Origin of the sequence: uncultured Cohaesibacter sp., assembly GCF_963556055.3 — a bacterium.
Taxonomy (GTDB): domain Bacteria; phylum Pseudomonadota; class Alphaproteobacteria; order Rhizobiales; family Cohaesibacteraceae; genus Cohaesibacter.
The window spans coordinates 229,393-285,886 of sequence record NZ_CAUVYE020000012.1; the positions used below are offsets into that span (position 1 = coordinate 229,393).

57 protein-coding genes and 1 pseudogene (2 of these 58 running past the window's edge) are annotated in these 56,494 nt (G+C 52.9%); 27 read left to right on the forward strand and 31 right to left on the reverse strand.

The genetic code is table 11. From position 1 onward, the window contains the following. Nucleotides 1–38, reverse strand: the 5' portion of a protein-coding gene (locus ACHZB8_RS07440) for a GNAT family N-acetyltransferase (RefSeq protein ID WP_316859624.1). The gene continues 505 nt to the left of window position 1, outside the view; the window shows 38 of its 543 coding nt (coding positions 1–38); it begins with the start codon at nucleotides 36–38; its stop codon lies beyond the left edge, outside the window. Between the two features lie 228 nt (nucleotides 39–266). On the opposite strand from ACHZB8_RS07440, the gene ACHZB8_RS07445 reads away from it, so the two are divergent. The 5 genes from ACHZB8_RS07445 (at nucleotide 267) to ACHZB8_RS07465 (ending at nucleotide 6,340) form a co-directional block, all read left to right on the forward strand. Beyond that, nucleotides 267–1,505 carry a threonine ammonia-lyase gene (locus ACHZB8_RS07445; protein ID WP_316859625.1) on the forward strand — a complete coding sequence of 413 codons (1,239 nt, stop codon included), beginning with the start codon at nucleotides 267–269 and terminating at the stop codon, nucleotides 1,503–1,505. A gap of 224 nt (nucleotides 1,506–1,729) precedes the next feature. Continuing rightward, complete coding sequence (locus tag ACHZB8_RS07450; RefSeq protein ID WP_316859626.1) at nucleotides 1,730–2,248, forward strand: RDD family protein; 519 nt, start codon at nucleotides 1,730–1,732, stop codon at nucleotides 2,246–2,248. A gap of 303 nt (nucleotides 2,249–2,551) precedes the next feature. Beyond that, nucleotides 2,552–4,378: an SLC13 family permease gene (locus ACHZB8_RS07455; RefSeq protein ID WP_316859627.1), complete on the forward strand. Its 1,827-nt coding sequence runs from the start codon at nucleotides 2,552–2,554 to the stop codon at nucleotides 4,376–4,378. An 85-nt stretch (nucleotides 4,379–4,463) separates the two neighbouring features. Next, nucleotides 4,464–5,210, forward strand: a complete 747-nt coding sequence (locus tag ACHZB8_RS07460) for an arginyltransferase (RefSeq protein WP_316859628.1) — start codon at nucleotides 4,464–4,466, stop codon at nucleotides 5,208–5,210. 104 nt (nucleotides 5,211–5,314) lie between these two features. Next, on the forward strand, nucleotides 5,315–6,340 hold the full coding sequence (locus ACHZB8_RS07465; RefSeq protein ID WP_316859629.1) for an endonuclease/exonuclease/phosphatase family protein: 1,026 nt from the start codon (nucleotides 5,315–5,317) through the stop codon (nucleotides 6,338–6,340). 111 nt (nucleotides 6,341–6,451) lie between these two features. Here ACHZB8_RS07465 and parC read toward each other — a convergent pair whose 3' ends face one another. From parC to rpoZ, 9 genes are all read right to left on the reverse strand, one after another. Then, nucleotides 6,452–8,692, reverse strand: coding sequence for a DNA topoisomerase IV subunit A (gene parC, locus ACHZB8_RS07470; protein WP_316859630.1), 2,241 nt, complete (start codon nucleotides 8,690–8,692; stop codon nucleotides 6,452–6,454). 57 nt (nucleotides 8,693–8,749) lie between these two features. Continuing rightward, entirely contained in the window at nucleotides 8,750–9,490 is a 741-nt protein-coding gene (gene recO / locus ACHZB8_RS07475) for a DNA repair protein RecO (protein WP_316859631.1), read from the reverse strand. Nucleotides 9,491–9,939: 449 nt separating this feature from the next. Beyond that, nucleotides 9,940–10,407, reverse strand: a complete 468-nt coding sequence (locus tag ACHZB8_RS07480) for a peptidoglycan-binding domain-containing protein (RefSeq protein WP_316859632.1) — start codon at nucleotides 10,405–10,407, stop codon at nucleotides 9,940–9,942. Nucleotides 10,408–10,607: 200 nt separating this feature from the next. Next, on the reverse strand, nucleotides 10,608–11,543 hold the full coding sequence (era, locus tag ACHZB8_RS07485; protein WP_316859633.1) for a GTPase Era: 936 nt from the start codon (nucleotides 11,541–11,543) through the stop codon (nucleotides 10,608–10,610). 54 nt (nucleotides 11,544–11,597) lie between these two features. Continuing rightward, nucleotides 11,598–12,305 carry a ribonuclease III gene (gene rnc, locus ACHZB8_RS07490; protein WP_316859634.1) on the reverse strand — a complete coding sequence of 236 codons (708 nt, stop codon included), beginning with the start codon at nucleotides 12,303–12,305 and terminating at the stop codon, nucleotides 11,598–11,600. 146 nt (nucleotides 12,306–12,451) lie between these two features. Next, a complete protein-coding gene (gene lepB / locus ACHZB8_RS07495) occupies nucleotides 12,452–13,234 on the reverse strand; it encodes a signal peptidase I (RefSeq protein WP_316859635.1) in 783 nt (260 codons plus the stop codon). 249 nt (nucleotides 13,235–13,483) lie between these two features. After that, a complete protein-coding gene (gene acpS, locus ACHZB8_RS07500; protein WP_316859636.1) occupies nucleotides 13,484–13,897 on the reverse strand; it encodes a holo-ACP synthase in 414 nt (137 codons plus the stop codon). 63 nt (nucleotides 13,898–13,960) lie between these two features. After that, nucleotides 13,961–16,192, reverse strand: a complete 2,232-nt coding sequence (locus ACHZB8_RS07505) for a bifunctional (p)ppGpp synthetase/guanosine-3',5'-bis(diphosphate) 3'-pyrophosphohydrolase (RefSeq protein WP_316859637.1) — start codon at nucleotides 16,190–16,192, stop codon at nucleotides 13,961–13,963. Between the two features lie 270 nt (nucleotides 16,193–16,462). Beyond that, the gene (gene rpoZ, locus ACHZB8_RS07510; RefSeq protein ID WP_316859638.1) at nucleotides 16,463–16,867 is read right to left on the reverse strand and encodes a DNA-directed RNA polymerase subunit omega; all 405 of its coding nucleotides are present in this window, start codon (nucleotides 16,865–16,867) and stop codon (nucleotides 16,463–16,465) included. 377 nt (nucleotides 16,868–17,244) lie between these two features. Between rpoZ and ACHZB8_RS07515 the strand changes: the two genes are divergently transcribed. After that, complete coding sequence (locus tag ACHZB8_RS07515) at nucleotides 17,245–17,832, forward strand: NYN domain-containing protein (protein WP_316859850.1); 588 nt, start codon at nucleotides 17,245–17,247, stop codon at nucleotides 17,830–17,832. A 78-nt stretch (nucleotides 17,833–17,910) separates the two neighbouring features. Here ACHZB8_RS07515 and ACHZB8_RS07520 read toward each other — a convergent pair whose 3' ends face one another. From ACHZB8_RS07520 to ACHZB8_RS07545, 6 genes are all read right to left on the reverse strand, one after another. Further along, entirely contained in the window at nucleotides 17,911–18,957 is a 1,047-nt protein-coding gene (locus ACHZB8_RS07520) for a dipeptidase (RefSeq protein ID WP_316859639.1), read from the reverse strand. An 83-nt stretch (nucleotides 18,958–19,040) separates the two neighbouring features. Continuing rightward, nucleotides 19,041–19,775, reverse strand: coding sequence for a gamma-glutamyl-gamma-aminobutyrate hydrolase family protein (locus tag ACHZB8_RS07525; protein ID WP_316859640.1), 735 nt, complete (start codon nucleotides 19,773–19,775; stop codon nucleotides 19,041–19,043). A 41-nt stretch (nucleotides 19,776–19,816) separates the two neighbouring features. After that, a complete protein-coding gene (locus ACHZB8_RS07530; protein ID WP_316859641.1) occupies nucleotides 19,817–20,113 on the reverse strand; it encodes an AzlD family protein in 297 nt (98 codons plus the stop codon). Nucleotides 20,114–20,116: 3 nt separating this feature from the next. Further along, nucleotides 20,117–20,896, reverse strand: coding sequence for an AzlC family ABC transporter permease (locus tag ACHZB8_RS07535; RefSeq protein ID WP_316859642.1), 780 nt, complete (start codon nucleotides 20,894–20,896; stop codon nucleotides 20,117–20,119). Between the two features lie 100 nt (nucleotides 20,897–20,996). Next, complete coding sequence (locus ACHZB8_RS07540; protein WP_316859643.1) at nucleotides 20,997–21,449, reverse strand: YtoQ family protein; 453 nt, start codon at nucleotides 21,447–21,449, stop codon at nucleotides 20,997–20,999. Nucleotides 21,450–21,532: 83 nt separating this feature from the next. Continuing rightward, a complete protein-coding gene (locus tag ACHZB8_RS07545) occupies nucleotides 21,533–21,943 on the reverse strand; it encodes a helix-turn-helix domain-containing protein (protein WP_316859644.1) in 411 nt (136 codons plus the stop codon). 81 nt (nucleotides 21,944–22,024) lie between these two features. On the opposite strand from ACHZB8_RS07545, the gene ACHZB8_RS07550 reads away from it, so the two are divergent. Together ACHZB8_RS07550 and ACHZB8_RS07555 are read left to right on the forward strand one after the other, a co-directional pair. Beyond that, a complete protein-coding gene (locus ACHZB8_RS07550; protein WP_394706139.1) occupies nucleotides 22,025–22,783 on the forward strand; it encodes a cation transporter in 759 nt (252 codons plus the stop codon). A gap of 146 nt (nucleotides 22,784–22,929) precedes the next feature. After that, entirely contained in the window at nucleotides 22,930–23,499 is a 570-nt protein-coding gene (locus ACHZB8_RS07555; protein ID WP_316859645.1) for a hypothetical protein, read from the forward strand. Nucleotides 23,500–23,655: 156 nt separating this feature from the next. On the opposite strand, the gene ACHZB8_RS07560 is transcribed toward ACHZB8_RS07555, so the two are convergent. Then, nucleotides 23,656–24,036 carry a hypothetical protein gene (locus ACHZB8_RS07560; RefSeq protein ID WP_316859646.1) on the reverse strand — a complete coding sequence of 127 codons (381 nt, stop codon included), beginning with the start codon at nucleotides 24,034–24,036 and terminating at the stop codon, nucleotides 23,656–23,658. Between the two features lie 375 nt (nucleotides 24,037–24,411). Between ACHZB8_RS07560 and ACHZB8_RS07565 the strand changes: the two genes are divergently transcribed. Further along, entirely contained in the window at nucleotides 24,412–24,969 is a 558-nt protein-coding gene (locus ACHZB8_RS07565; RefSeq protein ID WP_316859647.1) for an N-acetyltransferase family protein, read from the forward strand. Nucleotides 24,970–24,981: 12 nt separating this feature from the next. Here the strand turns inward: ACHZB8_RS07565 and ACHZB8_RS07570 are convergent, their stop codons facing one another. Beyond that, a complete protein-coding gene (locus ACHZB8_RS07570) occupies nucleotides 24,982–25,275 on the reverse strand; it encodes a hypothetical protein (RefSeq protein ID WP_316859648.1) in 294 nt (97 codons plus the stop codon). A 353-nt stretch (nucleotides 25,276–25,628) separates the two neighbouring features. On the opposite strand from ACHZB8_RS07570, the gene ACHZB8_RS07575 reads away from it, so the two are divergent. From ACHZB8_RS07575 to ACHZB8_RS07590, 4 genes are all read left to right on the forward strand, one after another. Then, nucleotides 25,629–26,231, forward strand: a complete 603-nt coding sequence (locus ACHZB8_RS07575) for a PadR family transcriptional regulator (RefSeq protein WP_316859649.1) — start codon at nucleotides 25,629–25,631, stop codon at nucleotides 26,229–26,231. Between the two features lie 113 nt (nucleotides 26,232–26,344). Beyond that, entirely contained in the window at nucleotides 26,345–27,472 is a 1,128-nt protein-coding gene (locus tag ACHZB8_RS07580) for an efflux RND transporter periplasmic adaptor subunit (protein WP_316859650.1), read from the forward strand. Next, a complete protein-coding gene (locus ACHZB8_RS07585) occupies nucleotides 27,472–30,690 on the forward strand; it encodes an efflux RND transporter permease subunit (RefSeq protein WP_316859651.1) in 3,219 nt (1,072 codons plus the stop codon). Before ACHZB8_RS07580 ends, ACHZB8_RS07585 begins: the two co-directional genes overlap by 1 nt. A 138-nt stretch (nucleotides 30,691–30,828) precedes the next feature. Beyond that, nucleotides 30,829–31,518 (forward strand): PadR family transcriptional regulator, encoded by a 690-nt coding sequence (locus ACHZB8_RS07590; RefSeq protein WP_316859652.1) that lies wholly within the window; start codon nucleotides 30,829–30,831, stop codon nucleotides 31,516–31,518. A gap of 178 nt (nucleotides 31,519–31,696) precedes the next feature. On the opposite strand, the gene ACHZB8_RS07595 is transcribed toward ACHZB8_RS07590, so the two are convergent. From ACHZB8_RS07595 to rpiA, 6 genes are all read right to left on the reverse strand, one after another. After that, the gene (locus ACHZB8_RS07595; RefSeq protein WP_316859653.1) at nucleotides 31,697–32,611 is read right to left on the reverse strand and encodes a phosphatidylcholine/phosphatidylserine synthase; all 915 of its coding nucleotides are present in this window, start codon (nucleotides 32,609–32,611) and stop codon (nucleotides 31,697–31,699) included. A gap of 52 nt (nucleotides 32,612–32,663) precedes the next feature. Continuing rightward, nucleotides 32,664–33,365 (reverse strand): phosphatidylserine decarboxylase, encoded by a 702-nt coding sequence (locus ACHZB8_RS07600; RefSeq protein ID WP_316859654.1) that lies wholly within the window; start codon nucleotides 33,363–33,365, stop codon nucleotides 32,664–32,666. Nucleotides 33,366–33,589: 224 nt separating this feature from the next. Then, the gene (locus tag ACHZB8_RS07605) at nucleotides 33,590–34,240 is read right to left on the reverse strand and encodes a gamma-glutamylcyclotransferase family protein (RefSeq protein WP_316859655.1); all 651 of its coding nucleotides are present in this window, start codon (nucleotides 34,238–34,240) and stop codon (nucleotides 33,590–33,592) included. A gap of 92 nt (nucleotides 34,241–34,332) precedes the next feature. Then, nucleotides 34,333–35,712, reverse strand: coding sequence for a glutathione-disulfide reductase (gor, locus tag ACHZB8_RS07610; protein ID WP_316859656.1), 1,380 nt, complete (start codon nucleotides 35,710–35,712; stop codon nucleotides 34,333–34,335). Nucleotides 35,713–36,028: 316 nt separating this feature from the next. Beyond that, on the reverse strand, nucleotides 36,029–36,553 hold the full coding sequence (locus ACHZB8_RS07615; protein ID WP_316859657.1) for a DUF2059 domain-containing protein: 525 nt from the start codon (nucleotides 36,551–36,553) through the stop codon (nucleotides 36,029–36,031). A gap of 51 nt (nucleotides 36,554–36,604) precedes the next feature. Further along, the gene (gene rpiA / locus ACHZB8_RS07620) at nucleotides 36,605–37,303 is read right to left on the reverse strand and encodes a ribose-5-phosphate isomerase RpiA (RefSeq protein ID WP_316859658.1); all 699 of its coding nucleotides are present in this window, start codon (nucleotides 37,301–37,303) and stop codon (nucleotides 36,605–36,607) included. 308 nt (nucleotides 37,304–37,611) lie between these two features. Here rpiA and gph point away from each other — a divergent pair, with 308 nt between their 5' ends. Next, nucleotides 37,612–38,283 (forward strand): phosphoglycolate phosphatase, encoded by a 672-nt coding sequence (gene gph, locus ACHZB8_RS07625; RefSeq protein ID WP_316859659.1) that lies wholly within the window; start codon nucleotides 37,612–37,614, stop codon nucleotides 38,281–38,283. Between the two features lie 33 nt (nucleotides 38,284–38,316). Here gph and ACHZB8_RS07630 read toward each other — a convergent pair whose 3' ends face one another. The 4 genes from ACHZB8_RS07630 to ACHZB8_RS07645 all read right to left on the reverse strand — a co-directional run bounded on the left by ACHZB8_RS07630 (nucleotide 38,317) and on the right by ACHZB8_RS07645 (nucleotide 41,371). Next, nucleotides 38,317–38,970 carry a GntR family transcriptional regulator gene (locus ACHZB8_RS07630; protein WP_316859660.1) on the reverse strand — a complete coding sequence of 218 codons (654 nt, stop codon included), beginning with the start codon at nucleotides 38,968–38,970 and terminating at the stop codon, nucleotides 38,317–38,319. Nucleotides 38,971–39,198: 228 nt separating this feature from the next. Continuing rightward, the gene (fumC, locus tag ACHZB8_RS07635) at nucleotides 39,199–40,590 is read right to left on the reverse strand and encodes a class II fumarate hydratase (RefSeq protein ID WP_316859661.1); all 1,392 of its coding nucleotides are present in this window, start codon (nucleotides 40,588–40,590) and stop codon (nucleotides 39,199–39,201) included. A gap of 184 nt (nucleotides 40,591–40,774) precedes the next feature. After that, nucleotides 40,775–40,963, reverse strand: coding sequence for a hypothetical protein (locus ACHZB8_RS07640; protein ID WP_316859662.1), 189 nt, complete (start codon nucleotides 40,961–40,963; stop codon nucleotides 40,775–40,777). Between the two features lie 33 nt (nucleotides 40,964–40,996). Continuing rightward, nucleotides 40,997–41,371, reverse strand: a complete 375-nt coding sequence (locus ACHZB8_RS07645; RefSeq protein ID WP_316859663.1) for a DsrE family protein — start codon at nucleotides 41,369–41,371, stop codon at nucleotides 40,997–40,999. Between the two features lie 384 nt (nucleotides 41,372–41,755). Here ACHZB8_RS07645 and ACHZB8_RS07650 point away from each other — a divergent pair, with 384 nt between their 5' ends. Together ACHZB8_RS07650 and nudI are read left to right on the forward strand one after the other, a co-directional pair. After that, the gene (locus tag ACHZB8_RS07650) at nucleotides 41,756–43,372 is read left to right on the forward strand and encodes a fumarate hydratase (protein WP_316859664.1); all 1,617 of its coding nucleotides are present in this window, start codon (nucleotides 41,756–41,758) and stop codon (nucleotides 43,370–43,372) included. A gap of 141 nt (nucleotides 43,373–43,513) precedes the next feature. Beyond that, a complete protein-coding gene (nudI, locus tag ACHZB8_RS07655) occupies nucleotides 43,514–43,942 on the forward strand; it encodes a nucleoside triphosphatase NudI (protein WP_316859665.1) in 429 nt (142 codons plus the stop codon). A gap of 176 nt (nucleotides 43,943–44,118) precedes the next feature. Here the strand turns inward: nudI and ACHZB8_RS07660 are convergent, their stop codons facing one another. Then, nucleotides 44,119–45,417 carry an autotransporter outer membrane beta-barrel domain-containing protein gene (locus ACHZB8_RS07660; protein ID WP_316859666.1) on the reverse strand — a complete coding sequence of 433 codons (1,299 nt, stop codon included), beginning with the start codon at nucleotides 45,415–45,417 and terminating at the stop codon, nucleotides 44,119–44,121. A gap of 555 nt (nucleotides 45,418–45,972) precedes the next feature. Between ACHZB8_RS07660 and ACHZB8_RS07665 the strand changes: the two genes are divergently transcribed. Then, nucleotides 45,973–46,575: a L,D-transpeptidase gene (locus ACHZB8_RS07665; RefSeq protein WP_316859667.1), complete on the forward strand. Its 603-nt coding sequence runs from the start codon at nucleotides 45,973–45,975 to the stop codon at nucleotides 46,573–46,575. A gap of 121 nt (nucleotides 46,576–46,696) precedes the next feature. On the opposite strand, the gene ACHZB8_RS07670 is transcribed toward ACHZB8_RS07665, so the two are convergent. Beyond that, complete coding sequence (locus ACHZB8_RS07670) at nucleotides 46,697–47,053, reverse strand: DUF971 domain-containing protein (RefSeq protein ID WP_316859668.1); 357 nt, start codon at nucleotides 47,051–47,053, stop codon at nucleotides 46,697–46,699. 148 nt (nucleotides 47,054–47,201) lie between these two features. Between ACHZB8_RS07670 and moaA the strand changes: the two genes are divergently transcribed. From moaA to ACHZB8_RS07685, 3 genes are all read left to right on the forward strand, one after another. Continuing rightward, entirely contained in the window at nucleotides 47,202–48,230 is a 1,029-nt protein-coding gene (gene moaA, locus ACHZB8_RS07675; RefSeq protein ID WP_316859669.1) for a GTP 3',8-cyclase MoaA, read from the forward strand. Nucleotides 48,231–48,289: 59 nt separating this feature from the next. Then, on the forward strand, nucleotides 48,290–49,297 hold the full coding sequence (locus ACHZB8_RS07680) for a DMT family transporter (RefSeq protein WP_316859670.1): 1,008 nt from the start codon (nucleotides 48,290–48,292) through the stop codon (nucleotides 49,295–49,297). A gap of 120 nt (nucleotides 49,298–49,417) precedes the next feature. After that, on the forward strand, nucleotides 49,418–50,359 hold the full coding sequence (locus ACHZB8_RS07685; protein ID WP_316859671.1) for a DMT family transporter: 942 nt from the start codon (nucleotides 49,418–49,420) through the stop codon (nucleotides 50,357–50,359). A 113-nt stretch (nucleotides 50,360–50,472) separates the two neighbouring features. Here the strand turns inward: ACHZB8_RS07685 and apbC are convergent, their stop codons facing one another. Further along, nucleotides 50,473–51,621: an iron-sulfur cluster carrier protein ApbC gene (gene apbC / locus ACHZB8_RS07690; protein ID WP_316859672.1), complete on the reverse strand. Its 1,149-nt coding sequence runs from the start codon at nucleotides 51,619–51,621 to the stop codon at nucleotides 50,473–50,475. Between the two features lie 292 nt (nucleotides 51,622–51,913). Between apbC and ACHZB8_RS07695 the strand changes: the two genes are divergently transcribed. From ACHZB8_RS07695 to ACHZB8_RS07725, 7 genes and pseudogenes are all read left to right on the forward strand, one after another. Continuing rightward, a complete protein-coding gene (locus ACHZB8_RS07695) occupies nucleotides 51,914–52,381 on the forward strand; it encodes an NTP transferase domain-containing protein (RefSeq protein WP_316859673.1) in 468 nt (155 codons plus the stop codon). A gap of 34 nt (nucleotides 52,382–52,415) precedes the next feature. After that, nucleotides 52,416–52,574: a hypothetical protein gene (locus ACHZB8_RS07700; protein ID WP_316859674.1), complete on the forward strand. Its 159-nt coding sequence runs from the start codon at nucleotides 52,416–52,418 to the stop codon at nucleotides 52,572–52,574. Next, entirely contained in the window at nucleotides 52,571–53,116 is a 546-nt protein-coding gene (mobB, locus tag ACHZB8_RS07705; protein WP_316859675.1) for a molybdopterin-guanine dinucleotide biosynthesis protein B, read from the forward strand. The genes ACHZB8_RS07700 and mobB overlap by 4 nt, the downstream gene beginning before the upstream one ends. A 266-nt stretch (nucleotides 53,117–53,382) precedes the next feature. Continuing rightward, nucleotides 53,383–54,159, forward strand: coding sequence for a transporter substrate-binding domain-containing protein (locus ACHZB8_RS07710; protein ID WP_316859676.1), 777 nt, complete (start codon nucleotides 53,383–53,385; stop codon nucleotides 54,157–54,159). Nucleotides 54,160–54,624: 465 nt separating this feature from the next. After that, nucleotides 54,625–55,396, forward strand: a pseudogene (locus tag ACHZB8_RS07715) (transporter substrate-binding domain-containing protein). 67 nt (nucleotides 55,397–55,463) lie between these two features. After that, nucleotides 55,464–56,174: an ABC transporter permease gene (locus ACHZB8_RS07720; RefSeq protein ID WP_316859677.1), complete on the forward strand. Its 711-nt coding sequence runs from the start codon at nucleotides 55,464–55,466 to the stop codon at nucleotides 56,172–56,174. Further along, nucleotides 56,171–56,494: the start of an ABC transporter permease gene (locus tag ACHZB8_RS07725; protein ID WP_394706140.1), read on the forward strand. It continues 540 nt past the right edge of the window; the window shows 324 of its 864 coding nt (coding positions 1–324); the start codon lies at nucleotides 56,171–56,173; the stop codon falls past the right edge of the window. Before ACHZB8_RS07720 ends, ACHZB8_RS07725 begins: the two co-directional genes overlap by 4 nt.

Sequence of the window (56,494 nt, forward strand, 5' to 3'; positions counted from 1 at the left end):
GCCCTTCCTGTCAAATGTCCATAAATGATCTCAGTCATGACGGTTCTCAAACGCTCCACAGCTTGATCCTTGGCAATAGCCATCAGCCTAGACTAGCCTACCAACCGTGAGAAGTGCTTTGATTTGCCATCAACCACATTTATCGGCCTCGCAGTCTGCCATCGACATAGGGAATGGCATTTTCTGATATGCCATTAATTGGGTTTGAACTTTTAACCGAGTTGGGGCATTGTCCCTCGATACGCATTTTTGAAGAAGGCAAAGCGATGTCCGCTCCCTCTGTTGCTCCCTTTCGCCCCTTACTGTCCGATATAAAGGACGCAGCCGGAAAGATTTCCGGGTCTGTTTTGCGCACTCCTACGCTTCCTGCGACGCAGCTTTCTGACATTCTTGGTGCCAGTATCTACGTCAAATATGACAATATGCAGGTGACCAATGCCTTCAAGGAACGGGGTGCCCTCAACAAGCTGCTATCCTTGAGCGATGAGGAACGGGCGCGCGGCGTGATCGCGATGTCGGCGGGCAACCATGCGCAGGCGGTGGCACTGCATGCCACGCGGCTCGGCATCCCTTCGATCATCGTGATGCCGCAGTTCACACCCTTCGTCAAAGTGGCCGCAACCAAGGGCTTTGGTGCCAAGGTCATTCTCGAAGGAGAGACGGTTGCAGAAGCGGGAGACGCGGCCGAAAAACTCGCAGAGGAACAGGGGCTGACCTTTGTGCACCCTTATGATGATCCCTACATCCTTTCCGGACAGGGAACCATTGCGCTTGAAATGCTCGAAGACGTGCCAGACCTAGATTGCCTGGTCGTACCGATTGGCGGCGGAGGGCTGATTTCCGGCATCTCGATTGCGGCCAAAGCCATCAAGCCAGACATTGAAATCATTGGCGTAGAGACCGAGCTTTACCCCACCATGTATAACGTCTTTTACGGCAAGGAGCTCGCCTGTGGCGGGGCGTCTCTGGCCGAGGGAATTGCGGTAAAGCGCGCGGGCAAACTGACCAGTGCAATCGTCAAGGACCTGGTTTCCGATATTGTTCTTGTCACCGAACATCAGATCGAGCAGGCGATCAATGCCTATGCCACCCACCTCAAGACCATGGCTGAAGGTGCAGGCGCAGCTGGCCTTGCCGCGATGATCGCCGAGCGCGACCGCTTTGCAGGCAAAAAGGTCGGGCTTGTCCTTTGCGGTGGCAATATTGACCCGCGACTTCTGTCCTCCATCATCGTCCGACAGCTCGGTCGCAAGCAACAGATTGTCGGCCTGCGGATCATCATTCCGGACCGTCCCGGCATTCTGGGCGAACTCTCAACGATAATTGGCGATCTGGGCGGAAATATTCTGGAAGTCGACCATCATCGGACCTTCCTCAATGTTCCGGTCAAGGGTGCCTCTATCGATATCACCATAGAGACCAGAGACGCTGGCCACGCGCAGGAAATCATTACCGCCATCGAAGCAAATGGTCATAAGGTTGAGCATCTTAACAGTGCTTCCTAATTTTGGCCCACGCGAATCCGATCGGTTTTGAAGGCGTTTTCCCGATGTCGAATCAGGGGAACGGCACAGACAGTCCTGTCATCCTTTAAACAGCGCGTTCATTGATTTGTAGCGGACGCCTTGACATTCTCCTTCTCTGCTATCACCTCAGAGTCAAGGGCGCAGATGCTTGCGACAAACCGATGCGCCTCTTAACGCTCAGACCGAAAGGAAAACCGTCAGCAATGATCGATAGCAAAGCGACATATCACGGCTCAAGTGAACGCGAGAATGTCTTTGACCCGAGGCTTCACCCGGCCCTGTTTGACGGTGTCCTGTCCCGACGGATTCTGGCGTTTCTGTTCGATGCCGTGCTGATTTTCTGTCTCATGATTCTCGTGTCGATTGTCATTGCGATTCTCGGTGCGATCACGTTCGGTCTGGGTTGGTTGCTTTATGCCGCTCTGTTCCCGCTCGTAACCCTGTCCTACACGGCGGTTACCTTGGGGGGATACAATGCGGCAACACCGGGAATGAGGTTCATGGGCCTGGAAATGCGTCTCTGGTACGGTGCCAGACCTTACGGCATTCTGGCGGTGATGCATTCGCTGTTATTCTGGTTTGGCAATGTCATTCTGACGCCCTTCATTCTTCTGGTCGGGCTATTCACCAGCCGCAAACAGCTACTGCACGACATGCTTCTGGGAACCGTGGTCATGGATCGCGACGCGCTCATGTCGCTTGAAGGTCAGTCCCGTTACTAGCTGACAGGGCGGTCGCTGCATAGTGCCCGGCCCTGCGAATTCGGCCCTGCCAATGGATGCCCGCCTTTGCGGGCATTTTTTTATGAGTCGTCCCTTAGTCGAGGTGCATGCAGATATCCCGCGAGAAAATGCCTTCCTATGTGACATTACGTATATCTTCTTTGCAAAATTGGTATTTTTCTGCTTTGCTGAAGTAATGTAGTCTAGCTTCTGACTATGAATGCCCTTAACCTGCATGCAAAATGCGCATTATGTGCCACCCCCGTTTTTTTTCGATCAGGAGCGGCAAGGAATAACAATTGTATGTATCTGACCGTTGAGCTGCAAATGTGGCTGACATTTGCCGTAATTTTCTTCTCGATTGTTTTTTATAGTCTTGAATATTTTTCCATAGAGATAACGGCACTGGGATCATTGCTCAGCCTCATGCTGATCTTTGTCGGCCTGCCTTCTTCGAGCGAAGCTGCTGGTCTGGTAACGCTGGACGATCTGCTTGCAGGCTTCGCCAACCCTGCCTTGTTGTCGGTTCTCGCTCTTCTGATCATTGGACAAGGCTTGTTTCAGACCGACGCTCTGGATTCTCCTGCCCAATTCATCACGCGCATGGCAAAGAAATACAAATATGTTGCCTTTATCGGCGTCTATCTTTCGGCGGCCATTATCAGCGCTTTCATCAATAACACGCCGGTGGTCGTCATGTTCCTGCCGATCATGACTGTTGTGGCGAGCAATCTGCGGCTGTCTTCATCCAAGGTTCTGATGCCGCTGTCCTTCATTTCGATTCTGGGTGGCATGACCACGATCATCGGTTCATCAACCAACCTTCTGGTTGCCGAGACGGCGCGCAAGGCCGGGGTTCTGGATCTTCATTTCTTCGATTTCACAGCCATCGGGGCGATGGTCGCGGGCATCGGTTCGATCTATGCGCTGTTGATCATGCCGCGCATCCTGAAAAACCGCAAAAGCATGGCCGACCAGATGAGCCAGACCACGGGCAAGCAGTTCATTGCCCAGATTCCGCTTGGCGAAGACTCTTCTCTTGTGGGTAAAAAGGCCGTTGCCGGGATGTTTCCCGACCTCAAGGACATGACGGTTCGGCTTGTGCAACGGGGAGACACGCCTCATTTGCCGCCCTTTGACAATATCACGTTGCAGTCCGGCGACACTGTAGTTGTCGCGGCGACAAGACAGGCCCTCACGACAGCGCTCAAGGGTGGTCACAATGTGACACGATCAGCCGAAGAGACGGACGCATCGGAAAGCACACCGATGACAGACTTCACGCTTGCCGAGGTCATCGTCCCGCCAGCGTCTCGCATGATCGGTCAGACCATTGAGCAATCGTCCTTGCGCTCCAAGACAAATTGTATCGTTCTCGGCATCCAGCGCAGGTCACGGATGCCACGCATGGCGCTGAATGACATTCGGCTTGAGGCAGGCGACGTTCTGCTCGTTGGGGGGGCTCGGGATGACGTGGAAGCACTCAGAATCAACAGGGATCTGTTATTGATCGAGCTTTCAAGTACCGACGTTCCGCAAAGACGGTATGCGCCCCGTGCCATTTGGATCTTTCTGGCCACAGCCTTTGCCGCGGCGTCCGGTCTGTTGCCGATTGCCACGGCGGCTCTTGGTGGTGCTTTTTTCATGATTGTGGGAAAGTGTCTGAACATTCGCCAAGCGGTACGAGCGCTTGACAGCCGGATCTATATGCTGGTCGGCGCATCGCTTGCGAGCGCCGTTGCCTTGCAGAAAACGGGCGGCGCTTCTTTCGTGGCTCGTTCCGTCGTCAATGCAATGGATGGGCAACCGGGCTGGGTCATTCTTTCGGGGTTATTCCTGCTCATCGCAATCCTGACAAATATCCTTTCCAACAATGCCACTGCGGTGCTGTTTTCTCCCATTGCGATTTCCATTGCCAACCAGACAGGTTTGCCGGTGGAACCCTTTATCGTTTGCGTCATTCTGGCTGCAAACTGTTCATTCGCCACGCCCATCGGCTACCAGACCAATTTGCTGGTGATGGGTCCGGGGCACTATCGGTTCGCAGATTTTCTGGTCGCGGGCATACCGCTGATGATTATCATATGGCTCAGTTTCACCTTCATCGCACCGTGGTATTACGGGATCTGACTAGATCCCTTGTATAGACCTCTGTCTTACTTTTCTTGCCCTGCCAATCATGATTTTATGGCTGGGCAAGGAAATACATGACCTCATGACACAACACTCAATCGACAATCCGCAATTCTATCTTACCTCGCCGCAAAGCTGCCCCTATCTGGACGACAAGCAGGAAAGAAAGATCTTCACCTATCTTGTTGGCAAGGATGCGGATCACTTGAACAATCTGCTGTCTGCGGGTGGCTTTCGTCGCAGCCAGACAATTGCCTATCGCCCGGCCTGTGAGGATTGCAAAGCCTGTCGATCTGTCCGAATTCTGTTGCCCTTTTTCAATTTTTCTCGCAACCAGAAGAAGATTCTCAACAAGAACCGCGACATTATCCGCGTCATCAAGCCAGCTGTTGCTACATCTGAACAATATGATCTTTTCAACCGCTATCTGTGTTACAGGCACAGAGATGGCGGCATGGTTTCGATGACCATGGGGGATTACAAGGCGATGATCGAGGAAACCCATATCGATACGATCATCATCGAATATCGCCTGCGCGATGCGGATTCCGGCATCACCGGCACATCACGTGGAAAGCTGGTTGGTGTGGCGCTCACGGACAGGCTCGATGATGCCAACTCAATGGTCTACAGCTTTTTTGATCCCGTCCTGGACAGACGCAGCCTGGGCACCTTTATCATTCTCGATCATGTGCGCGATGGCATTGCCTCGGGATTATCCCATCTTTATCTGGGCTACTGGATCGAGGGATCGGCGAAAATGTCTTACAAGACCCGCTTCAAACCGCTAGAAATTCTTTCAGGCGGCGGCTGGACTCGCCTTGATTAATTCCAATTTCTGGTGTTCTATCGCACGCTGAATTGCCAAGCGGCGGCATTGCGAAAGCCGCGTGGCATGCATTTGCCAAATTGAAGAACAGTGTTGGATTATTGATGATAAAGCGGCTTATGGGCTTGGTGGAACTGGCATTCTTTCTGGCCGCACTGGGTTGGTTTGGAGCCACCGGAATTGGCCTTTTGGGACGGTTTGTCCGGCTGTTTGACCTGATCAATCACTTCCAGCTTGTGCTTGTCATCTCTGCGATGGCCTTTCTTGCCGCTTCCTTCGTCTGGCGATTTTCCGGCCAATTCTACAAGAGGGCCGGGCGGGCTCTTTTCGTCTTGTCCATCATCGGGTCGATGTGTCTCATTGGCCCTGAAATTCTTCATCGCGGCACCCAGACCCTTTTTGCATCTGAAGCAAATGCCAGACCCTCGGGCAACACAACCATCAAACTGATGAGCTTCAATCTCTATATGGCGACAAGGGACGCCAAAGGGCTGACGTCGAGCATCATCAAGGTTGGGCCCGATCTTGTCACCTTGCAGGAGTATGCACCCAACCGGTTCAAGCGGCAGCCCGATCTGAAACGAGAATATCCCTATCAGGCACGATGCAAAAGCTGGCGCACCTGTTCACTGGCCATTCTGTCCAAATATCCGCTCTCTGAAATCACGTCCTACCGTCTTGACAGTGAAGGCCAGAAAAATCCGCTACATGGCAAAATGCTGGCGGCAACCATGAAGGCAAAAGGGGCAAAGCCTGTGCGTGTCTACAGCCTGCATCTCAGTTGGCCCCTGCCCTTGTCCGAGAAAAAACTGCAATTTGAGAAACTTGCAGAGATCATCCTCAAGGAGCGGGAGCGCTATCCGCTTCAGGTCATTGCAGGCGACTTCAATTCGACCGGCTGGGCTTATGCGGTGGATCGCTTTGCGGCCAATGTCGGGATGGAACGCCGGGATCAGTTCGTTCCGACCTTTCCCTCCCCCAACTCGCGCATCAAGGGGATAAAGCTGCCGGCCTTTCTCAGCCTTGATCATATCCTGACCAGTCAGGACATCAAGGCGAGCAAGGTGGTACGGGTTTCGGCATCCGTTGGCGACCATTGGCCGATCATGACCCGGCTCACCTTGCCATAGACAAGACGAGCAGGGCTGAGCCGGGCAAGGGCATCCCTTGCCGCAAGAGACGAGAACGAGGGCCAATCAGCCAAAGCTACATCAACAGGCCCAAAGGCCTCAGGCACAGGCCTAGTTATTGAATTTGTTGCTTCTGGGGAACCCATTGGGTGGCAGTCGACCCGCCTGCCCGCGTTCACCCGTCCATTCGGCCAGATCGTCCATGGAGCGTTGATAAGAACGACCGGAACTGTCTGTCCAGGTCAGGCCTTCGTCGGACTTGAAGATCTTGGCGTCTGAAATGCCGCCATCCTTGTAGCGCTGAAGCATCACGCCGCGCCCACGCGCCATTTCCGGCAATTGCTCGGTCTTGTAGACGATCAGTTTCCTGTTTTCACCGATAACCGCGATCTGGTCGCCATCTGCTTCCTTGCAGATCTTGGCCTCGTTGGGCACGGTGACATTGAGCACCTGCTTGCCCTTGCGGGTGTTGGCAACAAGTCCATCCTCAGGGGTGATGAATCCGCGCCCGTCAGTTGAAGCAAGCACCAGCTTGCGCTTGGGCTTATGCACGAACATATCGACGACATCTATGCCGGGCTCCATGTCGATGATCACCCGGATCGGCTCCCCATGGCCACGGCCACCGGGAAGTTTGTCGGCCTGCAAGGTGTAGAAACGGCCATCGGTTGCCATCATCAGCAACTTGTCGGTTGTTTCGGCCTGCACAGCGAGCTTGAGCTTGTCTCCGTCCTTGAAATTGAGACTGGAAAGATCCGTGATATGTCCCTTCATGGCGCGGATCCAGCCCTTTTCCGAAAGGACCAGCGTCACCGGTTCGCGCTCGACCATGGCCATATTGATGTCTTCGATATCGCGTTCGGTTGCCTCGCCGAAATCGGTGCGACGACGCCCCAGTTCGGTGTCTGGTCCGAAGAGCTTATAGATTGCGCGAATTTCCTTGGAAATGCGTTTCCATTGCAAGTCTTCCGCTCCGAGCATTTCGAGAAGCTGATCCCTCTCCTTGCTCAGATTGTCGTGCTCGGTACGGATTTCGATTTCTTCGAGCTTGCGTAAGGAGCGCAGGCGCATGTTAAGAATTGCCTCTGCCTGAATTTCGGACAGAGAGAAGGTCTTCATCAATTCCGCTTTGGGTTCATCCTCATAACGGATGATGCGGATCACTTCGTCCAGATTGAGGTAGGCAATCAAATAGCCATCGAGCACTTCGAGGCGATGTTCGATCTTGGCAAGACGGTAGCGTGAGCGCCTCTGCAAGACGTCACGTCGATGCGCCAGCCATTGTTGCAGCACCTGACGCAGGCTGAGGACCTGAGGCACACCGCTCGCCGTCAGCACGTTCATGTTGAGCGAAATGCGGCTCTCCAGATCGGTCAGCTTGAACAGCGCTTCCATTAACAGATCGGGATCAACGGACCGGCTCTTGGGCTCAAGAACAATGCGAATATCTTCAGCGGACTCATCGCGGACATCAACCAGCAACGGCAATTTGCGGTTCTGGATGAGATCGGCAATCCGTTCGATAAGTCTGGATTTCTGCACCTGATAGGGAATTTCAGTGACGACCAGTTGCCAGGCGCCGCGAGCGAGACTTTCCTGTTGCCATTTTGCCCGCACGCGAAAACTGCCACGTCCGGTTCTGTAGGCTTCAAGAATATGCTCCTGATCCTCGACCAGAATGCCACCGGTAGGCAAGTCCGGTCCGGGCAACAGCTCGATCAGCTTTTCATCGGAACAGTTGGGATGCTTGATCAGATACAATGAGGCTTCGCACAGCTCGGCCACATTGTGTGGCGGTATGGAAGTCGCCATGCCAACGGCAATGCCGCTTGATCCGTTGGCCAGTAGATTGGGGAAATTGGCAGGCATGACAACGGGTTCCTTGTCCTCGTTGTCATAGGTCTCGCGGAAATCGACGGCGTCCTCGTCAAGCCCTTCCATCATCAGGCGGGCGACCTCGGTCATGCGCGCTTCGGTGTAACGCATGGCAGCGGCGCTATCACCATCGATGTTGCCAAAGTTGCCCTGACCATCGACCATCGGATAGCGCGAGGCGAAATCCTGCGCCAATCTGACCATGGCATCATAGACCGCGCTGTCACCATGCGGGTGATATTTACCGATGACGTCACCGACCACGCGCGCAGATTTCTTGAAACCGCCACTTGGATCCATCTTGAGCTGACGCATGGCATAAAGAATGCGCCGGTGAACCGGCTTCAACCCATCACGGACATCAGGCAAGGCGCGCTGCGTAATTGTCGACAAGGCATAGGCAAGATAGCGCTCTTCCAGCGCTTCGCGCAGGTTGATGCTTTCAAAATCGCTCGACTTTACAATATCGTTTCCCATGCCGATGTGGTTAGCGAAAAATAGCGATTCATGCAATGTCCGGAATGGGTAAAGGCGCTATTCATCCAACGTCAAGTCGCGCCGAACCGCCTCTATGAAGCTTTTGCGCAGGTCTGGCGGGGCCATTCCCATAGGCTGATAGATGTGGCGATCAAGAAAATGGGCGCTGAGGCAAAACCCGTCATTGAGTTCTTCAAAGCTCAGGCGGTTGCTCATTGCCGAGCCGCGCAGGAAACCGGGAAGCGGCAGCAATCGGTCGTGATAGGGCGCGCCAGCCTGCCTGCAAACAGCCCTGCCCGTTTTTGGCGAGACATAGACGAGATCTTCCGTCCCCCCCGTTGCCGCGCAGCGATCCAATTCGAGCCCGAATCCCAATTCGGCCAGCAGCGCCAACTCGTAGCGGACCATCAATTCACCCGCAACGTCACCCTCCTCGAAGGCATCAGTGATGACCTCAAGGGCTTGGTAGATATAGGGATGCGGGTCGCGCTCGGGCAACAGCCGCGTCAGTTCCGCGATGAACTGCATGCCGAAGGTGCCGATCGGGCGGGCCATCAACATGGCTGCTCGTGAGGATACGAGTTCGACCGAGAATTGCCCAAGATGGGTTTCAAGCCTCGCGCGCCAGGTGAGCAAGATCAGGTTACCCGGCTGGAGAACCGGCTGTTGTCGCTTGGAACGTCCACCACGCACCAGCCCCATGACGCGGCCATGGGCGCGTGTCATTACTTCCAGCAAAACAGCCGTTTCGCCATGTCGCCGAGAGCCCAAGATTATCGCTTCATCACTCCATTCCATGAGGCGAAGATGGGCTGATTTGTGGCAAAAGGAAAGAGACTAATATCGATATATGGGAAAGCAATCTGTGATTGCAGCCATTGGATTTAAGGACTAACATCATTGCGTGACAGGATGGAGGAGCTGTGTGTGTCCATCCAGCAATTGCCGAGGCACCAAACCTATCCTCGACATGTTGCATTCTCGACGAGACGGAGGAGGTGTCCGTCTGGCAACCCTCATGGCGCGGGATAGAACCCATGAGGCATCGGGGCTGCGCAAACCAGCGAAGAGGAGGACGTGTCCTCTTGGCAACCTCTGTGGCGCCCAGTCCTACCCGCAGAGCACTGGCTTGCGTTTTCTTGCCAGCCATCAGCGCTTTGCCCTTTTCGCGTTGCCGTACATAAACGCGTGCGTCTGCGGATGCAGCTTGACGGTTCCTCAGTCCGAGCGCTCATCCCGCGCCGAAATCAGTCATTCTCGCTAAAGGCCTTTTTGTCAGACGCGGTCATCGGCGGGAAGTCCGGTTTTGGCTGATCAAGTTCCATGAAGACGATTCTCGGCGTGATATCGGCAACATCGGGATTCTTTTGCAGGAATGTCTTATAGGCCTCATGGCTTTCATATCGCAGCAGATCGACCTGGAACAGAGTGAAATAGCCGGTTGGCTCCATGCTGTACCATTCCTGCCACCGGGTCATTGCCTTGCGGCTATTGCCACCCAACTTGCCATCGATGCCCTTGGTATCAAAGCCGGTGGCTGTCAGACGGCTCTGGATCTCGATGGCGAGGCCTTCGGTCATGAATTCGGCTTCGAGCTGAGGCGTGCCATATTTTTCCGTGTCCCGCGCCATTGCAGCAGGAACCAGAAGCAAAAGCGTCATCACAAGACCGCAAAGTGTCCTGCCAAACAGACCTGTTGTATTGATGTGTTGCATATTTCCCCCCCGTAAAGACATTTAGACGCCCAAGTTGCAATTTTCGGGCAGAGTGCCGCGAAGGCCCACTCCTCGCACGCATCTCACAGTCGTCTTTTTGCCCACGCAGCAATGCTACAGAAATAAAAGATGCGGCAACAGTCTCCTTGTTGCCGCATTCCTCAGTTCAGGTGTACTCGTTGTCTGCCAACCCCCCGACCTCAGATCGGGAAATCGATGCCCATTTCGCGATAGCGTTCGGGATCATCGACCCAACGCTCGCGGACCTTGACGAACAGGAAGAGATGCACCTTGGCCTCCAGAATCTCGGAAATCTCTTTCCGAGCCGCCATGGAAATGGCCTTGATGGACTGACCGCCCTTGCCAAGAACAATCATCTTCTGATTGTCTCGCTCGACATAGATGACCTGTTCGATGCGAACCGAGCCATCCGGCTTCTGCTCCCATTTCTCGGTCTCGACCGTTGAGGCATATGGCAACTCCTGATGCAGACGCAAAAAGACCTTCTCGCGCGTGATTTCCGCAGCCAGCTGTCGCATGGGCAGATCGGAGATCATGTCTTCTGGGTAAAGCCATGGCCCGGTCGGCATCCTTTCGGCAAAATAGTCAAGCAGATCGTCGGTATGATCGCCATTGAGCGCAGACACCATGAAGGTTCGGTCAAAGGCAATCCTGTCATTGAGCTTTTGTGCCAAATCCAGCAGGCTATCCCGTTTTACCAGGTCGATCTTGTTCAGAATCAGCACCTTGGGCAACTTGATCTCTTCGAGCCGGTCTAGAATGTCTTCAATCTGCTCGGTCAATCCTTTTCGGGCATCAATGATCATGCCGATGGCATCGGCATCCTTTGCCCCGCCCCATGCGGTGTTGACCATCGCGGTTTCCAATCGACGCTTGGGGGCAAAAATACCCGGAGTGTCAACGAAAATGACCTGCTTTTGATCCTTGAGCGCGATGCCGCGAATGAGTGAGCGGGTTGTCTGAACCTTGTGCGTGACAATGGACACCTTGGATCCGACGATCTGGTTCACAAGGGTCGACTTACCCGCGTTCGGGGCTCCGATGAGGGCGACATAACCGCATTTAGTGTCAAGTTCCGGCCCGTCTCCGGGCTGTTGAGAGGATGTTTCTGACATATGTGTCCTTGGTTTGGGGATCTCATGTCCCGCTTGAGGTGATCGGAACGCGTCCTATTTGGTGTCCGCGCTCCACTGTCCTTCTCGTACAAGCATCGCGCGGGCAGCTTCCTGCTCGGCAATGCGTTTTGATGGACCCTTGCCCATGGAAGGTTCAAGGGTCGGCACTTCGACGCGCAAAGTGAATTCAGGTTCGTGATCGGGGCCTGTACGCTCCACAAGGCGATAGGTTGGCGGGGGCAACTTGTTACCCTGCACCCATTCCTGCAAAGTCGTCTTGGCATCGCGCAAAGGGCCGGTCCATTCCAGCATGCGCTTTTGCCAGTATTTGTCGACAAGGCTCTTTGCCGGGTCAAAACCACCATCCATGAAAACCGCACCAATCACGGCTTCGCAGACATCGCCCAGAATCGCTTCCTTCTTGCGACCACCGGCCTGTGCTTCTCCCTCGCCGAGACGGATATAGGGTCCAAGGCCAATTTCTCTGGCCACCTCAGCACAAGTCTCGTTGCGCACCAGGCCATTGAAACGTCTAGCCAGTTCCCCTTCATCTGCCTTGGGAAAGGCTTTCAGCAGCATATCAGCTATAGAGACAGCCAGGACCCGGTCCCCCAAGAATTCATGCCGCTGATAGGTTTGATCAACCTGTAGTCGCGGGGAAGCAACCGTGCTGGAATGGCTGAGAGCCCGTTCCAGATGGCTTTCGTCCTTAAACCTGTAGCCGAGATGCGTCTGTAATGTACCAACATCTCTCTTTTTCATCGGTATAGATTCGACTCCTTTTCAGTGTTTACAGAATTTGACCATGCATTATACAGAAAAGCCTGAAATAGAGAATGCCACACAGAATTTTCCTGTGTGGCATTTTCTTTGTTTCTACGGTCAGATAGAGAAAAAATGAATTATTTCTACTTATCCTCGCCCGACATATCGGGCTTGAGACTGGTAAACCACCGCTCCCAACGAGCCGAACTTGGCCAGGACCAGATTTCCCATGGAGCCTTGCCATCTCCGATAGAGAAGAAGATGACTTGTGCCTTGCCGACAAGATTTTCAAACGGCACATAGCCGACATTGCTCAGCACGCGACTGTCCGATGAATTGTCGCGGTTGTCACCCATCATGAAATAGTGATTGGCAGGCACTTCATAAACCGGTGTGTTATCAAGGTAATTGCTGTCCGTGAGGTTGAGCGTGGTGTAACTGACGCCATTGGGCAGAGTTTCCTTATAGCGCTCCACCCGCGTCTTGTTTCCTCTCTCGTCGGTGTCGACAAAATCATCAATCCGTTCATGCTCAACGGCAGTCCCATTGATGTAAAGCTGGCCATCTATCATCTGGATTTTGTCGCCGGGCAAGCCGATCACGCGTTTGATGTAATCAACGGACGGGTCACGGGGAAGTTTGAACACAACGATATCGCCGCGCGTCGGTTCGCTCGCCATGACGCGACCGGAAAAGAGCGGCAACCCGAAAGGCAGGGAATATTTCGAGTAGCCATAGCTATATTTGGAGACGAAAAGATAGTCGCCGATCAACAGCGTCGATTTCATCGAACCGGAGGGAATCGAAAAGGGCTGAAACAGCAATGTGCGCACGACAAGCGCAAGCAATAGGGCCTGTATAATCACCTTGATGGTCTCGCCGATACCACCCTCATTCTCTTTCAAACTATCGTCCTGCACGCTCATTCTCTTTCCCATATCCTTGCCCACGCGGAAGGGCTTCCTTCTGCCTGCAATTTCATGACCGTGTGAATAGGCCATCGCAGGCAATCTTGCAATATCTTTCGCAAATTACCTAGATCATAGAAATGGCAATGATGTGATGACGCAGAGTAAATCAACCGATTTGCTCACGAGAAGCGGAAAACAGCCAACATGGACAGCCGAAAAGGTGCCAATTTGTGGAGATGGTGCGGCTTCTGTTCCTGATTTACCTCAGGGTGCGGGCCAGGATTCGGGGCGAGCCGAGATGATGACATAGGCTTGGGCGATCGGGTATTCGTCCGTGATGGTAAGGTCTATCTGGGCGACGAAACCTTCCGGGATCATGGAGTTGAGCCGCTCCAGCGCTCCACCTGTCAGGACCATGGTCGGTTTTCCTGTAGGAAGGTTGCTCACGCCCATATCGTGCCAGAAAACGCCGTGTGAAAGACCCGTGCCCAACGCCTTGGAGCAGGCTTCCTTGGCCGCAAATCGCTTGGCGTAGGAAGCGGCGCGCTGCGCCTTCCTCTCGGATCGAGCTGTTTCCTTCTCGGTGAAAACCCGTTTGATGAAGCGTTCACCAAAGCGTTCGAGGGTTTTCTCGATTCGACGAATGTCAATCAGGTCGTTTCCTGTTCCGATAATCATTCTTAACTTTCCAGACGGCTCGCGGGGCGGCAGCAACCAACTGATTGTCTCCGTGGAGGCTTGTCAGTTTACACGCCAGGCCTTGGATACCGTTTTCTTGCTTCTAATTTGCTGGATGATGCGATTGAGATGGTTCAGATTCCACACTGACAGGTCGATGGTCATGTCGTGAAAGTCGTTCATCTGCTGCTGCATGCGAATATTTTCAATGTTGCCATCATTCTCGGCAATGACATTGGCAATCTGGGCGAGACTGCCGGGCTCATTGAGAATACTGACTTCAATTCGAGCGGGAAAGCGCTCAGTGTTTTCCTCGTCGATATCCCAGCGAACATCGAGCCAACGATCCGGGCTGTCGTCAAACTGACTGAGAGCCGGCGAATGAATGGGATAGATAGTAACACCCTTGCCGGGCGTCAGGATTCCGACAATCCGGTCGCCTGGAACCGCTCCCCCTTCGGGTGCGAAGGTCACGGGCAAATCGCCGGAAAAGCCCCTGATCGGAATGGACGGATGGGGTTTGTTTTTCTCGGCTCTCCTGCGCCCGGTGCCGGGAATGCGGAATTTCATGGCCGAAGCATGTTTCAGGCCAAACCAGCCCTCTCCGCGTTCGCCTTCGCTTTGCGCCGCTCTCTGGTCCTGATAGTCCGGGAAGACAGCCTCGATGACCATGCGCGATTTCAACTCACCCCGCCCCACGGCAGCCAGAGCATCATCAAGCGTCTGGAAGCCAAGGCGTGACAGGGATACTTTCAATTGCTCGGGCGAATAATCCTGCTCGGCCCGTTTGAAGGCATTTTGCAGGATCTGTTCTCCGAGCGCGGCATACTGGGCACGAACCGCAGCGCGCGTCGCCTTGCGGATTGCAGCACGGGCCTTGCCTGTCACGGCAAGATTCTCCCAGGCAGCGGGCGGCGTTTGTGCCTTTGAGCAAATGATATCGACCTCGTCACCGTTATTCAGCTCGGTAACAAGTGGCATGACCGCACCGTTGATCTTGCAGCCGACACAGGTATCGCCAATGTCGGTGTGAACGGCATAGGCAAAGTCGATGGGAATTGCGCCGCGCGGCAAGGCAATCACCCGGCCTTTCGGCGTAAAACAGAAAACCTGATCCTGAAACAGTTCAAGCTTGGTATGCTCGAGAAATTCTTCTGCCGTGTTACCCGAAGACAGAAGCTCGACGGTCTGCCGCAGCCAGGAATAGGCATTGCTATCCTTTGCCAGACGTCGCAAGGACCGACCACCCTTGGTCTTGCCGGTAACATCCTTGTAAAGAGCATGGGCGGCAACCCCATATTCCGCAAACTGATGCATCTTGAATGTGCGGATCTGCAACTCCACCCGCTGGCGACCCGGACCGATGACAGTGGTATGGATCGACTGATAGTCGTTGGGCTTGGGTGTCGAAATGTAATCCTTGAAGCGACCGGGCACGCAAGGCCAGATCGTATGAACAATACCGAGCGCGTGATAGCAATCCTCGATATCATTCACCAGAACGCGAAAGCCATAGATGTCCGACAGTTGCTCAAAGCCGATATTCTGACGCTGCATTTTTCGGAAGATGGAATAGGCCCGCTTTTCCCGTCCTCTGACCGAAGCGGTGAGCCCTCTTTCGCTGAAAGTCTTCTCCAGCTCCCCTTCAATTTCGGAAATCAGGGTCTTGTTGCGCTGGCGCACCTCATCAAGCCGCGCGGAAATCGCATCATAGGCTTCGGGATTGATATATTTGAAAGAAAGCCCTTCGAGTTCTTCACGGATATCCTGCATGCCCATGCGTTCGGCGAGCGGCGCATAGATATCGATAGTCTCCTGCGCAATGCGGTGGCGCTTGTGATCGGGCACAAAATGCAATGTGCGCATATTGTGAAGTCGATCGGCGAGCTTGACGATCAACACCCGCACATCGTCGGAAATCGCCAGCAGGAGTTTGCGCAAATTCTCCGCCTGCTTAGTCCGGCGGGAAACCAGATCGAGCTGACTGATCTTGGTCAGTCCCTCCACGAGCTTGCCGATTTCCTCGCCAAACAATCGGTCCAGCTCGGCCCGCGTTGCATCTGTGTCCTCGAGCGTGTCATGCAACAAACCGGCGGCAATCGTGCCATCATCGAGCCGCAGATCCGTCAGGATGCCGGCCACTTCCAGCGGGTGCACAAAATAGGGATCGCCGGACGCGCGTTTCTGGGTACCATGCTTGCGCATGGAATAGACATAGGCTTTGTTCAGCAGTGCTTCGTCAGCATTGGGATTGTAGCTTACAACTCTTTCAACGAGCTCATACTGACGCATCATGGCGATTGTGAATCCTTGTCTAGTCTGTGCCCGAAATACCCGAACACAATCGGCTTTGAAAACCAGACCTGCAATTGATATCGAATATCAGAATAGGGGATGCCCCGTTCAAGATGCAAGGTCTATAAGGCCATGACAGCATTGTAACAAACAGGGAGTTCCCGCCCGGTTAACCGAGGGAACCGAAAAATGGCGAAAAAGCAATGGCGCCAAAGAAAAAGGCGGTCTGAAAACCGCCCTTTTCTTTGAAATCAGGTCTTGCAAGTCGGATCAATCGTCGCTGCGATCCGGTGGCACAAGGCTTTCGAGCCCGCGCAGCAGTTCTTCTTCAGACATCTGGTCAAAGACCATTTCGTTTTTCGGCTCGTTGACCACATCTTCATATTCTGTGGTTGCTGCGTCATCAGCAGTGATGAGAGCGACTTCATCCGTTTCCGGTTCATCAACCTCGACATATTTCTGAAGAGAATGAATGAGATCCTCTTTCAAATCGCCAGGGGACACCGTTTCATCGGCGATCTCGCGAAGAGCAACAACGGGGTTCTTGTCGTTGTCACGATCAACCGTAATCGATGAGCCACTTGAAATCATACGTGCGCGATGACCGGACAGCAGCACGAGCTCAAAGCGATTCTCAACTTTATCAACGCAGTCCTCAACAGTCACGCGTGCCATAGATAATCTCCTATGTGGGGGAATTTCCAACTTCAATAAAGCGAAATGACCTATTTGACAAGGGTCAACTTGCGCAAATTGTGACTTTCAAGACGTTGTTTACCAAAAGCGCAACGCAATAAGTAGCATTTATAACTAAAGAAGCTTGTGTTTTTGTTTAGTATCTGTTTTTCTCTGTGGTTATTGCGCTGAATTCTGTATAGACTAAGAATCGATTTGATTTCATGTGATTGCAATTTTCAAATTTGAATTTCTTGAAAACTTGATCTGCGAATAATTCAACTTGTCGAATTTATTTGCTCGATGTAAGAAGAATGAAACAAAGCATTCACCCAGAAATGAAATCCAACGATAAACCATATAAAAAGGGTGACTCCGTGTTTGATCCTAGAGAAAAAGTAGCGCTATTTATAGACGGGGCCAATCTGTACGCGACGACCAAGACACTTGGTTTTGATATAGACTATAAGCGGCTCCTGAGAGAATTCAGAGGAAAAGGTTATCTCCTGCGGACGTATTACTATACTGCACTGGCAGAAGATCAGGAATATTCCTCTATTCGACCATTGATCGACTGGCTGGATTATAACGGTTACCATGTTGTGACCAAACCAACCAAGGAATTTACTGATTCAACTGGTCGCCGGAAAATAAAGGGTAACATGGATATCGAATTGACGATCGATGCCATGGAACTGGTCGATCATGTCGATCACTTCGTTATTTTTTCTGGAGATGGCGATTTCAGAAAACTGGTTGAAGCTCTTCAACGGCGCGGCAGAAAAGTGAGCGTGGTTTCAACCATGTCCACCCAGCCGCCGATGATAGCCGATGAATTGCGGCGTCAGGCAGATCATTTCATTGATCTTGCCCATATCGCAGACCGGATCGGTCGGGATCCGGGCGAACGCCCTCAGCGCATGCCTGTGCAGGACGATTATGAAGATCAGGAATTCGAGGACTGATCCTTCTTGATCCCTATTGAAAAGCCCCGCCATTGTGCGGGGCTTTTTTTGTACAAATGCGAGGAGAGCCCTCCCCGCTCAGAGACCGCTTCTTTTCAGAAGCGCCAGCCAGTTCTTGTAAGCGATTTTCTCGATCAGGGTTTCGCCGAAACCTCGTTGACGCATCTGATCAATCAGTGCCTTGTTGCCAGCACAGGAGCCGATCTTTTGCGGAATGGTGGTGCCATCGAAATCCGAGCCGAGACCGACACCGTCCTCGCCCAGTTTGTCGACCAGATAGGCCAGATGATCGACCATGATATCAAGCGACATGTCGATTTTGCTCTTGTCGCCATCTTCACGCAAGAACCCGACCGAATAATTGAGGCCAACCAATCCATTCGTCTCGGCGATGGCGGCGAGCTGCTTGTCGGTCAGATTGCGGGGAGACGGACAAAGCGCATGAACGTTGGAATGGGTGGCAATCAGGGGCTTTTCGCCAATTGCGTGAATGTCCCAGAAGCCTTTCTCATTGAGATGTGAGAGATCAATGAGAATGCCCATCGCGTTGCAGCGTCGCACCAGTTCCTTGCCAAGATCGGTCAGGCCCGGGCCGGTGTCTGGAGAGCCTGGAAAGTTGAAGGGCACGCCATGGCCGAAGATGTTGCTACGACTCCAGACGGGGCCAATCGAGCGCAAGCCGGCAGCGTGCAGCACATCGAGGCTCTCGAACTCTCCGTCAATCGCTTCTGCCCCCTCAATATGGAGCAGCAATGCGATCTTGCCCTCTTTCATAGCCAGATCAACGTCATCGGAAGACAGGCAGATCTTTATGTTGGAGCCATCTTGTTGTTCAAGCCGCAAGGCACATGCCATCATGGACATGGTCACTTCAAGGGCATAGGGCTGTTCAAGAGGTTGCACCCTCGCCTGAAAATCGAGCACTTCGCCCGGTTTGGTCTTCGGCGGGACGAAGCTTGCGAAAAATCCACCGGCGAACCGGCCTTCCTTTGCCTTGGGCTGGTCGATGTGAAGCGTGTCCGACCCCTCGATGAAGGAGATCGGATTGCCTTCCTTTTGTGCCATGACCAGACGCAGGAGCGTATCATTATGGCCGTCAAAAACAGGATAGTAAGTGTCAGTCATTGGAAAGCATCTTTCTTGTTATCTGTTGTGCTGTCTATCTGTCAAACTCAGGTCTCACCAAATAAGGCCTGATGCTTTTCGCCCTATGACGCATTGGCGCCCTGGCGGAAAAAGTTGACCATCCATTGCCCAACCATATCCGCATCAACCGGATCGTTGGCATGGCTGATCGCAAAGTCGGCATCTTCTTCGCTCATCTGCTCGCCGCGCCTTTTGTGCAGCATGGTGGTGATGATGCCGCTCGATAGTTCGGGGTGCAATTGCATCGACATGCCGGACGTGCCGTAAGCGATGAAGCCATTGGGGCAGAAGTCATTGCCGCCGAGCAGACAGGCCCCATCGGGCAGCCGGGTGACCTGATCCTGATGGCTGGCCTGCAAGGAGAAATGATCCGCAGTGCCATCCATCCATTCGGGCCGTTCTTTTGGATCGATCACAAGTGCATAGTTGTGTACGGCAGCGCCCCATTTGCCGGAGGGTGCCTTTTCCACGCGTCCACCCATGGCTGTTGCCATGATCTGATGACCGAAACATATGCCGATGATCGGACGATCATTCTCTATCGCCTTGCGGATAAGCTCTTCCAGGCGAAGCATCCAGTCGAGTTGTTCATAGGCACTGTGAAGCGAGCCGGTCACAATCCAGCCGTCACACTCATATTCATTCTCGGGGAATTGCTGTTCGAAAACCTGATAGCTTGCAAAATCCAGCTTCGGGTCCTGTTTGGCAAGGAGCGCCTTGAACATGTCGTCGAAGGTGCCAAACTGCTTTATCAATTCATCAGGCAAGGGGCCTGCGACCAAGATGCCAATCTTCATGGGGCACATGTTATCCGTCAAATATGGGGTTTGTGGCGAGGCTAACCAGTTAGCTGCCGAAGGACGATAAGGGACAAGGTTCCGATCACTACCATCCATATAATGGAAACACGCAGTCCTGCAAGAACAGCGATGACAAAGGCAGCCCATTCGTTGGGTCCGCCCTCCAACACGGCAGGAGCAACCAGAGTTGTCAACACCGCAGCAGGAACTGCGTCCAGTCCTGCCTGAACACGGGGATGAACGCGCTCGAACCGGGTAAGAACCAGATGCCCGCCAATACGGGTGAGATAGGTCACAATCGCGCCGCCAAGGATGACGATCAATGCCGTGGACATGTTTCATCCCCCTCCTGTTTGCGGCTTGCGCTGGCCTTCTGCGCTCTCGAAGTCTTCCGGCTCCTTGTCTTTGCCCGAAGGCGAGAACAGAACCGCAAGCAAGATGCCTGCCGCGGCGCCTATGGAAACATGCCAGGGGGAACCAATGGTCTCGCTGGCAAGAATCGAGGTTGCCGCGCTTACAACAACCACCGGCAGCCAGAAGGATCTTCTCCTGAAGCCCATTAACAGACCCATGAAATAGATAGGCAGCATGAAATCTATGCCCCAGATGTGGGAGTCTTCGAGAAAGTTACCCAGTATGGCACCAAGCCAGGTCAACCCGACCCAACCAACATAAACAATGAAGGATAGGCCCATATACCATGAAAACTGTATGTCCTCGCCCTGCTCCACGCGGCGTTCCGTCTCGGCATATGAAGGATCGACCAGAAAAAAGAAGCCGATTGCCTGCCTCAGCCAGGACCAATGCCTGATATGTCTGCCTACGGACGCAGAGTAAAGAATGTGTCTGAAATTGACCGCAAAGATCGAGAGCACAATGATCCATGCCGGGATATGCTGTCCGAACAGATTCAGGCCGACCAACTGACTGGCACCGGCGAAGATCGTCGCGCTCATCAGAACCGTCTCGGTGACATTCATCCCCGCATCGATCGACAGGGCACCGAAAAGCGCACCAAACGGGCCCGCAGTAAGAATAACGGGAAGCCCTCTCCTCATTCCTTCCAGGAAAAGGAGGCGCGGGGTCATACTGTCATCGGGTAATCTTTTTCCAGCCATGAGCCTATCTATAGGGTAAAGTCTTTCATTCGTCCTATCAATTGTTTTCAAGGACCCATAATACGAAATGATCTGACAGTGTCAGGGTTGGGCTCGCGTATCAGGCGAGTTTGGCTTCTATCACATAGCGCAGGATGGCGACCACCTGCTCCGGTGTCTGCGTTACAGCCAGGGCAGCAGCGTCCACTTCCTTAAGGGCGTGCTGATGTGCATCGCCATGCATGACGATCATTGGTTTGCCAAGGGCTGCTGCAAAACCGGCATCAAAGGCAGCATTCCACTGTTTGTATTTTTCACCGAATCGCACCACGACGATGTCGGCTTTTTCCATCAGGGTTCGGGTGCGAATGGCGTTAAGCTGTGCGCCCTTGTGGTCATGCCAGAATTTATTTTCTTCGCCTCCCAGAATGGTCACACCACAATCGTCGGATGCCTCATGGTCGGTGACGGGGGCAAAAAAAGTGACCGGCAGATTTGCGGCCCTGGCGCCTTGCTCGATCTGTTCGCGCCAATCCGTATGGATTTCGCCAGAAAGATAAATATTCCAATTCATAAAACTCAGTCCCTATCTGCTTTGCAGGTTGTTGCACCAATGAGCCAAGTGGCGTTTGCAGTCGGCTCTCTTCTCCTGCCCTATCAATGCTCGTTCAGGCAGTGGCTGTGATCGGCAAGACTTTCGATCACGGCACAATGGGCCACCGTTGTGCCATCACATGATGACATGCGCTCAAGTTCCATTTCGAGGCGCTTAAGCTTTGCGATTCGAAACCGCACATCATCCAGATGACGCGACAGGATTTCATCGGCAACCTTGCACGGCTTCTCCGTTTGCTCTTTCAATGACAGCAGAGAGCGGATGTCATCAAGGGAAAAACCGAGATCGCGGGCATGCTTGATGAAGGCCAGTCGCTTGAGGCCGTCCGGCTCATAGCGTCTCTGATTGCCCTCGCTCCTGACGGCGGGCTCTATCAGACCGATCTGTTCATAATAGCGGATGGTCGGCACCTTGACGCCACTCGATTTTGAAAGATCTCCGATCGACAGCATGATTTTTTCCTTGAAGCTATAGTCACTAGAGCAATTATAGTTCCAAGCGTCCTCAATTTTCCAGCCCATATCGAGAAAAGAATGCTTGATAAACCTCTCCCCAACGACCCCACCCATTCAGAAGGATGCTGTTCCTCCTCAAACGCCACGACCACACATACACATTGTCATGGGCACGACCATCACGGTCATGGTCATAGCCACGGTTCTGACCCCTCGACTGTGACGTGCGGTTGCTCAGGCAATCCCGTATTTGACGGTATGGAGCAGCGCTATCGCCGCGTGCTTCTGTTTGTCATTCTGATCAATGGCGCCATGTTCGTGGTTGAAATGCTTGCCGGTCGACTTGCAGGATCACAGGCGCTACAGGCGGATGCTCTGGATTTCCTCGGCGACTTCGTGACGTATGGCATGAGCCTTGCCGTCATCGGAATGAGTCTCAGGATTCGCACCACCGCAGCGCTCGTCAAGGGCTTCAGCCTGCTCGCCATGGGGCTCTGGATTTTCGGCACGACACTCTATCAAATCCTGTATCTGGATGTACCGCGCGCAGAGGTGATGGGGCTCGTCGGGCTTCTCGCGCTGACGACCAATCTGGCGTCTGTTCTGCTCCTGGCACGCTACCGCGATGGCGACGCCAATGTCCGCTCGGTCTGGCTTTGCTCGCGCAATGATGCGATTGGCAATATTGCGGTCATGGGCGCGAGCGTTATCGTCCACTATGGCGGCTCGGCCTGGCCCGACATTATCGTTGCACTGGTCATGGCAGGGCTGTTTTTGCGTTCGGCTCAGCTCATCATCATGCAATCGCGGCGGGAGTTTTGTCAGATCAATCCATAATGCGCCGATTTTTGCGGGAAATATTTGCCTAAATTCCGAAAAACTGTATATCCTCAGATAGATTTGTGGCAGGCAAGTCTATAGAAGATCGTGCTAGACACTCTTCATAACAAGAACAGACTCTCGGAGCTGGAAGGATCGGATCGATGCGTTTTTTGAAATCGCTCGTACTTTTATTGGCTGTTTCAATTTTCCCTCTTCAGGGCCATGCGGGTGAATTCGCAGATCGCATGTTGAAGGCAGAAACACTTCTGACGTCAGGCCAGGCCAAAACCGCCTTTGCTGAGCTGGATGCCATCGTAGACGACATCTGGACCCGCTCCCCGATGTTTGTACGCCAGGCCACCTTTGTCAGCGAGATCAATGGGTATGGCGACTACAAAGAAAGACCGGCCGTCTTCAAACCCGATGAAGCCCATATGATCTATGTCGAACCTGTGGCCTTTGGTTACGGCAAAATGGATGACGGCAAGAATGTCGCAAGTTGGGGGGTCGATTACTCACTGACCGGCCCGGCGGGAAGCACTCTGTTCGAAAAGGAAGATTTCGTTGAGCTTGGCGTTCCGCTTGCTGGCCACAACAGAGAAGTTCACCTGAAGCTCACAATCAATCTTTCTGGCCTGAAACCGGGAAGCTATGTTTCGAACTTCCTTCTCAAAGACAAGAATTCGGAAAAGACAACAAACTTTTCCCTGCCTTTCGACATCGTCGAATGAAGCTGACATCAAAAGCCATTCATAGCCGGGTTCAGGCAATTGAGCCCGGCTTTGTCATGCAAGGCGTCCACTGATCACCTGGCCCTGGTCATCTGGCCCTTGGTGCCTGGTATCTGGCGCCTTTCGTCCGTTCAGACAGACACAATCGTGATGGTGCTATTCAGAAAGAGTGGGGCGAAGGCTCGCGGTTCTGATTGCCTCCGGCATATTGAGCCTGATGACGTCGTTGCCCATCGCTGTCATCTTTCGCGAAACCATCTGGAACATGATGTCAGTTCCCATTGATGTGACGGACAGCGCACCTGCAAGAATGATGACATAGAGACAAAGCTGAAGCGCCACACGTCTCATATGGTGTGCCATGCGCCTTACCAGAGCCTTACGCGCTTTCCGATTGTTCGACCAGCGCATTGCAATGACCATGGACGCTTTTGAGACGCTCTTTTTGAAAAAGGCCTTTGCAGCAATAACCCGTGCGGTCACATCTTCCTTGTCAAACCAGACCTGTACCCGCTCAAACTCTTTTTCAATCATCATTGCCCCCAGTCGCTTTTTTTTGTTTGGCGTACTTGATCCCCGCTCTCTGAAAGGTTCGCAGGTTGAACAGGTGTGATGATTGCAAGAAAGGCTGTTTCAAGCCTAAACGGAGTGGAGTTTGCGGCATTTATCGCCGCGTTTTCGCTTTCAGGGTTTTTATTCGGTAAAGAGGCGAGGCCAAATCTTTCCTATTCGTTTCAATGTTGTTCATATTGACTGATCTGGCGGGAGTGTTGGTTAATCAACCCTTCCGATGATCAGACCGCAACAGATCCTGTCACCATATTGGGGGCACGCAGTCACATTGAATTGACATTGTATGGCAATTGAAATCTACTTCAGATCCTCTCGGCAATTCCGTTTCAGGTCCATTCCATGACACAAGACATCAATTCTGCCGGCACCCCAATTCCGGGCAAGATCGACATTTCGTGCCGCGCACTCACCGATGCTGACAGCTCGGACATCATGAGAATTTACGCACAAGGCATAAGAACCGGGAACTCCACCTTCGCAGATCAGGTCCCTTCATGGGAAGACTGGGACAAGGCCCACTTGAAACCATGCCGCATTGGTGCTGTAGCCGGAGGAAAGCTTGTCGGTTGGGCTGTTCTCAGCCCCTATTCCCAGCGCCAAGTGTATCGCGGCATTGCCGAGCTTTCCCTTTATGTCGATCAGGAGATGAACGGCATGGGCATCGGCACAAAGCTGATGCAAGATCTTGTTCAGACGTCTGAGAAGGCCGGGATCTGGACCCTTGAAGCTCGCATTTTCCCGGAAAACAAGACCAGTATTCACCTGCATGAGAAATTCGGCTTTCGCTATGTCGGCATGAGGGAAAAGATTGGCAAGATGCCGTGTGGACCCTTCAAGGGACAATGGCGCAATGTGACCCTTTACGAGAGGCGGAGCCAACTGACAGGCCTTGATTGACGAAAGACCAGATCATTTGTCATCTTTGGGCAGGCTCATGACCGCCGCCCCCATCGCCACGCTGCAAATCGTGATCAACAGCCCGAAAAACAGCAGGGCCATCGGGATCAGCGGGTTCTCGCTGTTGAAAATCAAATCCTTCAGGCCCGCAGCGTTGGTGGCAAGCAGGCCGAAAAAAATCAGAATGGTTGTCGCAAACCCGATCAGCCAATTGATCGCGAGCAATCTGATCAGGGGATTCCCAAACACCCCTTTGATCCCCTTTTCCTGACGTCTGGAGGGAGGAACGAGATCGGATATCGGCATGGCAAGCGTTCCATTTCAAAAGAGGGTCAAGGTGGCCGTGACTTTGTGATCATCTTCTGTCAATCGCAAGATTCGGACGATGACATTTCATCAAAGCAGCCGTTTCCTCTTATCCGCATTCAGTCGACTGGTTTCAATTGCTTAAAAGTATAAGCATTCTTCCAGATCTGCAAACGGTTGAATCTTGATACTTTTTACAAGATATCAACCAAGCATATTCTTGTTTGATATATTTTCTGGACAAATATATCAAACAAGAATATATACTTTCGGTGTAAGCAAGTCGGGACAGACCTGTTTGTCTCGCGCGTTTGGCAAGTTTTCCAAAATCAGAAATTTGGACCAGAATCGACATGAATGTTCGCAGCATTTGTCTGGCTGTTTTGTTTTGCTCTGACAGAACCGGCTATGACATTCGGAAAATATCGACGGAAGGCATTTTCAGCTTTTTCATTGAGGCGTCCTACGGGTCAATTTACCCAGCGCTCAACAAGCTTGAAGAGGAAGGTCTTGTGACCTGTCGACATGAGGCACTGGAAGGAAAGCCCGCCCGCAAGATCTATTCGATCACGGATGATGGTCGAGCCGCCTTTGCCAGCGAACTTTTTTTGCCGCACAGACAAGATATTTTCAGGTCCGAGTTCCTACTTATAGCAATCTTTTCCCGACTTGTTGGGCCTGATGTGATCTCAAGTGCCATTCATAGGCAAATAGAGTTTAGCAAACAGGAACTTGACCAAATTTCTTCATGTGGTGACTCAGATGAGGATACGTGCGATGGTGAGTGGTCACAAGAGATGACCGACCTCGACAGACAAGCCGCTCAATGGGCGCAGAATTATGGCCTCTATTGTGTTCAGGCAAGCATTGACTATCTGAATGAGCATGGTGGGGATTTGATTGAGATAGCCCGCAAGGGCCACGTCGGTTTCAACAAATCCAGCGAGCTACAATAGTCATTATTATTTTTTGTTCTTCGGCGCAGCTCCTCCTGAAAGACATGCGCTGCGGGTTACGCAATTTGGGGACCACCACTTGGCTGAGTGAGTGGGAGTGAAAGGGTTTAGTCATGGGTTTGCGCATCAAGGGATCGTATGGCCTTGCCTTACTGGTTACCGCCGGCATCGTGGGTTGGATGTCGACAGGAACAACCGTATTCAGTGGACAGGAAACCGAGGGCACGACCCCTCCTCCTGCCTTGAGAGACAAATCACAACAAGGGGCCGCTTTCCGAGTCGCGGTCGAAAGCTTTACTGCACGCCCTCGTCAGTCCAGCCTGACCATACGCGGACGGACACAGGCAGATACCAAAGTGACGGTGAGAGCTGAAACATCGGCAATCGTGCGCGCCAGACATGTCGAAAAGGGTCAATGGGTCCACAAGGGGGATCTGCTTTGCGAACTCGATGTCGGATCGCGTGCAGCCAACGTGGCCAAGGCGGAAGCCGCCTTGAAACAGGCCGAGTTTGATCTCAACGCCAAGGAGACCCTCGCCAAGAAAGGCTTTGCTTCAGAGACACAGCTTGCCTCGCTGCGAGCCTCCAAAGATGCCTCCGTTGCTGCGCTCAAGGAAGCCAGACTTGAACTGGAGCGGATCAAGATCGAAGCACCAATCGATGGACTGGTTTATAGCGATCCTGCTGAAGTCGGTGATCAATTGAGCAGCGGCAGCGCTTGTGCCGTGCTGATGGATCCGGACCCGATGCTGATCATCGGCCAGGTATCCGAGCGTGATGTCGCCAAGGTCGAAGTCGGATCGAGAGCAGCCGTTTCGCTTGTTACGGGCGAGAAGATATCGGGAAAGGTGCGGTTCGTGAGTTCAGTATCCGACACCGAAACCCGGACATTCCTTGTCGAGGTGCAGATTCCGAATCCCGATCGTTCCTTGCGCGATGGTGTGACGGCGCTGGCCGACCTTGAATTGCCCACGATCATGGCGCACTTGATGAGCCCGGCCTATCTGACACTCTCCGATGAAGGCCTGATCGGTGTCATGCGCGTGGTCGATGACAAGGCCCAGTTCACGCCCGTTACAATCATCGCCAACGATGGCAAAGGCGTCTGGGTCACAGGATTGCCCGATACTGCCAACGTTGTCACCATCGGTCAGGAATATATCAAGACGGGTCAGCCTGTCGTTGCTGTTGAGACGATCGATGGCAAACTTGCACAAACCGGCAGCGGGGGACAAAACTGATGCAAAGCCTGCTCGAACCGCTCCTGCGGTCACGAAGGATCGTCATGACCATGATGTGCGTCCTGCTTCTGGGCGGCATCATGAGTTATATCAGTGTGCCGAAAGAGGCCAGTCCGGATATCGATATCCCGATCTTCTATGTCTCGATCACTCAACAGGGCATTTCACCTGAAGACGCTTCCCGACTTTTGGTCAAGCCTCTAGAGAACAAGTTGCAAAGCCTTGACGGGCTCAAGGAAATGACAGGCAACGCCTCATCTGGCTATGCCGGTGTTCTGCTTGAATTTGATGTCGATTTCAACAAGGAAGCGGCGCTGGCAGACGTCAGGGACAAGGTCGATCAGGCAAAGGCGGAAATGCCAGAAGATGCCGACGAGCCGACCATTTACGAGATGAACATGTCTCAGCAGCCGACAATCTATGTCACGCTGTCCGGCGATGTTCCCGAACGCACGCTTTATCAGCATGCCCGCCAGCTCAAGGACGAGATCGAAGGCATTTCTTCCGTTCTTGAGGCCAATCTGTCGGGCAACCGGGAAGAAGTCCTGGTGGTTGAAATCGATCAGTTGCGCCTTGAGTCCTTCAATGTCACGCAGTCGGAACTGGTTTCCGCCGTTACGCTCAACAACCAGCTCGTTCCTGCCGGTTTTCTCGACAATGGCAAAGGCCGTTTCAACCTCAAGGTTCCCGGCCTGATCGAAACGGCTGAGGATGTCTATTCCATTCCCATCAAGCAAAATGGCGAAGGGGTGGTCACGCTTGGCGACATCGCGACCATCAAGCGGACGTTCAAGGATCCGACCACGATCACCCGTGTCAACGGCAACACCGCGATTACTGTCGAGATCTCAAAACGACTCGGCACCAACATCATCGAAAACAATGATGCGGTTCGCGAGGTTGTGAAATCCGTCACGGCAGACTGGAACCCGGCCATTCATGTCAGCTTCCTGCTTGATCAGGCAGAGCCTGTGAACGACACGCTCGGATCGCTCGAGTCCTCGATCATGACCGCCATTGCGCTTGTGATGATGCTGGTGCTTGCCTCCCTCGGTTTCCGTTCGGCCATGATGATCGGGATTGCCATTCCCACATCTTTCATGACGGGGTTCCTCATTCTCTCGGCGCTGGGCATGACACTCAACACCATGGTGATGTATGGCCTCGTGCTTACGGTGGGGATGCTGGTTGATGGCGGCATCGTGATTGTTGAATATGCCGACCGCAAGGTGGCAGAAGGCATGTCGCGTCAGGAAGCCTATATACGGGCGGCCAAGTTGATGTTCTGGCCTATTGCCTCCTCAACAGGGACGACGCTCGCCGCTTTTCTGCCCATGCTTCTATGGCCCGGCATCATTGGCGAATTCATGAGCTACCTGCCGATCACCGTGATCATCGTATTAAGCTCGGCGCTTCTGACGGCAATGGTGTTCCTGCCGGTCATCGGCGGCATGATCGGCAAGAAGACTGCGACACAGGACGAAATTGACAATGCGGTGCATCTGTCGGGTGGACACAAATTCGATCCAAAGGAAGTCACCGGCTTCACAGGTCTTTATGCACGCTTTCTGCATTTGATTGTGCGCCATCCGCTGGGCAATATTCTGGCGCTTGTTGGTGTTGCCGCAGTCATGTTCGCCATTGTCAGTCCGTTCTTCATGGGCAGAGAGTTCAAGGCAGAACTGTTTGTCAATGAAGAGCCGCGCTATGCCAATATCTATGTATCTGCAAGGGGCAACATGTCGGCACAGGAAAGCCGGGGTATCGTTGCGCAGGTCGAACATGAGGTCCTTTCGGTGAAGGGCGTCAAGGATGTTGTCGCGGTCTCAAACCCATCGGGCACCAGTTCCGGAGGTCAGGGGTTGGGGTCGGACAGTAACAAACCTTCCGATGCCATCGGGTCGATCGCCCTTGAACTGACGGATTTCTGCTGTCGCAGACCGGCTGAAGAAATTTTCGCCGAAATCCGAAACCGGACAGAAAAATTCCCCGGCATTTTCGTCTCGGTCGCAAAGACCGAAGAGGGACCTCCAACCGGCAAGGACATCAACCTGGAAATCACTTCCAACAACTACGATCAGGTCAAACAGATTACCGGTATCGTGCGCAAGCATGTCGATACAGTCTCAAATCTGGTTGATATTGAAGACGGGCGTCCCCTGCCCGGCATCGAATGGGAGTTGAAGGTCGACCGCGAACAGGCCGGGCGTTACAATGCGTCCATCTCGCAAGTCGGCTCGATGATCCAGCTGATCACCAATGGTATCGTTATTGGCAATTATCGCCCCGACGATTCCGACGATGAAGTCGACATCCGTGTGCGCCTGCCGGAAGATCAGCGCAATCTCGACCATCTGGACGATCTGAAGATCCTGACAAGCAACGGCCTTGTTCCGATCAGCAACTTTGTTCATGTCGAGGCCAAGCAGGAAGTCTCTTCGATCCGGCGCAAGGATGGCTTTTTCGTCATGGCCGTCAAGGCGACGGTCGACCAGAGCGATGGCACAACGGTTGACTCCAAGGTGCGTGAGATCGACAGTTGGGTCAAGGCTCAGGAATGGCCGAAAGGCGTGACCTTCAAATTCCGCGGAGCGGATGAAGATCAGAAAGAGTCTGGCGAGTTCCTTGGCAAGGCAGCAATTGCTGCTCTGTTCATCATGGCGATGATCCTGATTACGCAGTTCAACAGTTTCTATCAGACGTTCCTGACGCTGATGACCGTTGTCTTCTCGATCTTCGGGGTGATCCTGGGCATTGTCGTGACGGGTCAGACCTTCTCGATCATCATGACCGGCACGGGCGTTATGGCTCTGGCGGGGATCGTGGTGAACAACGCGATCGTTCTGATCGACACCTATAACCGGTTCCGGTCCGAGGGTGTCGAGGTGGTCGAATCCGTCGTAAAGACGGCGGCTCAGAGGATCCGTCCCATCCTTCTGACGACCGTAACAACGATTGCGGGTCTCATTCCGATGGCGACAGGGATCAATCTCGATTTCTTCAATCGCGTCATCGCGGTTGGATCGATCACCGCCGGATGGTGGATACAGCTCTCGACCGCCGTTATTGCGGGCCTTGGCTTCTCGACCATTCTGACCCTGATCCTCATCCCCGTTCTACTGGCCATGCCAACGGTGACGATCAAGCCGATCATCAATGGCATCCGGAGACTTTTCATTCGCAGAAAGGGCAAACCAGTCGTTCATGCTGCTGAATAGCGGTGATATAACAGACCAATCGAGCCTGCCTTGGAAACAAGGCGGGCTTTTTTGTAAATATATTTTAGATATATCTTGAAATTTCAGTCTGGACCATCTATTTAAGACATAACTTAGTTATATCGAAAAGGAACAGTCATGCATTACAATGACCATGAACAGGATAGAGATCCGTCGCAAGGACGCGGCAGACATCATCACCACCGCCGTCATGAAGACCGCAAGGGGCGTCAGGAACGCAAACGCGAACATATAGCCGAATGGCTCGCCTCTGGCGGAGCCCCCTTCCGCCCTCCTTTCAGAGGTGGCCGATTTGGTCGGGGTTCTGATGGTGGCGGCGAAGGAAGACGGCGCGGTCGCATGCTTGCACAAGGCGATATCCGTCTCTTGTCGCTCGCTCTCATAGAACAGGAACCCCGGCATGGCTATGACATCATCAAGGAAATCGAAGCGATGACCGATGGTGCCTATGCCCCGAGTCCCGGCGTTATCTATCCGACATTGACCTATCTTGAAGAAGCCAATTACACCGAAGTCCAGAGTGATGGCAACAAAAAGAAATATGCCATTACCGACGAAGGCAAGATATATCTTGATGAAAACCGGGACGATGCCAACCGCATCATCGAGCATCTTGAAGCCATTGCCGAAAGATCTTCTCGCGAAGACCGCAGGCATGGCAGAGACCAGTCTGAACCGGAGCTTCCGCGCAGCGTTGAAGCAGCCCTGCTCAACTTGCGCGAAACTGCTGCCGAGAAAATCAAGCAGGATCCGGCCAAGTCGTCATCAATCGTGAAACAGTTTCTCGAACTCGCTGACGAGCTTTGACCTCCAAGTGTTCCATTCCGTCCGACAGGACGTTCAGGATCTTGAATATCACTTAAAGAAAAGGACGCCCATAAGCGCCCTGCTCCAATGACAAAACGGGTATTGATGGCATTCCCATGCGCGTCAATACCCGTTTTCATTTTCTTGAGCTGCTTGCAGCTCCTTGCGCGATTTTGCGTCAAACGCCTTCAGGGCCGACCTCGTTTTCGCGCTTCACCCCGGGTTCCAACTCGGCAGCATTTTCGCTTTCTTCCGTCATTTCTTCATCTGCACCATTATGCCGGTGCCACGCCCGACGGGCAAAGGGAATGGAGGCGAGATATATGATCGCCAACACCGTCAGAGTGATCCACGGATAGGAAAACAGAACCGCGACCAGCGCAACAACGAAGGTGATGAGAGGCACCACATGGGCGCGTGGGATCTTGAGACCAACCGTTTTGCCGGAAAAGGTCGGAACTGTTGATACCACCAGCATAGCGATCAAGAGCGTATAGGCCAGCACGAGCGGAGCGGCAAGATCGGTATGTGGCAGGCCGGAAAGCTCCAGATAAATCGGTGCCAGCACAACCAACGCTCCGGCGGGAGCGGGAATGCCGACAAAGAAATCCTTTTTCCAAGCCGGTTGATGCTTGTCGTCAAGCGCCACATTGAAACGGGCAAGCCTCAGAACCATCGCGATGGCAAACAGCAAGGATCCGATCCAGCCGATGGTGTCGAATGCGTGCAGTATCCAGACATGCAGGATCAGCGCAGGGGCGACACCGAAATTGACGAAGTCGGTCAGCGAGTCCAGTTCGGCACCAAAGCGTGACGTGCCCTTGAGCAGCCGGGCTATGCGACCGTCGACACCATCGAGGAAGGCCGCTGCGGCGATGGATACGAGCGCCAGTTCGAAGCGCCCTTCAACTGCCATGCGTATGCCGGTCAAACCGGCGCATAAGGCAACCAGCGTGACAAGATTGGGAGCGATCAGGCGAAAGGGAACGGCCTTGAAACGCCCTTTGGAACTGTTGTCTTCGGGGTCGAAAGACTGAAACGGGTTCGTTATGCCATGGTCCTGATTGCCAAGGTCCTGTTCATCATCTTGCATTTTTGTAGAACGCCTTAAAATTCGAGATCGCTTCGCGACTGCCCCACATTGATTACTGTTCCCGGTGTGCGCTTCGTTCTTCCTGCGCACCTTCCATCCTGGCAAGAATGGTCTCGCCGGCGATCATCGTTTGCCCTTCCACCACAAATGGAATGACATGGGTGGGAAGATAGACATCGACGCGGCTGCCAAACCGGATGAGACCAAAGCGCGATCCGACGGGCAGATCCTCGCCCTCTTCGGTCCAGCAAACAATTCGTCTGGCAATGAGCCCTGCAATCTGCGTCACGCCGATGGCACCATAGTCGGTATCGATGATCAGGCTGTTGCGCTCGTTGTCCTCGCTGGCCTTATCCAACTCGGCATTGAGGAATTTGCCGGGTTTATAGGCGACTTTTCTTACCCGGCCCTGTATCGGAGCACGGTTAACATGCACATTGAAAACACTCATGAAAACGGAAACGCGCATCATCGGAGCATCGGAGAGATCAAGTTCCTTCGGCGGCACGGCAAGCCCGACGCTTGAGACGATCCCGTCCGCTGGAGACACCACCAGACCTTTTCTGAGAGGCGTTATGCGCGATGGATCCCTGAAGAAATAGCAGCACCAAAGCGTAAGAAACAATCCTATCCAAAAAAGGGCTGAAACGAACCAGCCCAAGATGACCGTCGCAATCGCAAAAATCGCAATGAAAGGGTGCCCTTCAGGATGAATGGGAACCACACTCTTCTTGATAGAGTCGATAATGGTCATGTTTCGAAACCTTTGTGGGGCGCAACAAAGCGCGGACAAGAGCGAAAAGCCGACATCTTTCCTGTTCGTCCAAAACTGATGTCTTTCTTGGGAGCGAACATGAGTGTTCCTGCTTTTACCGGATGTTTTGCCAAAGGCCAAGAGGCACTCTGCCTTTTGGACTTTTTACAACCGCAAAGGGCACAAAAAGCCCCCCGGATCGCTCCCCTCGTTTGACAAAGTGCCTAGCGGACGATGCTTTCCATGGACACCATGGGAGCGTGGCTCTGATTGACATAGCGGTCGACAAGCGCTTCCTCTTCAAGCGTCAGTTCTACGCTTCTGGGATATAGCGGCCGTTGCCTGTCCTGGAGGATTGGCGTGTGCCAACCGTCCGTCTCGGCAACAAATCTCTGAAGCCCTTCGACGCCAAACTTCTCGAGAAATCCTTGCATTACCGCGTCGATATAGGATTGCAGAATCGGGAATTTGGGGTTGGCCTCATCCGTCAGTGCCGGTTTTCCCACATAGATATAGCTCTCGATAGCTACCGGATTTTCATGGTCTGTCGCAAAATCGGCAAGATCCAGCTTGACCCGCTCATATTTTGCTTCTCTGAGGTCAACCTGCGGCAGATGCTCCTTGAGATCAAACACCAACAATCCATCGCAATAGGCATTCGACTCGGGCGAGACTGAAAGGGCCGCAGCCCCTTGAAGACCAAAGGCGCGCCGCTCGGGGCTCGCCTCCCAGATGGACCAATGTCGTGCATAGCCTTTGAGGCGGCCGGGAATTCCAAAACTGTCTGCATTCCGGGTCCGGTCATTCACCAGTGATCCATAGCCGAAATATGCCACCCATTGCTCGGGAGCGGTCTTGATCCTCTCAAATGTCACGGATTTTCTTTCTTGTCGGTGGGGCTGTCATCGGCCTCGCGTTCGGGCCGATAACATTTTTCATCACATTTCAGATATTTGCAAGCCTCAGCTCAGGCGTTTTTGCGAATGGTTCTGCTTGGTTCCTTCATGGTCACCAACTCTTCGGCTGCTGTCGGGTGCACAGCAACGGTTCTGTCGAAGTCCGCCTTGGTTGCCCCCATTTTCATGGCGATACCCAACAACTGTGACATCTCGCCGGAATCAGGCCCCAGAATGTGACATCCCACAACCTTGCCACTATCGGCATCGACGATGATTTTCATCAGCGTTTTCTCGTCATTGCCCGCCAGGGTGTTTTTCATCGGCCTGAATTTGGCAAGATAGATGTCCAGATTGTCGAAAGCGGAAGTCGCTTCGGCTTCTGTCATGCCGATGGTTCCGATTTCGGGCTGAGTGAATACCGCGGTGGCGATGTTGTCATATTCGGTGATGGACGGATTGTTGTTGAACAGCGTCTCGGCCAGTGCCGCCCCTTCCCGAATGGCAACAGGAGTAAGGTTGACACGATCCGTCACATCTCCGACCGCAAATATGTGATCGATGTTTGTCTTGTTATAGTCGTCAACTTTGATTTCTCCTCGCTGCCCCAATTCGACGCCAACCTTGTTGAGGCCGAGCCCACGGGTGTATGGCGAGCGCCCAATTGCTGCGAGCACCTGATCGGCGCGGATGGTCCGGCCTTCGATTGTCTTGACGGTCAGGCCATCCTCATTTTTTTCAAGAGAGGCCAGATTGTCTTTCGTCAAGATCCGGATGCCCCGTTTTTCCATTTCCTCATGCAGCGTGCTGCGAATGTCGTCATCAAAACCGCGCAGGATTTCCTCGCCTCTATAGAGGACAGTTGTCTCTGTTCCCAGCCCGTTGAAAATACAGGCAAATTCAAGCGCAATATAGCCCCCGCCAACGATCACCACCCGATCAGGCTGCTTCTCGAGGTGAAACACCTCATTGGAGGTAATCAGATGTTCGGCACCGGGCAAATCAACCGGCAGGTTTGGCCGACCACCGGTTGCGATCAGAATATATTTTGCCGTCACGTGTCTTTCTTCACCTGACAGCCAAATACGATGGGGCGCTTCGATCTCGGCACGTGAGGGGATGATTTCGACATTGTGTCGTTCGAGATTCTTGATGTAGAGGCCGTTGAGGCGATCGATTTCGGCGTCTTTTCTGTAGATCAGGGTCGCCCAGTCGAAAACACTCTCTCCGACCTTCCAGCCGAACCCTGCCGCATCTTCGAAATCATGGGCGAATTTGGACGCATAGACCATCAGCTTCTTGGGTACGCAACCGCGAATAACGCAGGTTCCGCCGACGCGGTATTCCTCGGCAATGGCGACCTTGGCACCATATGTCGCGGCCATCCGCGCTGCCCTTACGCCCCCGGATCCCGCACCAATCACAAATAAATCATAATCATAGTCACTCATTTCCGTGCCTCTTCTGCCTTCTGTCTATATCCATTTTGCGATCCATGCTCGGCAAGACGCTCCGGTAGGCAGTCTTGGCGAGGGGCCAAACGGGATCCTGTCGGATCTTTAAACATTCTATATTGGTTCAACATAATCAGGATCTGAAAAAAAGAAAGTGACAGAGGCGTAATATTGTTGCGGGAATGAGAAAATAGGAAGGATCCGCGCCCCGTGTCAATTGCACAAGTGCCTTTGGCAGCCTCATGAAAAAGGCGCCAATCCCAACGGGACAGCGCCTTTGTGCCATGTCTCGCAAGACAATCCCTGCATGGGATTATTTGGAGAATTTGTAGCCTTTTTTATTCAGTTCCTCTTTTGCCTCAGTCACAATGACATTTGTGAAAACGGCAGAGAATTCCTGAACACCACGCAAGGATTCGCCGATGATGCGAGGCTGATAGTTGGCGAATTTCTGGCCAACAGGTGTCTTGAAGAATGCGAGAACTTCATTCAGTTCGTCTTCCTTGAGATAACGGGTCCAGGCGACCGCGACAGAACTGAGCAACTGGTCTTCTTCATTCTCGTATTTCTTGGCGATCTCGTCCACCGTTGCGATGATATCCTTTTCGGCACTTGGATTTTCGCGGATCAGCCATTTTTTGGAGTTCAAGACAATGTTCTTGTAAAGCGCCGCATAGCCCGGCACGGTATTTGTCTGTTTGACGACTGCAACGGCAGCCTCCAGATGAGTGTCCACCTCAGGGGTTGTCTGTTTGGCATCCTGGGCAAGAGCTGGCATGACCACACTCGCGCAAATCATGGAAGCGCCAAGAATGGAAGCAAGGGCAGTTCTCTTCATGTTTAAGTCCTTTTACGATTTTCGAATGACTTATCAAAATCTGCTTATGTCCTAAGCACTGGGCGAATGCACTTCAATCCCGTCGCTGCCGGCCACGACAGCTTTGGAAGCAATGCCGATGAATAGTCCGGTCTCGACGACACCGGGGATCGCCCGCAATGCCACATCAAGGCCGTTTACATCTGAAATACGGCCAAATGTGGCATCAATGATATAATGTTGGCCATCTGTCAAAAAATTTGTGCCGTCCGCATTCTTTCTTTGTGACAAAGTCCCGGACAGGCCATACGCGCGGCAGGTTTTTTCAAGCGCAATCATGGTTGAGCCAAGGCCGAAGGGCATCACTTCGATTGGCAACGGGAATGCGCCCAGAGTCTGAACCAGCTTTGACTTGTCGGCGATGACGATCATGTCACTGGAGGCAGATGCGACGATCTTTTCACGCAACAGCGCCCCGCCCCCGCCTTTGATCAGGCGCATTTGCGGATCGATTTCATCTGCGCCGTCAACCGTCAAATCGAGTTCCGGTGTTTCCTCAAGTGTTGTCAGGGGCACCCCGACCTTGCGGCAAAGCTCTGCTGTCTGCTCGGACGTTGGTACACCGATGACCTTCATGCCGCCAGCTACCTTCTCGCCCAGAAGCTCAATGAAGTGGCGGGCAGTCGAGCCGGTACCAATACCCAGCTTCATGCCATCTTCCACATATTCAAGGGCAGCGGCAGCCGCCTGTCTTTTCAGCTCTTCACTCATCTCAACTCTCTTGCTTTATGCACTTCCATACCGAGGAACACCGATTGGCCCGGCATCGAATTGGCGCAAAGAAGGCCGCTTTTCAGCAGCCAGCATCCTGGTTGCATCGCTCATATCATGCAAAACCCGCAAGGCCAAGGGTTGTTGGGAAGTTTGCCGGCCATGCGGCGAAATTGTTTTACGCCGGACTTATTGCTCTCGATATCACCATTAGGACTTGTTCTGTCCCGCATCATCGCATAATGCAGGTCCGGTAGCCTTTTCAATCGGATCTGCAAATCCTCCCATTCAACGAAACGAGTTTCCTGATGACTGATCATTCATTCACCTGCATCCTGTTCGATCTGGATGGAACTCTGGTCGATACCGCCCCGGATTTGACCGAGGCGCTCAATCATGTTCTTGAGCGCAACGGCCTTGCCTCCGTCACGGTTCAGCAGGTGAAAAATCTGGTGGGCCTGGGAGCACGCATTTCCATACAGCGCAGTTTCGCGAGCTATGGTGTCGAGATCGCCGATGAAGCTCTTGATGAAGCACATGGGCAGTTCCTTGCCCATTACAGCGCCAATATCTACAAATATAGCGTGCTTTTTCCGGGGGTCGAGACGGTCCTCAAACACTTCAAGGATCAGGGCTTCAAACTGGGGGTCTGCACCAACAAGACACAGCATCTGTCAGAGGAATTGCTCGAGAAGATCGGAATAGCCTCCTATTTCGAAACGATCTGCGGGCCGAACACAGTGCCCAATCACAAACCGCACCCTGACCACATCTTTGCTGCCATTGAGCGCACCGGCGGCATTGCCGAAAAATCCGTAATGATTGGAGACAGTCAGGCCGATGTCGATTCTGCCAAGGCGGCGGGCATTCCGGTCATTGCCATGACCTATGGCTATACGGCAACGCCTGCCCATGAATTGGGTGCCAATCTGGTGCTCGATGATTTCTCCGACATTCCCGAAGCGCTAAACCGCCTGTAGCGGTACGACAGTGCACATCACCGGTGCCGCAGCTCACAGCTTGCGGGCCTTGATGGTCTCGAGAAGTTGCGCCTTGACCTGATTGATATGGCTTTCAAGCAAGGCGCAAGCGCGATCGGTGTCCTCCTCCCGTGCAGTATCAAGAATTGCCTGATGCTGCTCGTGGGCGATTTCCTGAGTATGGTGAGACAGGGTTATCTGAAGTCTGACATAGCGGTCGATATTGTCATGAACGCGCTTGAGCAATCTTATGCTGGTTGTCTTCCCCGCTGCCCTGTATAGCGCTTCATGAAACAGCCAGTTGAGCGGTCCCCAGTCGCTTACAGGTGCCTCATCCCGCATGGTCTTGAGATACTCTTCTGCCTCAGCAAACTCCTCTGGCGAAATCTTGCCGATTGCGTGACGAAAAACCCAGACTTCCATCATCGTCCGGATTTCGAAAAGCTCTTCGATTTCCGAGGGCTCGAGCCGTGTGACCTCTGCCCCTTTGTGAGAAATGAGCGTTATAAGGCCTTCTGCCTCAAGAAGCCTCAGAGCTTCGCGAACCGGAATGCGGCTGACGCCCAGTTCACTTGCGACGGCTTCCTGGCGAACCTGTTCGCCCTCCTGGATCTGGCCGTTCAGAATCCGTCTTCGCAACTCGTCTGCTACGATATTTGTGGTGGTTCGGCGGACAATCTGTGCCATTTTTTCAATCCGGTTTTTCGTTTTGGCAGGGATATGCGGGGCTCGGCCAGCGGCAAATAAGGCAATAGAGGGAGGCTATCACACATTTTCCCGGCGGGTCGAGCGCAAATCACATAAAATATCCAAAACCGGATTGGCGTCGCATGGGGCTTTCGGTGTTCCAACCGGATGGGCAGATACCGCCCACCTCATCAGTCCCAAGCGATTGTTATCTTGCGGTTTATTCCATCAATTGGGAGCAATCATGCGTTCTGGACGCACGATTTCGTCATACTCCGCTTCGGTAACAAAACCCAACTTGACGGCCTCCTGCTTGAGCGTGGTACCGTTTTTGTGGGCTGTTTTGGCGATGGTGGTCGCATTGTCATAGCCGATGCGAGGGGCCAGAGCCGTAACCAGCATCAGCGATCTCTGCATCAGGGCATTGATCTGATCCTCATTGGCCTTGATGCCTACCACACATTTGTCAGTGAAACTGATTGCTGCGTCGGTCAACAGCCGGATGGATTGCATGGTGTTGTAGGCGATGATCGGCTTGAAGACGTTGAGTTCAAAATGACCTTGTGACCCAGCCATGGCAACGGCGGCATTATTGCCCATGACCTGGGTGCAGACCATGGTCATGGCTTCACACTGGGTCGGGTTGACCTTGCCGGGCATGATGGAGGAGCCGGGTTCATTCTCGGGAAGCGAAATCTCGCCCAGCCCCGAACGAGGGCCAGAGCCAAGCAGCCGGATGTCACTTGCGATCTTGAACAGACTTGCGGCAACGCTGTTGAGCATGCCATGCGCTTCGACCATGGCATCATGGGTTGCGAGGGCTTCAAACTTGTTGGGAGCGGTGACGAATGGCTGCCCGGTATAGGCGGCGACTTCCTCGGCGAAAGCCTCGGCAAAGCCAATCTTGGCGTTTAGCCCGGTACCCACGGCCGTTCCGCCCTGTGCCAATTGATAAAGCGCTGGCAGTGTTCTCTCGACACGGCGAATGCCATTCGCAACCATCGCCGTATAGCCTGAGAATTCCTGACCCAATGTGAGGGGCGTAGCGTCTTGCAGATGCGTGCGGCCAATCTTGATTATTGCCTCGAACGCCTTTGACTTTTCGCTCAGCGCGACATGAAGCTTGTGCAGGGCTGGAACCAGGCTTTTCTTGATTTCCTCAGCCGCGGCAATATGCATCGCGGTTGGGAATGTGTCATTCGAAGATTGACTTCTGTTGCAATGGTCATTGGGATGGACCGGATCCTTGGATCCGAGGACGCCGCCGAGCAGCTCGATGGCCCGGTTCGAAATGACTTCGTTGGCATTCATGTTGGATTGTGTGCCTGAACCGGTCTGCCAGACGGACAGGGGAAAATGATCATTCAGCTTGCCTTCCGCCACTTCGCTGGCTGCTTCAATGATGGCTTGGCCAATCTTGGGGTCGATATTGTCGAGTGACAGATTGGCACGGGCAGCAGACCGTTTGATGATCCCCAAAGCACGAATGATCGGGGCGGGCATCGTCTCTTCACCTATCGGGAAATTGATCAAGGATCGCGCTGTTTGCGCTCCATAATATTTGTCAGCAGGAACCTCGAGCGGACCAAATGAATCGGTTTCAACGCGGATAGTACTCATGTCATGCCTTTCAGAGATAATCATGGCGGGACTCAATAGGATTTCGGACAGGCAACCAATCGCGCTCCCCCCGCCTCGTACCGTGCGTCTGGTTGTCTCTAGAAGTCAGATAATGCTCGAACTGACCCCAGTCTATAGGTAGTCACCTTTAATTTGAAGATCAAACTCAGATTATTTACCGTCTTTACGGCTTACCGACCATGGCAAACAGCGGAGTTATGGCAGCATTGTCGCACGACGCAGGCATCAAGGGCCAACCAACGACATGAAGGATTTTGCCTCTCGCTTGCGGCTGTTTCGTTGCACCGAGACCAATCCGCAGGATGTCGGTGAGTTTTTTTTCCGCACCCAAATATAAAAAAGGCCATTCCATCAGGAACGGCCTTCTATTTGATCTGCTCACTGCTTACGTCAATTGCAAGCTGCCCTTGGCACCCATCAGCATCGGAATGACTTCTTCGGCGCTGATCACGTGCATGCGTTTGTCGATTTCTTCTTCCGAAACACCGTTGTGAATCATGCAGGCTTTGCAAACAAGGATCTGGCCGCCTTTCTCAAGGAAGGCTTCCTGCAAGGGATTTGCCGGAGAGAATGGTGCCCCGATGTCAATGCCTTCAAGCGCTCCGGCTTTTGCCAGATGGACAGCATCGACCATCAACATGATCGTGGCGCTATGCCCTTGTTCCAGAGCCTGCACACCCATTGTGTAGGCAACCGTAATCTTGTTGGGATCATCTGCATTGGTGAAAAGAGTGCTTACATAATCGGTTTGCTTGGCCATTGGTTTTCCTTTCGGTCTTCTGCAATATCATTGGACCCGTACCATCGCGTATGGCGACGGTTCGGCCGGTTAGTCCTTACTTATTTATTATTTGCGAATGTTACAAATTAATAAGCGGCCATTTTTGCGCAATTTCAACCAATTTTTTGCCGCAGGTCCATCTTACTCAAATGACATTGATCAGATAAGGCATTGATAAGCTCGTTGTTTGCCATAAGAATGACTTGAATTTTTGACCAAAGCCCTGCACCAATTGAAATGTTCTTTCTCGCCTCTGGATTGCTGGCATTTGCCAGAAGCCGATCTTCTGGGCGCTGCAATCGAGACGCATTTGACCGAAGCGCGCACCCTGCCGCTTGTCGAAACCAAAACCAAGGACCGAAAATGAGCAATCAGGCATATAAGCTCTTCCCTCTGGGAGAAGACAAGACCCCTTATCGCAAACTGACTTCCGAGCATGTGTCGGTTGAAAAATTCAGAGGCAAGGATGTTCTTGTGGTGGAAGAAGAAGGCATTCGCCTTCTGTGTGAACAGGCCTTTATGGACATCAACCATTTGCTGCGCCCCGGCCATTTGGAAAAGTTGCGCAAAATTCTCGATGACGAAGACGCAACCGGTAACGACAAGTTCGTTGCCTATGACCTTTTGAAGAACGCCAATATCTCATCTGCCGGTGTGCTGCCCATGTGCCAGGATACGGGTACCGGCATCGTTGTCGCCAAGAAAGGATCCAACGTCTGGGTCGAGGGCGATGATGAAGCCGCTCTCAGTCAGGGCGTTTTCGATGCCTATGACAAGAAGAACCTGCGCTATAGCCAGCTTGCTCCGCTGAGCATGTTCGAAGAGAAGAATACCGCCAACAACCTGCCTGCGCAGATCGATATTTTCTCCGAAGGCGAAGACGCCTACAAATTCTTGTTCATGGCCAAGGGTGGTGGCTCGGCCAACAAGACATTCCTTTACCAGGGCACCCCTTCCCTTTTGACCAAAGACCGCCTGCTGGCCTTCCTTGAAGAAAAGATCAAGACACTGGGTACCGCCGCATGTCCGCCCTACCATCTGGCGGTAACGATTGGCGGTTTGTCCGCCGAGCTCAACCTAAAGACCACCAAGCTGGCCTCGGCTCATTATTATGACGAGCTGCCGACAAAAGGGTCCGAGACAGCCAACGCCTTCCGCGATCTTGAGCTTGAGGAAGAGATTCACAAAATGACCCAGTCCATGGGTATCGGTGCACAGTTCGGCGGCAAGTATTTCTGTCACGATGTCCGCGTCATTCGTTTGCCTCGCCATGGTGCATCCTTGCCGATTTCCATCGGCGTTTCCTGCTCTGCTGACCGCCAGTGCAAAGGCAAGATCACCAAGGATGGTATTTTCATCGAAGATCTGGAAACCAATCCGGCGCAATATCTGCCAGATGTCGATGCGGACGAATTGGGCGGTGAAGTGGTCAAGATCGATCTCAACGCACCGATGAGCGAGATTCTGGCAACTCTTACCAAATATCCGACCAAGACCCGCCTGTCCCTGACCGGCCCGATGATCGTGGCGCGCGATCTGGCCCATGCCAAAATCAGAGCCCTTCTGGAAGCTGGAGAGCCAATGCCGGATTATCTGAAAAATCATCCGGTCTATTATGCCGGCCCAGCCAAGACCCCGGCTAACTATGCTTCCGGATCTTTTGGCCCGACCACAGCCGGTCGCATGGACAGCTTTGTCGATCAGTTCCAGTCCTTCGGCGGATCCATGGTGATGGTCGCCAAAGGCAACCGCTCGAAAGCCGTTACAGAGGCCTGCAAGAAACATGGCGGTTTTTATCTCGGCTCGATCGGCGGTCCGGCTGCTCGTCTTGCCAAGGACTGCATCAAGAAAGTCGAGTGCATCGAATATCCGGAACTCGGCATGGAAGCGGTCTGGCGGATCGAAATCGAAGATTTCCCGGCCTTTATCGTTGTCGATGACAAGGGCAACGATTTCTTCGCTGAACTCAATCTCGGTTAATTTCCGATAGCGCTATGCAGGTGCCGTTCATTGAAACGGACCGCATAGACCGAGACACGTTCCCCAAACTCCAGAAGCCCGGTTCTGTGCCGGGCTTTTCATTTTTTGCCGTCTAAAATTCATTTATTGAAAGTCACAAGCATGCGTCAAAGAACAATCTTATGCCCGCTTATTGAAAATGAAGGGGAGTACCTACTCTGCAAAATGCCGAAAGATCGTGGTGTTTTTCCCGATCAATGGGCCTTGTCAGGTGGCGGACTTGAGCCCGGAGAGACAATTGAAGCTGGCTTGCGGCGTGAAATTCGCGAAGAACTTGGCGATGCCCTGATCATCGACCGCGTTACCCCCTGGACATTTCGCGATGATGTTCGAGTAAAAACCTATGCTGATGGCACCCGCGAAGAAATCTACATGATCTATCTGATTTTTGACTGCCACGCAGCCAATCGCGCCATATCCTTCAATGAGGAGTTCGAAGCGGTCGCTTGGGTGAAGCCGGACAATTTGTGTGACTATGACTTGAACGAAGCAACCCGGATGACACTGATCGCACAAGGTCTTCTGAAATGATGGCGGCAAAAGACTTTGCATAAGGTCGCTGAGTGCAAGATAGCTGAGTACAGTGTCGCTGACAAAACAGCTCATCACTCCGAGCCTTAAGGCATCTGAATTGTCTTAATGTTTCAATTTAACAAACCTGCACAACTATATAAAAATATAATAGTAACGACACTCGATCGGATCCACTAGAACCGATAGCGGAGGCCAAGGTTGGCTGCGTGGTTGCGCTCGACAGAGGTGAAGGACACGGCATAATTGGCTGACAGGCTCAGATTGCTGTTCATGTTGAACAGCAAACCGGCCTGCAATTTGGTCAGATCACGAATGGGGGCATCCCCCATGGCCTGATAGGTGTTGCCTGAGTCGAATGACATCATCGATGTGCCTGACAGCTTGCCAAACCGGTGGATCCAGTATGCCCCAAAGCTTGGGACCAGCGAATGATCACCCAGCAAAATGGCCGTTGAGAGCGTCATGCCGACTTTGGTATTGCCTGCCCAGTAATTGCTGCTCTTTGTATAGAGCGCAGCGTCAGCCAGTCCCTTTTCCTTGTTGCTGGGCTGATGCATCCAGTCAAGTTGAACACCTGCACTTGGCTGAAGAACAATCCCGTGAACAACGGATCGGTGACCGATTTCAAAGGCGTTGGTGATGCGGTGATTGACATAATCGGAGGTCATGTAGCTCTTGGCATCATTCACCTCGATCGAGCGCTTTGCATGGGTAAATTCTGGCCCATAAAGCAGCAGGTGATCGATGAAGATCGAGCCCAGTTGAAGACTATTGGTCACCCCGACCTTGGCAAGGGTCATCTGAACATGGCTGTCATTGGCGTTGACATCGACATTCACCCGCGCAGTGGCCCCGATCAGCCCCAGTCGATAAAATGAATCGGAGTAGATATCCACGCCCGCCATCGCCCCGCCAAAGATGGCTTCCGAACTTGGTGCCGAACCAGTCGCGTTTTTCTGTGACAAACCGCCAAGCGCTTTTATCCAGACACCTCTTTCAAGAGCTGCGAGTTGTTCCTCTTCATCAATCGTCTCGGTAATGGCGCCGATACCTGGATTGTCTTTCATCCGCTCGACATAGGCGGTCAGGCTTGTACTGCCGCTTGTCTTGCCGCCACCGGAGGAGGAAGAGCCGCCATTGGAGCCGCTTGCCGACATGATTTGCCCGACAACACCACCCGCAGCACTATTGGCTGCCGATGAAGACGCGGCGGCCGTTTCACCGGCGCTTTGTTTGCCCGCTTCGGAAGTCGGGCCGGTCGTCACGATTTCTTCTTCGTTTTCAGTCTCGGATGACGCAGATGTCGCGGGCTTGGTCGAACTGCCGGAAGATGAGGACGAGGAGCCAGATGAGCCGGAATAGCTACATCCCCACCACCAGAAGTAACCCGAGCATTTGCGATCAGCGGCCGCAAACTGGGATTGCATCAATGTGAAAGCCAACACGAAAAAAAACGTTTTAAGGGCACGCATGAAAATACTCATGACCGTAGAATCAGCTCGAAGCGGCTCACTGCAACCATATGGTGCAACAACGCTCAACAACCACTCATAAGATTTAAAGATAACTGTTGATAGCACATATCATCGAGCTTTCAATAGGAGTTGGCAATATATTAGCCACCGCTTGACAAATTTTCTGCGCGTTTTGTTGCTTTTTAACACATTTCTCCATTGCCGGCGGGCGGCCGATTTTGGCACGCAAAAAGAGAAATTTATTTTTTATCTTTAGGTTCAGTGATTTAGATCCCGATCTACCGAGAAGCCAAATCTGAATGAATGGTAAAGCGTCACGCCCACCAATGGTCAACCCTGACCTGCCGCAAGTGCAGCACAAAGCATGGCAGGCGCATTGCAAAAACATTTTTGTGATCACCGTGCGAGGAAAAAGTTCTTGCTTCAAAGAGCTAGATTTAGAGAATAGCGATCAAACTCCTCTCACGATCAATTCTCCGACTTCTCGTAGGCGGACCGGTACAAGACCTGTGAAGGCGGAGTCTGGCGTTTATTTTATTTCGGGACAAACAAATGCGAAATCTTTTAACTCTTGGGGTTGGTATTCTGCTCAGCCTCTGCATTGCGACAGGCAACGCTCTTGCCTCCAAATATTTCGATATGGAAAAGCAAGAGTGGGTTGATGTCGGAAGATATGCCCATGGTGGCAAATCTCCCATCAAGCGTACGACCGTAAAATATAGCGGGCCTTATGCAAAATCTTCTGAAGGCACCATCATCATCAACACCAAGGAACGTCGTCTCTATTACCTAATGGGTGATGGAAAAGCCGTGAAATATGGCATCGGCGTTGGCCGTCCCGGATTCCAGTGGACCGGTACCCACCGCATTACCCGCAAAGCGGAATGGCCGGGCTGGACCCCTCCTCCTGCAATGCGCAAACGTGTTCCAAATCTGCCAGGCTATATGGAAGGTGGACCAAACAACCCACTGGGTGCACGCGCAATGTATATCGGCTCCACGATCTATCGTATTCATGGCTCAAACGAACCATGGTCTATCGGACAGGCTGTGTCTTCGGGCTGCATTCGTCTGGCCAATGAAGATGTGATTGATCTTTATGATCGCGTAAAAGTGGGCGCGCGTGTCCACGTTATTCAGGCTACTCAGAAATAATCTGAAAGACCTTGTGTCCTTGTCAATCGAACAAGCCGACCATCCTATGGTCGGCTTGTGTTTGTTTGATGGGCCTATTTTTTTAAATGGCCGTGCGCAAACGAAGCTGGCTTGAGGCGGTTCACTCCCTTGAAAGTCCCTTCTCTTCCAGTTCCTCAAGATAGGTTTGCCAGATCCTGTCAAAGCCCTCGCCCGATTGCTTGAAATAGTCCCACGTGAAGAATCCGGAATCATGCAAGTCGGTGAAAAAGAGCCTGATCGCATAGTTCCCAACCGGCTCGACCTTCATGATTTCAACGTCTTTCTTGCCGCCGATGGTCTTTCTCTCACTCGGATGATGGCCCTGAACTTCCGCACTCGGGGAGGTCACACGCAGGAATTCTGCCGGAAAGTCATAGGCTGTGCCGTCATCGAAGCTGATTGAGAGGCATTTCTTGTCCTTTTTAAGTTTTATTTCTGTTGGCCACGCATCCGTCATTGAAACGCCCTTTCATATTTGTCATTTCCAGCCTCATGCAAAAGCGTTAGGCAAAGCGGCAAGCGTCGTCAAGACCGCCGCCCACTGGTAAATTCATCTAAGCACCTGTAATGATGCCATTCTTAACGTAGGTGCCAAACGGGAAGCCATGCGAGAAAACGACGCTTTGACCAAAGAAATGAAGCCTCTGATCGATCCATTCGGACGGACCATCGACTATCTGCGCGTCTCGGTGACAGATCGCTGTGATTTCAGATGCTTTTATTGCATGGCAGACACAATGCATTTCCTTCCCAAACGGGAAGTCCTGAGCTTTGAGGAGCTTGACCGGCTGTGCACGGTCTTCGTTGCTTTGGGCATCAGAAAACTGCGTGTAACAGGCGGAGAGCCTTTGGTGCGCAAGGATGTGATGACACTCATTGCAAGCCTTTCGCGTCATCTGCAAAGCGGGGCTCTCGATGAACTGACCCTTACGACCAACGGCTCCCAACTGTCCAAACATGCCAGAGATCTTGCCTCCCTCGGCATCAGGCGCATCAATCTTTCCCTTGATACTCTGCGAGCTGACCGCTTTGCAAAGATCACGCGTTGGGGGCGTCTTGACCAGATACTTGAGGGAATGGAGTCCGCGCTTGCGGCCGGTATAAAACTCAAACTGAATGTGGTTGCGCTTAAGACGGTCAATGACGACGAATTTGACGATATGATCCGCTTTTGCGCGGAACGTGACATGGGGCTCACCTTTATCGAAACCATGCCGATGGGCGAGATTGGCGCGGATCGGGCCGACATGTATCTGTCTCTGACTGAAGTCAGGGAACGCCTGCAAGAGAGTTGGCGCCTTAGTCCCTCGTCCTACAGGTCGGGTGGCCCGGCAACCTATTACACCCTTGAGGAAACAGGCAGCCGCATTGGCTTCATATCCCCTCTGTCACACAATTTTTGCGAAGGTTGCAACAGGGTTCGGGTGACCTGCACAGGAACGCTCTACACCTGCCTTGGGCAAGAGGGCTCTGTTGACTTGCGCAAAGCTCTGCGCACATCCCGGTCAGACGATGCCCTCATTGACGTTATCCGAAGCGCGATAGACAGAAAACCCAAAGGCCATGATTTTGTCATTGACAGAAACGACAATCGTCCCTCTATTGGCAGGCATATGTCTGTGACCGGAGGGTAGCTCTTTCCTGAATCCTCAATCAGGACCACTCCCTGTGACTTATTTTAAAGGTTTCTCCTATGACAACGGGTTCGCAAGGCACGGCAGCACGCCGTACCTCCTCACCATTGCGTGAAGACAAGGGCAACTTCTACGGCATTTTCACGATGCAGCTCTCTGTCTTATTCTTCAGCACGAACGATGTCTTCAACAAGCTTGTCGGAGACAACCTCGCAACGGGGCAGATGGTGCTTATAAGGGGGATTTGCGCCACCGTGCTGGTTTTCCTGCTTTGCGTCTTCTTTCGCGAGCTGAAGCATTTTGCCCAAAGCTTTCAACCAACAGTGCTCATTCGCGGTCTGTGCGAAACGCTGTCTGCCATCTGTTGTCTGATCGCTCTGAAAAATCTGCCGCTTGCCAATGTTTCTGCCATTCTGCTGGCCATTCCCCTGACGACGACAGCCGCTGCCGCCCTTCTGCTTGGGGAACAGGTTGGAATTCGGCGCTGGAGTGCGGTGCTCATCGGCTTCATTGGTGTTCTGGCAATCGTTCGACCGGGAATTGAAGGGTTCAACTTCTACTCGATCTTCGGTCTTGGGGCCGTCTTCTTTGCTGCCGCGCGCGATCTCGTGACCCGGCAAATTCCGAAAGGATCCTCATTGTGGATCGTGACGCTGGCAACGATGATCGTCTCCACCCTCGGAGGTGGCGTCATGACATTGGCAGAGGGGTGGTTTTCGGGCTTTGATACGGCCTGGTTGGCACCAAACTCGAAAAACCTTCTTTTCCTTTTGGCAGCAGGATCTTTCCTGACGCTCGGGCAATATTTCATTGCCATCGCGATGCAGAATGGTGAGGTCTCGGTGGTTTCCTCATTCCGCTATATTTCCATGCCGATTGCCCTCACCTATGGCTATCTGATCTGGGGTGAAGTTCCTGATGCGTTGACCTGGTTCGGGATCCTGCTCATTCTGGCATCAGGGATCTACACCATTTTCAGGGAACGCAAGGTCGCGCGACTGAAAAGAGAAGGCAAGCGAGAGGGAGATCCGGACGCGCTTGTTGCGGCAGAAACCGGCCATGAGTGATCAGGACCGCCTGGGCACTGCCATGCCATTCCGGTCGCAGCAAACAGCCAGCCTTGTAATATGGTTGTCTCCGTCAGCACGCCCTGACGGTGGAGGCCACAACGATTCAAGGCACTCAACATGCAGTTAAAATTGGATGGAGCCGTATCCCCATCATCCACACCAGCCAAAGTGTCGGCGTTCGGCGAGGACAAGGGCAGTCTTTATGGCATCATGATGATGCAACTGTCAGCCTTGCTGTTTGCGACCAATGATATGGTTGTCAAGCTGATTGGCGTTGCTCTGCCCGCAGGCCAGATCGGGTTCATGCGCGGTTGCTTTGCCATAGTGCTGCTGTTCGGCATGCTCCTTTTCAGCGGCCAAATCCGCATGATCCGGCAGGCATCAGGCAAGCGCGTTCTGATGCGCGGCGGATTGGAGGCGATTGCAGCCCTTCTTTATCTCATTTCCCTGCAACAGTTGCCGCTGGCCAACTATACCTCCTTCGTGATGGTCATCCCGCTTGTTGCAACTGCCGCTGCCGCCCTTTTCCTGTCGGAGCGCGTTGGCATACGTCGCTGGAGTGCCATCATTCTTGGCTTGCTGGGTGTTCTCGTCATCGTCCGTCCCGGCCTTGATGGCTATAACAGCTTTTCGCTTTTTGCCCTTGCAGCCACCTTCATTGCCGCGGCCCGAGATCTGGTCACCCGCCGCCTGCCCCAAGGTTCGGCGCTCTGGGTCGTTGCCTTGTCGACAATGATTTTGATGACGAGCGCTGCGTTTCTATATGGGTTGACGGAGGACTGGGGCGTCCCTTCCCTCTATCATCTGGTGTTGCTGGCTTTCTCAGCTCTGTTTATGACCCTTGGTCAGGCTGCCGTGATGATTGCGATTGGACAGGGCGATTTCTCCGCCGTTGCTCCGTTCCGCTTCATGGGGCTCGTATTTGCCTTGATCTACGGATTTGTCTTCTGGGGTGACATGCCGGATGGATTGACATGGCTCGGTATTTTGCTGGTGCTCTCATCCGGGCTTTACGCCATGTATCGCGAGCGTCAGCTTGCAAGGAACATCCGAACCTGATCCGACTGGGAAAGCAAGAAGGGAACAGGTTTCCCTGTTCCCTTCCTGTAAGGTCGATTCTCTTGGGTGTTCGGCCCATTGGGCCCCTTTTCAGGGCCCACGTCTGCCGGGGCCTATTCTTCGAACATGATCTTGGGCGCAGGCTTCATCGCTCCGGCCATTTGCTTGACCATGCCTTCGGCTATGTTTCTGTAGATCATGGCGTGATCGCTTTCTGGATCAGAAATGACAATTGGCTGGCCCAGATCCGAGCGTTCCCTGATATCCATATGGAGCGGGATTTCGCCAAGGAACGGGACGTTGATTTTCCGGGCTGTTTCACGCGCTCCGCCGTGGCCGAAAATATCATGACGCGTACCACAGGTCGGACAGGAGAAATAGCTCATATTCTCGACAATTCCGAGAATGGGAATATTGACCTTGCGGAACATTTCGATGCCCTTGCGGGCGTCAATCAGGGCCAGATCCTGCGGCGTGGACACGATCACGGAGCCTGAAAGCGGGACTTGCTGGGCCATGGTGAGCTGAATATCACCGGTACCCGGAGGCATGTCCACAACGAGAGTGTCCAGCTCGCCCTTTGTCGCCCATGCCACGTCCCGGATCATCTGAGTGAGTGCGGATACGGCAATGGGGCCGCGCCAGACCATCGGCGTATCCTGCTCCACGAGCAGTCCGATTGACATGGCAACAAGACCATAGGCCTCGATCGGGTTCATAATGCGGGTGTTGGGAACAACCGTTGGCTGCTCGTTGATGTTAAGCAGGCGCGGAATGGAGGGGCCATAGATATCGGCATCCAGAATACCGACCCTCTGACCATTGGCCTGAAGCGCAAGCGCCAGATTGACTGCCGTTGTCGATTTACCGACGCCACCCTTGGCCGATGAGACTGCAATGATATTCCTGACACCGGAGATCTCGATTTTGGCCGGACCTTGTGACTTTGGCGGGGTCTGCCGGGCTCTCTGGGCCTGCGGGGCAGCATTCCTTGCAGCCTCGCCTTGCGACTGAGAAGGCTCACGCTCTGCGGTCAGAACAATCATCGCCTTTTCAACCCCCTCAAGAGCTTCGATCTTTTCTTCGAGCAACTTGCACAATTCTTCATAGGCCGCAGCCTGCTTTGCGGGGATCGTAATGGAAAAGGTTATCGTGCCATCATTGACGATGATTTCAGACAGTCGACCGGAAGATACAAGATCCGGTGCCTCAGGGCTGACTTTATATTGCTTTAAAAGTTCAAGGATTTTGTCTTGGGTCACGTCATTCTCTCTTCAGTTATTTCGGATAATCAGCAATGGCGCGAGGTCCCGTTGCCGATCTTTGCCCCCATTGCTGGAACTTCCTGAGCGTTTCGTCAAGAAGAAAGCATGTATGCCCTGCCCTATATGGGGGCACTGGTATGATCTGTCGCAGATTTTTTCCATTCTCTTTGCCAAGCTGTTGACATGCACATATGTCAGGCGCTTTCATCTACAAAAGGATTTGATAACAAGCCAATATTCGTCAGCACTTCATTCCCGAAGCCGCTATTTGCAGTCCATGAAAAACGACATGAGCAAGTCACACACACCGAATTCAGCACTGGCCGGCGTCATTCTCGCCGGGGGGCAGGCGAAACGTCTGCACGGGCGCGACAAGGCTTTTCTCAGTGTTGGGGGCACGTTTCTGCTTGATCGTTGCATCGTGCGCCTGAAGGGGCAAATCGATCGGATAGTCATCAGTGGCAATGGCGACCCTTGCCGGTTTGAAGCCAGTGGATTGCCCGTGATGGGAGACCTGTTTGGCTCATTTCCGGGCCCTCTGGCGGGCATTTACACCGCCATGCGCTGGTGCGAGGCAAATGCCCCGGAGGCACAAGCAATCCTGTCGGTTGCCGTTGACACACCGTTTTTTCCGATCAATCTGGCCGATAAGCTTTCGACCGCGTCAGGCAGGATGTGTGAGAAGATTGTTCTCATCCCGCTCATCAGGAGGCGTTCAGCCCACATTCGGACTTTGGCCTGTTGTTCTTGCCGATGATCTTGAGCGCTATCTTTCAGGTGGAGGCCGCAAGGTGCGGCAATGGGCGCAGGAACATCAATGCGCTTTCGTCGATTTTGCGGACATGAGCGTTGATGGCGATTGCCATGATCCATTCTACAATATCAATTTCGCCGAAGACCTTGCGCTTGCAGACCGCATCGCACGTAAGCAGGAGACCCATATCCCATGACGTCTGATTCTCAGGATCGCCCCGACTGTCGACACAAGATTTTCGGGGTGACCGGTTGGAAAAACTCCGGCAAAACAACGCTCGCGACGGCCATTATCAGCAATTTGTCGGAGCGTGGCTACAAGGTTTCCTCCGTCAAGCATGCGCATCACGAATGCGATATCGACAAGGAAGAGACCGACAGTTTTCGCCATCGCCAAGCGGGCTCGGGGGAAGTTGCTCTGGTCGCAGCCGGAACCCGTTGGGCCATCATGCATGAATGCAGGAACAATGAAGAACCGCGTCTCATGGACATTCTCGCAAGGCTTTCGCCCTGCGATCTGGTCATTGTCGAGGGATACAAGGCCGAGCCTTTCCCCAAGATCGAAGTCAGGCGTATGGCTGCGGCCAACAGGGATCCTATCGCGCCCCATGACCCTTTCATAAAGGCCATTGCGAGCGATTGTCCCGACGGCGATGAGCTTGCGGATGGCCTGCCCCACTTCCATCTTGATGACATCGAAGCGATCTGCAACCTCATTATCAACATGCTGGACATTTAGCTGTGTCGTAAAAACGACATTTTGCACAAGGACCGGCAAATCAGCAGCCAAATTGACCGCTATTCGGCATATTGTCACTTTCTATTTCAGATCGGCGGAAAATCCGAAAAATATCCATTGTCCAATTCTCTGGAATGGTCAATGACTATCGCCGAGCGAGACTGGCTCATGGGCCCTTCAACCTGTTCGGACATTCGATCATTTCTCTGGCCCCGGCTGTTCTATTATCTCGCCCATTGCTTCGACTTTGAAATGGGACAATCATCATGAGACTCACTACAAAATTTGTCATCACCGCAGCAGCTGCCATGCTTGCCTGCGGCGTCGCATCGGCTGCCGAGAAAATCCGTATCGGGATTGATGGCGCCTACCCTCCGTTCAACCAGTTGTCCGCAGCGGGCGAACTGAGCGGCTTTGACGTTGATATTTCCAATGCCCTTTGCGCTGAAATGAAGGCCGACTGCGAATTCGTCATTCAGGACTGGGATGGCATGATCCCGGCTTTGATTTCCAACAAGATTGATGCGGTTGTCGCCTCCATGTCGATTACACCCGACCGTTTGAAAAAGGTCGATTTTTCCAAGAAATACTACAACACCCCTCCGGGCGTTGCCGTCCTGAAGGATAGCAAACTTGAAGGTAAGGACATCTCCGAACTCAAAGGCCTTACCATTGGCGCCCAGGTGTCAACGACCCATGCCGACTATGCCGAAAAGATGATTCCGGGCATCGACCTCAAGCTTTACCCAACACCTGACGAATATAAAATGGAATTGGAAAGCGGTCGTGTTGACGCCGTAATCGACGACAGTGTCGTACTGTCCGACTGGATCAAGTCCGACGCAGGGACTTGCTGCAAGATGCTGATGCAGCTCACACCGGTCCCGGAAATCAATGGTGAAGGTGCAGGCATCGCCGTCAAGAAAGGCAACACCGAGTTGGCCAACAAATTGTCGGATGCCATTGCAGCCATCCGCGCCAACGGTAAATACAAGGAAATCAACGACAAATATTTTGACTTCGACGTTTATGGCGGCGAGTAGAAATAATTTATCATTGCCGGAGGCATTTTGCTTCCGGCAATCCGTCAATTCACTCACTTCTTAGAGCGAATTGTCAGCATTCCGACCATTTTCCCTCCTCACTTCTTCTTGAAAAATTGCCCAATTTTTATACTACCCCATCAGTTTTCCCGTAATGCACCCTTGCAGTAGTCAGATTTGTTTGGAGTTTTGGACGAGCATCGCAACACATAATTTCGGATTCGGCAACAGGAACATTCTTTTGTTCCACGCTAGTCTATAATTTGGGCAAAATTTGGCGATCATTTCGTTTTCGGCGGATTGCCTGTTGTCAAGTCCGGCAAAATAGTGGGAATATGCAGATCAAGCGGCAGTTACCGCCTAATCCAGAGAAGCCTGTCACAGGCCAATATTGTATGGCTGACCTTCGATCATCCCGATCATCGGCACCTATCATTTTATACAATATGCAAGAGGGACATTCTAATGCGTCTTTTTAAAAACATCGCTATCGCAGCAACCGCAATCATGATGGTTGCAGGTGGCGCTCAGGCAGCAGACAAAATTCTTATCGGCACGGAAGGTGCATATCCTCCATTCAACGAACTGACCTCGGACGGCAAACTGGTCGGTTTCGATATCGATATGGCAAATGCACTGTGTGATGAAATGAAAGTCGAATGCGAATTCGTCGTTCAGGACTGGGACGGCATGATCCCTGCGCTGATTGCAGAGAAATTTGATGCCGTTATCGCATCCATGTCGATCACTCCGGACCGTTTGAAAAAAGTCGACTTCTCCAAGAAATACTACAACACCCCACCGGCAATTGCCGTACCGAAAGATTCCCAAGCTGAAACCGGATCTGTCCAACCTGGCAGGCTCCGTAATCGGTGCACAGTCTTCTACCACGCATTCCGATTATGCTGAGAAGAAACTGAAAGACATCGATCTGAAACTTTACCCAACTCCAGACGAATATAAACTGGATCTGGTCGCTGGACGTCTTGATGCCGTAATCGATGACATCATCGTGCTCGACAACTGGCTGAAGTCCGAAGATGGCTCTACCTGCAAATTGCTCACCCCGCTCAAAGCCGATCCGGCAATCAACGGCGAAGGTGCCGGCATTGCGGTTCGCAAAGGCGAAACCGAGCTGGCTGACAAATTCAGCGCTGCCATCGCGGCCATTCGCGCCAACGGCAAATACAAAGAAATCAACGACAAATATTTTGATTTCGACGTTTATGGCGATTAATGAACGCCACACAAACATCGTCCGGCAGGCCTCCTGCCGGACTTTCGATTTATAGGTTAGCCTTTTCATGTCGGATTATTTAACGCTTCTTTCCTTCGGCCCCGCAGGCTGGGGTGACGAAATCGCCCGTGGTGTTTTGGTGACTGTCTCCCTTGGTTTGGCCACCCTCCCTATCGGTTTGATTTTAGGATTTCTTCTGGCGCTCGGTATCAATTCCAAGGAACCGACCATCCAAACCGCAGCGAAGATTTTCACGACCATTTTCAGGGGCTTGCCAGAGCTTCTTACTCTCTTCATCGTTTATTATGGCGGTCAGATCCTGATCAATCTGTTGCTACAGAAACTGCTTGGCAGCCCGGTCGAGGTCAACTCTTTCGTCGCCGGCATGATCGCCCTCGCCTTTGTCTTTTCCTCCTATGCCAGCGAAGTGTTCCTTTCTGCCTTCAAGGGGATCAATCAGGGACAATATGAAGGGGCAAATGCGCTCGGGCTATCGCGGTTCAAGACCATGCGTTTCGTGGTCATGCCGCAACTGATCAAGCTGGCCCTGCCCGGTCTTTCGAATCTGTGGCTGATCATGCTCAAGGAAACATCTCTTGTTTCGGTCATCGGCCTTGCCGATACCATGCGCAACACAGGCCTTGCCGCGCGCAACACAAAAGAGGCTTTTCTTTTCTTCGCGATTGCCTGTCTGGTCTATCTCGCGCTCACATTCCTTTCGTCTGTCGGTCTTGAACGCATAGAGAAGCGGGTTCGCCGCGGGGAGGCCCGCTCATGAACCGCTTGGCACAAACACGTTACATCGCAGACGAAATGCTTGACGCAAGGCCCTGCCCGGCCAGCGCTCGGGGGAAACTTTTCACGCTAGGCAAGCTGACAGGCGCGGTCTTGATCGCTGTCTGGATTGCTTTCTTTGCTGCAATCATCTGGTTTCTCATTGACAGCTATGATGCAGACTACATGTCGCGCTATAGCGTGCGCTATCTTGACGGTTTTCTGACAACCATCGAGCTGGTTTTCTGGTCTCTGGTGATTGGTGGCATTCTGTCGCTACCCATCGCATTCGGGCGCATGTCGAAAAACGGTTTTCTGCGTCAG

Bases quoted from the DNA above. Each gene is read 5' to 3' on its own strand.
- ACHZB8_RS07445 (WP_316859625.1), top strand. From the start codon at position 267: ATGTCCGCTCCCTCTGTTGCTCCCTTTCGCCCCTTACTGTCCGATATA.
- ACHZB8_RS07450 (WP_316859626.1), top strand. From the start codon at position 1,730: ATGATCGATAGCAAAGCGACATATCACGGCTCAAGTGAACGCGAGAAT.
- ACHZB8_RS07455 (WP_316859627.1), top strand. From the start codon at position 2,552: ATGTATCTGACCGTTGAGCTGCAAATGTGGCTGACATTTGCCGTAATT.
- ACHZB8_RS07460 (WP_316859628.1), top strand. From the start codon at position 4,464: ATGACACAACACTCAATCGACAATCCGCAATTCTATCTTACCTCGCCG.
- ACHZB8_RS07465 (WP_316859629.1), top strand. From the start codon at position 5,315: ATGATAAAGCGGCTTATGGGCTTGGTGGAACTGGCATTCTTTCTGGCC.
- parC (WP_316859630.1), bottom strand. From the start codon at position 8,692: ATGGGAAACGATATTGTAAAGTCGAGCGATTTTGAAAGCATCAACCTG.
- recO (WP_316859631.1), bottom strand. From the start codon at position 9,490: ATGGAATGGAGTGATGAAGCGATAATCTTGGGCTCTCGGCGACATGGC.
- ACHZB8_RS07480 (WP_316859632.1), bottom strand. From the start codon at position 10,407: ATGCAACACATCAATACAACAGGTCTGTTTGGCAGGACACTTTGCGGT.
- era (WP_316859633.1), bottom strand. From the start codon at position 11,543: ATGTCAGAAACATCCTCTCAACAGCCCGGAGACGGGCCGGAACTTGAC.
- rnc (WP_316859634.1), bottom strand. From the start codon at position 12,305: ATGAAAAAGAGAGATGTTGGTACATTACAGACGCATCTCGGCTACAGG.
- lepB (WP_316859635.1), bottom strand. From the start codon at position 13,234: ATGAGCGTGCAGGACGATAGTTTGAAAGAGAATGAGGGTGGTATCGGC.
- acpS (WP_316859636.1), bottom strand. From the start codon at position 13,897: ATGATTATCGGAACAGGAAACGACCTGATTGACATTCGTCGAATCGAG.
- ACHZB8_RS07505 (WP_316859637.1), bottom strand. From the start codon at position 16,192: ATGATGCGTCAGTATGAGCTCGTTGAAAGAGTTGTAAGCTACAATCCC.
- rpoZ (WP_316859638.1), bottom strand. From the start codon at position 16,867: ATGGCACGCGTGACTGTTGAGGACTGCGTTGATAAAGTTGAGAATCGC.
- ACHZB8_RS07520 (WP_316859639.1), bottom strand. From the start codon at position 18,957: ATGACTGACACTTACTATCCTGTTTTTGACGGCCATAATGATACGCTC.
- ACHZB8_RS07525 (WP_316859640.1), bottom strand. From the start codon at position 19,775: ATGAAGATTGGCATCTTGGTCGCAGGCCCCTTGCCTGATGAATTGATA.
- ACHZB8_RS07530 (WP_316859641.1), bottom strand. From the start codon at position 20,113: ATGTCCACGGCATTGATCGTCATCCTTGGCGGCGCGATTGTGACCTAT.
- ACHZB8_RS07535 (WP_316859642.1), bottom strand. From the start codon at position 20,896: ATGGCTGGAAAAAGATTACCCGATGACAGTATGACCCCGCGCCTCCTT.
- ACHZB8_RS07540 (WP_316859643.1), bottom strand. From the start codon at position 21,449: ATGAATTGGAATATTTATCTTTCTGGCGAAATCCATACGGATTGGCGC.
- ACHZB8_RS07545 (WP_316859644.1), bottom strand. From the start codon at position 21,943: ATGCTGTCGATCGGAGATCTTTCAAAATCGAGTGGCGTCAAGGTGCCG.
- ACHZB8_RS07550 (WP_394706139.1), top strand. From the start codon at position 22,025: ATGCTTGATAAACCTCTCCCCAACGACCCCACCCATTCAGAAGGATGC.
- ACHZB8_RS07555 (WP_316859645.1), top strand. From the start codon at position 22,930: ATGCGTTTTTTGAAATCGCTCGTACTTTTATTGGCTGTTTCAATTTTC.
- ACHZB8_RS07560 (WP_316859646.1), bottom strand. From the start codon at position 24,036: ATGATGATTGAAAAAGAGTTTGAGCGGGTACAGGTCTGGTTTGACAAG.
- ACHZB8_RS07565 (WP_316859647.1), top strand. From the start codon at position 24,412: ATGACACAAGACATCAATTCTGCCGGCACCCCAATTCCGGGCAAGATC.
- ACHZB8_RS07570 (WP_316859648.1), bottom strand. From the start codon at position 25,275: ATGCCGATATCCGATCTCGTTCCTCCCTCCAGACGTCAGGAAAAGGGG.
- ACHZB8_RS07575 (WP_316859649.1), top strand. From the start codon at position 25,629: ATGAATGTTCGCAGCATTTGTCTGGCTGTTTTGTTTTGCTCTGACAGA.
- ACHZB8_RS07580 (WP_316859650.1), top strand. From the start codon at position 26,345: ATGGGTTTGCGCATCAAGGGATCGTATGGCCTTGCCTTACTGGTTACC.
- ACHZB8_RS07585 (WP_316859651.1), top strand. From the start codon at position 27,472: ATGCAAAGCCTGCTCGAACCGCTCCTGCGGTCACGAAGGATCGTCATG.
- ACHZB8_RS07590 (WP_316859652.1), top strand. From the start codon at position 30,829: ATGCATTACAATGACCATGAACAGGATAGAGATCCGTCGCAAGGACGC.
- ACHZB8_RS07595 (WP_316859653.1), bottom strand. From the start codon at position 32,611: ATGCAAGATGATGAACAGGACCTTGGCAATCAGGACCATGGCATAACG.
- ACHZB8_RS07600 (WP_316859654.1), bottom strand. From the start codon at position 33,365: ATGACCATTATCGACTCTATCAAGAAGAGTGTGGTTCCCATTCATCCT.
- gor (WP_316859656.1), bottom strand. From the start codon at position 35,712: ATGAGTGACTATGATTATGATTTATTTGTGATTGGTGCGGGATCCGGG.
- ACHZB8_RS07615 (WP_316859657.1), bottom strand. From the start codon at position 36,553: ATGAAGAGAACTGCCCTTGCTTCCATTCTTGGCGCTTCCATGATTTGC.
- rpiA (WP_316859658.1), bottom strand. From the start codon at position 37,303: ATGAGTGAAGAGCTGAAAAGACAGGCGGCTGCCGCTGCCCTTGAATAT.
- gph (WP_316859659.1), top strand. From the start codon at position 37,612: ATGACTGATCATTCATTCACCTGCATCCTGTTCGATCTGGATGGAACT.
- ACHZB8_RS07630 (WP_316859660.1), bottom strand. From the start codon at position 38,970: ATGGCACAGATTGTCCGCCGAACCACCACAAATATCGTAGCAGACGAG.
- fumC (WP_316859661.1), bottom strand. From the start codon at position 40,590: ATGAGTACTATCCGCGTTGAAACCGATTCATTTGGTCCGCTCGAGGTT.
- ACHZB8_RS07640 (WP_316859662.1), bottom strand. From the start codon at position 40,963: ATGGAATGGCCTTTTTTATATTTGGGTGCGGAAAAAAAACTCACCGAC.
- ACHZB8_RS07645 (WP_316859663.1), bottom strand. From the start codon at position 41,371: ATGGCCAAGCAAACCGATTATGTAAGCACTCTTTTCACCAATGCAGAT.
- ACHZB8_RS07650 (WP_316859664.1), top strand. From the start codon at position 41,756: ATGAGCAATCAGGCATATAAGCTCTTCCCTCTGGGAGAAGACAAGACC.
- nudI (WP_316859665.1), top strand. From the start codon at position 43,514: ATGCGTCAAAGAACAATCTTATGCCCGCTTATTGAAAATGAAGGGGAG.
- ACHZB8_RS07660 (WP_316859666.1), bottom strand. From the start codon at position 45,417: ATGCGTGCCCTTAAAACGTTTTTTTTCGTGTTGGCTTTCACATTGATG.
- ACHZB8_RS07665 (WP_316859667.1), top strand. From the start codon at position 45,973: ATGCGAAATCTTTTAACTCTTGGGGTTGGTATTCTGCTCAGCCTCTGC.
- ACHZB8_RS07670 (WP_316859668.1), bottom strand. From the start codon at position 47,053: ATGACGGATGCGTGGCCAACAGAAATAAAACTTAAAAAGGACAAGAAA.
- moaA (WP_316859669.1), top strand. From the start codon at position 47,202: ATGCGAGAAAACGACGCTTTGACCAAAGAAATGAAGCCTCTGATCGAT.
- ACHZB8_RS07680 (WP_316859670.1), top strand. From the start codon at position 48,290: ATGACAACGGGTTCGCAAGGCACGGCAGCACGCCGTACCTCCTCACCA.
- ACHZB8_RS07685 (WP_316859671.1), top strand. From the start codon at position 49,418: ATGCAGTTAAAATTGGATGGAGCCGTATCCCCATCATCCACACCAGCC.
- ACHZB8_RS07695 (WP_316859673.1), top strand. From the start codon at position 51,914: ATGAGCAAGTCACACACACCGAATTCAGCACTGGCCGGCGTCATTCTC.
- mobB (WP_316859675.1), top strand. From the start codon at position 52,571: ATGACGTCTGATTCTCAGGATCGCCCCGACTGTCGACACAAGATTTTC.
- ACHZB8_RS07710 (WP_316859676.1), top strand. From the start codon at position 53,383: ATGAGACTCACTACAAAATTTGTCATCACCGCAGCAGCTGCCATGCTT.
- ACHZB8_RS07720 (WP_316859677.1), top strand. From the start codon at position 55,464: ATGTCGGATTATTTAACGCTTCTTTCCTTCGGCCCCGCAGGCTGGGGT.